This window comes from Pseudomonas sp. GW821-FHT11G12 (assembly GCF_058808055.1).
Map to the genome: position 1 here is coordinate 170,605 of NZ_JBXARH010000012.1, position 51,247 is coordinate 221,851.

The window sequence follows — 51,247 nt, forward strand, 5'->3', positions numbered from 1 at the left end:
CATTCGCCCTGTTCGTCGGGGCCGGTAACATCATCTTCCCGCCTATCGTCGGTTTGCAGTCCGGACCCAACGTCTGGATGGCGGCGCTGGGCTTCCTGATCACGGCGGTCGGTCTGCCGGTGATCACCGTCGTGGCGCTGGCCAAGGTCGGCGGAGCGATGGATTCCCTGAGCAGTCCGATCGGCAAGATTGCCGGTGGCGTGCTGGCAGCAGCGTGCTACCTCGCGGTCGGCCCGTTGTTCGCAACACCGCGTACCGCAACCGTGTCGTTCGAAGTAGGCCTGGCGCCGTTGACTGGCGAAAGCCCGCTGGCGCTGTTCCTCTACAGCTCGGTGTACTTCCTGCTGGTGTTCTTCATCTCGCTCTACCCGGGCCGTTTGCTGGACACCGTAGGGCGCTTCCTCGCGCCACTGAAGATCATCGCCCTGGCGGTACTCGGCATCGCTGCGTTTGCGCTGCCGGCGGGTGATATCGGCGTGGCCACTCCGGAATACGTCGCGGCACCGTTCTCCCAGGGCTTCATCAATGGTTACCTGACCATGGATACCCTCGGCGCTCTAGTGTTCGGCATCGTCATCGTCAACGCGATCCGCTCCCGTGGCGTCGAGTCGCCTGCGCTGATCACCCGTTACGCAATCATCGCCGGGTTGATTGCCGGCGTTGGTCTGGCGCTGGTGTATGTCAGCCTGTTCCGTCTGGGTTCCGGCAGCCATGAAGTGGCCGCTGGCGCTACCAATGGCGCGGCGGTGCTGCACGCTTACGTGCAACACACCTTCGGTTCGCTGGGTAGCGGTTTCCTTGCGGTGCTGATCTCGCTGGCCTGCCTGGTGACGGCGGTCGGTCTGACCTGCGCCTGTGCCGAGTACTTCAGCCGCGTGTTGCCACTGTCCTACAAGACACTGGTGATCATCCTGGCTGCATTCTCGCTGCTGGTGTCCAACCTGGGCCTGACCAAGCTGATCGCGTTCTCGATCCCGGTGCTGACCGCGATCTACCCGCCGTGCATCGTGCTGGTGGCCCTGAGCTTCTGCGCCGCTTTCTGGCATGAGCAGAGCCGCATCATGGGCCCGGTGATGCTGGTGTCGTTCGTGTTCGGTACCATCGACGCCTTGAAAGGCGCCGGTCTGGCTGACTGGTTGCCGTCGCAACTGGCCCACCTGCCGCTGAGCGAGCAGGGTCTGGCGTGGCTGGTGCCGTGCGTGATGACCCTGGTAGTTGCCGTGGTTTGCGACCGCCTGCTGGGCAAGCGCGCCGAAGCCCTGGCTTAAGATTGCCCGGCCGCCACAAGCGGCTTCCGAGCGATTAAACAGAAATGCCCCGTATCAATCGATACGGGGCATTTTTTATGGGCGAGAGGCAGTGTCTTTTTCCCTGAGCTAACGTCGAAGGGTTGCCGAAATCTTCATCACAGGGAATTGCATGTCATTCATCCAAGCCAATCAGATCCACTTGCTTGCCGCGCTCTGGTTCGTCATCTGCTGGGGCGGTTACACCCGTTATGCCACCTGGAAGGGCCGCGACACTGCGTGCCTGGCCAGCGTGTTGCACCTGTACCGCGAAGACTGGATGCGCCGCATGCTGCTGCGTGACAACCGCATCGCCGACACCAGCGTGATCGGCAACCTTGAGCGCAACGCCTCGTTCTTCGCTTCCAGCACCCTGATCATCCTGGCGGGCATTCTCACCGTGCTCGGCGCCTCGGAACGTGCGGTGTCGTTGCTGGCGGATATTCCGATGGTGCAGCAGGCTTCTCAGGGCATGTCGGAGATCAAGTTGCTGTGCCTGGCGCTGGTGTTCGTCTACGCCTTCTTCACGTTCAGCTGGTGCATGCGCCAGTACAACTTCGCGGCCATCCTGATCGGCTCGGCGCCGATGATCGGCGAGCGGCACGTGTCCGAGCAGGAGCGCAAGGCGTTCGCTTCGCGGGCGGCGCGGGTGATTTCGATGGCGGCCAACCAGTTCAACTTCGGTCTGCGCTCCTATTACTTCGGCATCAGCATGCTGGCGTGGTTCGTCAGCCCGTGGCTGTTCATGCTGATGAGCGCGGGCGTAGTGCTGGTGTTGTATCGCCGCGAGTTTCATTCCGACGTGCTCGATGTAATGGTCTATACCCCTACAGAGGCGCCATTGCCCGACACGATCAAAGAGGCTGCTTGATGAGTATTCCGTTCTGGTGTGTGTTTATCAGTGCGTTGTTGATCTACGTGGCACGCATGCCGGTGGGCAAGGCCATGAAAGAGCAGGGCGGTTACAACAACCACTTGCCGCGTCAGCAGCAGGCGCAACTCACCGGTTACGGGGCTCGCGCACTGGCAGCGCATCAGAACAGCATCGAAGCATTTATCTTGTTTGCTGTGGGTGTGTTGATGGCGCATACCACGCAGACGGCGGGATGGCTGATCGATACGTTAGCGATCATCTTCGTGATCGCACGGATTCTCTACTTGTGGTTTTACCTGGCCGATATCCCGAAGCTGCGCAGCCTGGTCTGGCTGATCGGCTTAGTGTGCTCATTGTTGCTGATGATTAGTCCGACTTTTAGAACTGTCTTGCTCTAATTCGGTATTAGCAAAAAATGACAGGCAAAAGAAAACCCGCACTTGGCGGGTTTTCTTTTTTGCCATCGAGAAGCGGCTTATTGCTTCTTGGCCGCTTCGTCTGCAGCGGCTGCGTTCGATTCGGCCTGATCTTTGGCGGCTTCGGCGTTTTCTTTCGCCGCGTCGTTCACTTTATCCTGAGCTTCATTCATTTTCTGCTGAGCTTGTTCAGCATGTTGGTTGGCATCTTGAGCTTTGTCCTCGGATTTTTTATCGCAGGCTGCGAGACCGAGGGAAGCGGTCAACATCAAGGCAATAGCTAAAGTCTTACGCATGGGGTGTTTCTCCTTATGGAAAATAACTACTGGCCTTAAGAACGCAGCCCCGAGGGTTAAGTTCCTCATTTCTCACAGATATATAAGTTTGTTTTGCAATGGAACTTTTGCTGTTCTTTCCACTACCGGGAACAGTGACTAACAAGAGTAATTATCAAATGGCCGAAAACCCTGTTTTTGAGCGCGCGACCCGCTTTCTCTCGGCCTTGCGCCACTGCCAGGTGCTGGGCTTGAAAGTGCACAGCGCCAACAGCGAAGGCCTGACCGTGGTCTTGCCGTACAGCCCGCAGATCGTTGGCAATCCGCTGACCGGCGTGGTCCACGGCGGGGCGATCACGTCGCTGATGGACACCGCGTGTGGCATGGCCACCCTGTGCGTGCTGCCGGAATTCGAAGTCTGCCCGACTCTGGATTTGCGTATCGACTACATGCATGCCGCCGAACCGCATAAAGATGTCTATGGCTTCGCCCAGTGCTACCGAGTGACCACCGACGTGATCTTCGCCCGGGGCTTCGCCTATCAGGATGATCCCGAACATCCCATCGCCCACGTCGTCGGCACGTTCATGCGCATGGGCAAGGGCCTCAAAGGCACAAAAGGCTTTGGTGGCGCGATCAAGGGAGACAGCCAATGAGCGATGATTTCAAGCAGCAACTGCAGGAGGCTCGCGCGAAGGCTGACTACGCGCCACTGCTGAAGCTGATTCCCTATGCCGGGCTGATCGGTGTCGAGTGTTCGCGAGTCGGTGATGACCTGCTGTTCAAGTTGCCGGCCAACAAGGACAACATTGGTAACCCTTTATTGCCGGCGATCCACGGTGGGGTGATTGCCGGATTCATGGAGTTGTCCGCCGCCCTGCATCTGTTGATTTTTACCGGTGCGCCCGACGTGCCGAAGATCATCGACTTTTCCCTCGATTACCTGCGGGCCGGGCAGTTTCGCGATACCTGGGCCAGGTGCCAGGTCTGTCGTCAGGGCCGGCGGGTGGCCAACGTCGCGGTCACGGCCTGGCAAAGCACCGAGAGCGAGCCGATTGCGACTGCCCGCGCCCACTTCAAAATCGACGAGCCCTTGAAATCCTGAACACCGCCCCCAACTCAGTGAACAACCCGCCGCAGACCATTTGGGTCGCGGCCAATGCCATCTGATTGGAGTTTGATGACCATGAGTGTGGAAACTCAAAAGGAAACCCTGGGCTTCCAGACCGAGGTGAAGCAACTGCTGCACCTCATGATCCATTCGCTGTATTCCAACAAGGAAATCTTCCTTCGCGAATTGATCTCGAACGCCTCCGACGCCGTCGACAAGTTGCGCTTCGAAGCCCTGGCCAAGCCTGAGTTGCTCGAAGGTGGCGCTGAACTGAAAATCCGTGTGAGCTTCGACAAGGACGCCAAGACCGTCACCCTCGAAGACAACGGTATCGGCATGAACCGTGACGATGTGATCACCCACCTGGGGACCATCGCCAAATCCGGCACCGCCGATTTCATGAAGAATCTCTCGGGCGATCAGAAAAAGGATTCGCACCTGATCGGCCAGTTCGGTGTGGGCTTCTACTCGGCTTTCATCGTTGCCGACAAAGTTGACGTGTACAGCCGCCGCGCCGGCACCGCCGCCAGCGAAGGCGTGCACTGGTCGTCGAAAGGCGAGGGCGAATTCGAAGTCGCCACCATCGACAAACCAGAACGCGGCACCCGCATCGTCCTGCACCTGAAATCCGGTGAAGACGAGTTCGCCGATGGCTGGCGTCTGCGCAACATCATCAAGAAGTACTCCGACCACATCGCGCTGCCGATCGAGCTGCCGAAAGAAGTGGCTGCTGCCGAAGGCGAAGAGAAGCCTGAAGTTGAATGGGAAACCGTCAACCGCGCCAGCGCCCTGTGGACCCGTCCTCGCACCGAAGTGAAGGATGAGGAATACCAGGAGTTCTACAAGCACATCGCCCACGACTTCGAAAACCCGCTGTCGTGGAGTCACAACAAGGTCGAAGGCAAGCTCGAGTACAGCTCGCTGCTGTACGTGCCGGCCCGCGCACCGTTCGATCTGTACCAGCGTGAAGCGCCGAAAGGCCTGAAGCTGTACGTACAGCGCGTGTTCGTGATGGATCAGGCCGAGTCGTTCCTGCCGCTGTACCTGCGCTTCATCAAGGGCGTGGTTGACTCCAACGACCTGTCGCTGAACGTGTCGCGGGAAATCCTGCAGAAAGACCCGATCATTGACTCGATGAAGTCGGCGCTGACCAAGCGCGTGCTGGACATGCTGGAAAAACTGGCGAAGAACGAGCCTGAGCAATACAAAGGCTTCTGGAAAAACTTCGGTCAGGTCATGAAAGAAGGCCCGGCAGAAGATTTCGCCAACAAGGAAAAAATTGCCGGTCTGCTGCGTTTCGCATCGACCAGCGGCACCGACGGCGAGCAGATCGTCGGTCTGGCCGACTACCTGGCTCGTGCCAAGGAAGGTCAGGACAAGATCTACTACCTCACCGGCGAAACCTACGCGCAGGTCAAGAACAGCCCGCACCTGGAAGTCTTCCGCAAGAAAGGCATCGAAGTGCTGCTGCTGACCGACCGCATCGACGAGTGGCTGATGAGCTACCTGAGCGAGTTCGACGGCAAGAGCTTTGTCGACGTCGCCCGTGGTGATCTGGACCTGGGCAACCTGGACTCGGAAGAGGACAAGAAGGCCGCAGAAGAAGTCGCCAAGTCGAAGGAAGGTCTGGTTGAGCGTCTGAAAACCGCGCTGGGCGAGTCCGTTGCCGAAGTCCGCGTTTCCCATCGCCTGACCGATTCGCCGGCCATTCTGGCTATCGGTGAGCAGGATCTGGGTCTGCAAATGCGTCAGATCCTCGAGGCCAGCGGGCAGAAAGTGCCGGATTCGAAGCCGATCTTCGAATTCAACCCGAGCCACCCGCTGATCGCGAAACTCGACAACGAGACCAGCGAAGAGCGTTTTGGCGACCTGTCGCACATCCTCTTCGACCAGGCCGCCCTGGCGGCTGGCGACAGCTTGAAAGACCCGGCCGCTTACGTGAGCCGTCTGAACAAGCTGCTGGTTGAGCTGTCCGCTTGATCAAACTGTAGAAAAACCCGCTTCGGCGGGTTTTTTCATTCTGGTGTTCAACCAATCAGGAGTCAGAAATGAGCCAAGTCACTGTACGTTCCGTGGTCTATCAGATTGACGGCCAGCCTTATGAAGGTCGTCTGGCGTTCGACGCCGAGCACAAAGGTGCGCGTCCGGGGCTGTTGATGGCGCCGAACTGGATGGGTGTCAGCGCTGGCGCTGAAGAGATCGCCAAATCGGTGGCGGCCAAGGGCTACGTGGTGCTGATCGCCGACGTGTACGGGCAAGCGGTGCGTCCGCAGAACGGCGACCAGGCTGGCGCGGCGATGATGCCGCTGAAAAATGACCGTGCACTGCTGCGCAAGCGTATGCAGGCTGCGTTCGAACAATTGCAGAAGCAGGGCGAAGCGGCGGTTGATACCTCGAAACTGGCGGTGTTCGGTTTCTGCTTCGGCGGTTGCTGTGCGCTGGACCTGGCCCGCACCGGTGCGGCGCTCAAGGCTGCGGTATCGTTCCACGGCACGCTGGATTCGCCGAACCCGGCGGATGCGAAAAACATCAAGGGCTCGGTGCTGGTGCTGCACGGCGCTTCCGATCCGCTGGTGCCGAAAGAGCAACTGCCGGCATTTGAAGACGAGATGAATGCGGCTGGCGTGGACTGGCAATTGCTGAGCTACGGCGGTGCGGTGCACTCGTTCACCGATCCGCACGCCAATGTGCCGGGCATGATGATGTACGACGCGAAAACCGCTGCGCGGGCGTTCAAGTCGATGCATGACTTGCTGGAAGAAGTGTTCAAAGGCTGATTCGGTTGAAAGCACTCCCACGCCTAGCGTGGGAGTGTTCGTTTACAGCGGTGTCGGCTCGCTGCGCGATTTCGGCAACTCAATCCGCTCGACTTCCCCCGGTACCGTCGGCCAATCCCCGGCCGCCCATTTGCGCCGGGCCTCATCGATCACCGTCGAATCGCTCGCGACAAAATTCCAGTTGATCCGCCGTGGCCCGTCCAGTGGCGCGCCGCCGAACAGTACGGCATGACTGTCGCTCTCGGCGAACAGGCTCATCTCTTCCCCGGCCGGCAACACCACCAGCGCATGGGGTTCGACCGCTTCGCCATTCAATTGCACATCACCGCTCAACACATACAGCGCCCGCTCTTCATGTTCGGTCGGAATCAGCAGGGTGGTCGCGGTTTGCATCTTCAATTCGGCATACAGCGTCGGAGAAAGTACCGGCACCGGCGATTCCAGACAAAAGCCTGACCCGGCAATCATGCGGATCTGCACGCCGAGGTTATCGCTGACCGGCAATGTCGACGCCGGGTGATGGCTGTAATGCCCGGGACCCTGTTCGTGATCCTTGGGCGAGGCGAGCCAGATTTGCAGCCCGTGCATCCTGAAGCTTTGTTCCCACAGCGGTTCGGGCGTGCGCTCGACATGGGCGATCGCGCTGCCCGCCGTCATCCAGCTGACATCGCCAGCGCTGACGACTTGATCGGAGCCGAGGCTGTCCTTGTGCTGGATCTGCCCCTCAAACAGATAAGTCAGGGTCGACAGACCGATGTGCGGATGCTGTCGGATGTTCATCCCTTTGCCTGCGGGATAAACCGTTTCAAGCATGTGGTCGAAAAATACGAAGGGCCCGACGCTGCGGCATTTGGCTGACGGCAGCGGGCGCAGAATCGGCTGGCCTTCGACGTCTTCGGCGCGCGGGCGGATGATCAGGGGTTGGGTGTCCATGGTCCATTCCAGGCTGAGCGGGTGATGCGTGGAGCATAACCCGCCGGTGTCGTGGTGGTGATTACTGGCTGTCGAAGCCTTGTGGGGCGTGGGTTTCGATGGTGACTTCGCTGGTGGTCATCAGTTTATGAATCGGGCAGCGATCCGCCACTCGCAACAGCTCTTCGCGTTGTGCGTCGGTGAGCACGCCTTTAAGTGTCAGGGTGACGTGCAGGGCGTATTTGCCTTTCTGCTCCTGGCTGTTGTCGCGTTTGACCTCGACACCGACGCCGGTGAGCGGGATGTCTTTTTTCTTCGCGTACAGCTTCAGCGTCAGGGCCTTGCAGGCGCCGAGGGCGGCGTCGAAGTAATCGTGTGGCTCCGGCGCCGAGCCTTCGCCGCCGGCAGTCGTCGGGACATCGGCAAACAGTTCGTGCTCATCGATCTGTACGGTGTGACGGAAACCTTCGGCGGAGATGGTATTGACGGTGACGGTCATGTGAACCTCGCAAGCAGTAGGAAAAGTCATTCGATCAAATAAGACCTTGCAGGTATAGAGCATTCCCGCAGGGGCGCGTTCCACTTTCTTGCGGGTGCGCGGCAGGGCGACAGGTTATGCCGTTGAGTCGAAGATTACTTGTGTCGGTGTTTCACCTGTGGGGTTGTTTCAAGGTTTTCCAATAACTTCCCATTGATCTTGCAGCGAACGGCGTTCAAGTCCGGCCAATCGACGCTGAATCGTTAATGCCAAGGGTTCGAAGTATTAAGGCCTTTTGATATCACGTTTTGGTCTTACGCAAATTTTCGCCGGGCCGATACCTTCTAAAGCAGCCAGCTGCAGGGTTGATGCAGCGCTTTTGGAAGGAACCAGAGCAATGAGTATCCGTAGTCTCAATATTGCCCCCCGTGCGGGGCTGGGCTTCGGCCTGTTGGCGCTGATGGTGTTCGGCCTTGGCGCATTCGCCTTGCTGCAAATGTCGAACATGCGCGCTCAGTCCGATGAGGTCGACAACAACTGGCTGCCGAGCGTGATGGCGGTGGGTGAAATGAGTCAGGACATGCTACGCCTGCGCGCCCTGACCATGCGCCTGTTGCTCAATCGCGATCCTCAGGCGCTCGATCAGAATGTCGCCAAGCTCAACGAGTTGCGCGGTGTGTTGAGCGAAGCCCAGCAGCGTTACGACGTATTGATCGTGTTGCCCGAGGAGCGGGCGCTGTTCGACCGCTTCAAGGTGGCCGAGCACAAGTATCTGGAGCTTCAGGCCCAGGTGATGGCGCTGTCGGCCCAGAATCGGGTGGAAGAGGCGGCGAGCATTCTCAATGCGCAGATGAGTCCGTTGGCCGATGACATCGCGGTCACCCTGAAAGAGCTGGTGGAGCTGAACAAGCACAATGCCAACCTCGCCACAGAGGCTGCGCGGCTGGTGTTCATCAATTCGCGGGTCTGGGTCGGGGTAATGATCGGCATCACTGCGCTGATCACCATTGGCCTCGCGCTGCTGTTGACCCGCAGTATCGTGGTGCCGCTCTCGCAATCGCTGGGGGTTGCCGAAGTAGTGGCCGGCGGCGATCTGACCGGTGACATCAGCATCATCGGCAAGGATGAGCCGGCGCGGCTGCTGCACGCGCTCAAGAGCATGCAGCACAGCCTGCGCGACACCATCCGGCAGATCTCGGAGTCTTCCAGTCAATTGGCCTCGGCCTCGGAAGAGCTGAGCTGCGTCACCGAAGATGCCACGCGAGGGCTGCATCAACAGAGCCTGGAGATCGAGCAGGCCGCTACGGCGGTGAATCAGATGACCGCTGCGGTGGAGGAGGTCGCCAGCAACGCCGTGGCGACCTCCGAGGCGTCGCGTGAGTCGGATCGCATCGCCCAGCATGGCCGTGAGCAAGTGCAGCAGACCGTGTCGTCCATCGAGTTGCTGGCGGACGATGTCACTGCCAACGCCACGCAGGTGGAGGATCTGGCGCAGAAGGTCTACAGCATCAGCAAAGTGCTGGAGGTGATCCGCTCGATTGCCGAACAGACCAATCTCCTGGCATTGAACGCGGCGATCGAAGCGGCCCGCGCCGGTGACGCCGGGCGTGGTTTCGCGGTGGTGGCCGACGAAGTCCGGGCGTTGGCCCATCGCACCCAGCAATCGACCCAGGAAATCGAGCAGATGATCGGCGGTATCCAGCAGGGCACCGATTCGGCGGTCAGTTCGATGCAGCAGAGCAATGTCCGCGCGCGCTCGACCCTCGATCTGGCGAAAGCTGCCGGGGTGGCGCTGGAGGAAATCGCTTCGGCGTTCACCTTGATCAACGAGCGCAACCTGGTGATCGCCAGTGCGTCGGAAGAGCAGGCTGCCGTGGCGCGGGAGGTGGATCGCAATCTGATGAATATCCGCGATCTGGCGATGCAGACCTCGGCCGGGGCCAATCAGACCAGCGCCGCGAGCCAGGAATTGTCACGGCTGGCGGTGGATCTGAACAATATGGTGGCCAAATTCTCGGTTTAATCACTGAATGACAGTCGAAAAAAAGCCCCGCAATCGCAGGGCTTTTCGTTGAATCAGCTGCCTTTGACAGGCTTGCCGTTGACCGTGCCGTCGAGGAGCATGATGTTGTACTCCTTGCCGTCGGTTTCGACCTGTTGCAGGCGGACCAGCAGGTAATCCCAGTCCTTGGCGAACCACATCACGGTGGTGCGTTTGCTTTGTGTCGGATCGCGCACGCGCTCGACCTTGATCGCGTCGATCTTGCCGGCCTTGGTCTCGACTTTCTCGGAGCCCAATACGCGGAAGTCATAGGTATCGACTTCACCGCCGTCGACCACTTGATAGCTCATGGTCTTCTTGCCGGAGGCGACGTCATGCTGCAGTGCCAGCTGGTAAGTGGATTTGTCGACCATGCCACGGTTCAGCGGGACTTTTACCGCGTCGCCGCGATCGGTGCCGGTGACCATCTTGGTGGTCCAGTCGAAGTCCAGGTCAGCCTTTTTCGCTTTGCCCAGGCCGCCACGTTCGAAGTGGTAGGACTGCGGGAGCAGGGTGTCCTTGTCCAGGGTCAGGGTGCTTTCTTCGGACAGGCTGGCGATCATCATCGAAGCCTTGAAGGTGAGCTTCCAGACGCCGTTGGCTTCCTTGGTCAGGCTGCGTTCGGCAGTGCCGCTCATGGGCAACTGTTTCCAGTCGGCGGTGTAGCTGGCGGAGAACGGTTGAAGGTCTGCCGCCTGGGCGAAAGGCAGGGCGAGCAGAGCGCAAGCGAAGAGCAGGGCGCGACGCATAAAATCTCCTAGTTTCGAATCAAGTGACCGCTGGCCCCAAGTAACTGGCCATCCAGTAAAGCACCTTGCTCGCCGAGGGTCAGCCGTCCTTCGGCAAACCAGCGTACGGCCATCGGGTAGATCAGGTGTTCCTGAACGTGAACCCGTTGCGCCAGACTCTGCGGCGAATCGTGCAACTCTACCGGTATTACTGCCTGTACGACCAGTGGTCCGCCATCGAGTTCCTCGGTGACGAAGTGCACGGAGCAGCCGTGTTCGGCGTCGCCGGCCTCCAGCGCGCGCTGATGAGTGTGTAACCCTTTGTATTTGGGTAGCAGCGACGGGTGGATGTTGAGCAGGCGACCCTGGTAATGACGGACGAAGTCAGCGCTGAGAATGCGCATGAACCCGGCCAGTACCACGAGTTTGGGCTTGAAGGCGTCGATCAGTTCGATCAGGGCGGCATCGAAGGCCTCGCGGCCTTCGAACCCCTTGTGATCCAGCGAGCGGGTGGCGATACCCGCGTCACTGGCGCGTTGCAGGCCGTAGGCGTCGGCGCGGTTGGAAATCACCGCAGCGATGCGGACCGGGCTGTCGCCGGTCCGCGTGCTGTCGATCAGAGCCTGCAAGTTACTGCCGGTGCCGGACAGCAGCACCACGACATCACAGGTTGCGGACATTAATGAGCCTTAAGGTTCTGCAGGTCAACCTGGGCAGCGCCTTCGGCGGCAGCAGCGATCTGGCCGATGACCCAAGGCTGCTCGCCGGCGTCACGCAGGGTGTTCAGGGCAACTTCAACGTGTTCCTGAGCCACGCAGATCACCATGCCCACGCCGCAGTTCAGCACGCGGTGCATCTCGGTTTCGTCAACGTTGCCTTTCTCTTGCAGCCAGTCGAAGACGGCCGGGCGAGTCCAGCTGGCCACGTCGACCACCGCTTGAGCGCCTTTCGGCAGAACGCGCGGGATGTTGTCCAGCAGGCCGCCACCGGTGATGTGGGCCATGGCTTTGACGGCGCCGGTGTCCTTGATCAGCTTGAGCAGCGGCTTCACGTAGATGCGGGTCGGGGCCATCAGCAGTTCGGTCAGCGGCTTGCCGTCGAGCTGAACGGTTTCGATGTCGGCGCCGGACACTTCGATGATCTTGCGGATCAGCGAGTAGCCGTTGGAGTGCGGGCCGGACGATGGCAGGGCGATCAGGGCATCACCGGTGGCGACTTTCGAGCCGTCGATGATTTCCGCTTTTTCCACGACGCCGACGCAGAAGCCGGCCAGATCGTAGTCTTCGCCTTCGTACATGCCAGGCATTTCAGCGGTTTCGCCGCCAACCAGGGAGCAGCCAGCCAGTTCGCAGCCTGCACCGATACCGGTGACGACGGTGGCGGCAACATCAACGTTCAGCTTGCCGGTGGCGTAGTAGTCGAGGAAGAACAGCGGCTCGGCGCCGCACACCACCAGATCGTTGACGCACATGGCGACCAGGTCCTGGCCGATGCTGTCGTGCTTGTTCAGGTTCAGCGCCAGGCGCAGCTTGGTGCCGACGCCGTCGGTGCCGGAAACCAGTACTGGCTGTTTGTAGCCGGCCGGGATTTCGCAGAGGGCGCCGAAACCGCCCAGTCCGCCCATGACTTCCGGGCGCGCAGTGCGCTTGGCGACGCTCTTGATGCGTTCGACCAATGCTTCACCGGCGTCGATGTCTACACCGGCGTCCTTGTAGCTCAGGGAGGGTTGCTTGCTCATGATCCAGGCCTTTAGGGGAGGGGATTCAGGGGTAACGACCGAGTCCAGCGGGAACGCCGAAAACGACAGAGGCGATTGCCTCACGCGAAATCGATGTGCCCGGCTGTTGCCGGTCTGCGAAGGCGCGCGATTTTATCAGGCTTGAGGGGCAGCGGCCATCCTCACGCCGACGGGCAGGGGCATATCGGCCGAAAAATTTTGCAATTGATGCTTCGGGTGACATCACAGGTGCCTGTATAAGGAACCGTCTATCGTTAGGGCTGTGCAAAAACTTATCGCCAGCGTGTGAATGTTTTGCAACGGCCAGTGGTCACAGGCTTGCTCAATCCGGTTCACGCGGCCTGTTCCAGCCGCTCTTGTCGACGGGAATTCTCCATGCGTTTGTGTAAATTGCTGTTAGTGGGTTGCTTGTCTCTGGTCAGCCTGGCGAGCCAGGCCGAAAACGTCAAAGGGCTTTATCAGGTGCGCGAACCGGTCAACGGCCAGTCACCGGAGGAGCGTGATCGCGCCACTCAATCCGCGCTCGACACACTGGTGCTGCGTCTCACCGGCGACCCGAAGGCGCCGCAGAACCCCGGGCTGGCGCCGATTCGCAAGGACCCGCAGCAGATCATCAGTCAGTTCGGCTTCGATGCCGGGCCGCCGGAGGTATTGAAAGTTGATTTCGACCCGGCCACCACCGAGCAGGCATTGCGCCGTGCCGGGCTGGCGCTGTGGGGTGCCAGCCGGCCGTCGATCCTGAGCTGGTGGCTGAACGACTCCGCCGAAGGCTCGAGCCTGGTGGGCGACGGTCAGGCCAGTGCCGCGCCATTGCGGCGTGCCGCCCAGCACCGAGGGTTGCCGCTGCGCTTGCCACTGGCGGATTTGAGCGAGCAATTGGTCGCGACCGCGCCGACGCTCGAAGGCACCGATCCCGCGCCGTTGCATGCCGCCTCGGAACGCTACAACGCTGACGCCTTGCTCGCCGTGCATGCCCGCGAAGAAGGCGGTCAGTGGCAAGCCAAATGGCATTTGTGGCTGGGCGATCAAAAGGAAGCGGGCAGCGTGCAAGGGGCTGATCAGGCCGCTGTCGCCGATGCTGTGATGCTGGCGGTCGCCGAGCGCCTGGCGCCTCGTTTTGTCGCCAAGCCGGGCGCTTCGGGTCAGCAGACTCTGGAAGTGCAAGGCATGAATCTGGAGCATTACGCGACGTTGCTGCGGATGCTCGAACCCTTTGGTGTGCGTCTGCAGAGTGTCGATGCCGATCGCATTGTGTATCGGGTGAACGGCAGTGCCGATCAGTTGCGGGCGCAGTTGTCGCTGGCGAAGTTGCAGGAAATGCCGGCCGAGGCACCGGCTCCGGTGGCTCCGCAACCCGCAGTGCCGGGTGGTGCGCCTGTCGTTGCGCCGGCACCGATACCTGCGGCGCCGTCGTTGCGGTTTCGCTGGTAGGTTTTTCTTTCATATATAGAAGCAATGGAGTGTTACATGGCCGATACGCGGCGTTGGTTCTGGCTCGGTGGGGTGCTCCTGCTTTGCGCGTTTGTCTGGTTGCTGCATCCGATCCTCACGCCGTTTCTGGTGGCGCTGTTGCTCGCTTATCTGTTCGACCCTTTGGTGGATCGTCTTGAGCGACTTGGCTTGTCCCGTACCTGGGGCGTGATTGCGGTGTTCGCCTTGTTCACCCTGATCGTCACCACGTTGCTGCTGGTGCTGGTGCCGATGCTCGCCAAGCAGTTACTGCGACTGTATGAGCTGGCACCGCAGATGCTCGACTGGCTGCAGCACACAGCGCTGCCGTGGGCGCAGTCGAAGCTGGGGCTGTCGGAGGGCTTCTGGAAATTCGACAAGGTCAAGGCGGCGATCACCGAACACATGGGCCAGACCACCGACATCGTCGGTGTGGTGCTGAGTCAGGCCACGGCCTCAAGTCTGGCGCTGATCGGCTGGTTGGCGAATCTGGTGCTGATCCCGGTGGTGAGTTTCTACTTGCTGCGCGACTGGGACGTGATGATGGCCAAGATCCGCAGCCTGTTGCCGCGTGACCGCGAAGAACGTGTGGTGGCTCTGGCCGGCGAGTGTCACGAGGTGCTTGGCGCTTTCGTGCGCGGCCAGTTGCTGGTGATGCTGGCGTTGGGCGTGATCTATGCGGCGGGCCTGATGATTGTCGGTCTGGAGCTGGGCCTTTTGATCGGCCTGATTGCCGGTCTGGCGGCCATCGTGCCTTATATGGGGTTTGTGATCGGGATCGGTGCGGCGTTGATTGCCGGGCTGTTCCAGTTCGGTGGTGATCTGTATCCGATGATCGGGATCGTGGCGGTGTTCATGGTCGGTCAGGCGCTGGAAGGCATGGTGCTGACCCCATTGCTGGTGGGTGATCGAATCGGTTTGCATCCGGTGGCGGTGATCTTTGCGATCCTGGCCGGCGGCGAGTTGTTCGGTTTCACCGGTGTGCTGCTGGCGTTGCCGGTGGCGGCGGTTATCATGGTGTTGGTGCGTCACGTCCATGACTTGTACAAAGACTCCGACATTTATAGCGGAGTGGATGATCCGAAGCTGTAAGGCGAGGGAGGGTCGCCCGGTGTATTGCCGGGTTGGCCCGTCTCATGCAGGCAATGCTGGCACTCGTGCGCCAAAGAAACTGTCATAAAACCAGCGTGTTAACGCAAACCTTTGATTTTGCTTGGGGTCTGTCGCATTGTGCGCTCCGCTTCACGGGTATAAACTTCGCACACTTTACACAGAGGCCACTAACGGTTCCTTGGGAACTGTTCAGTCAGCATGAAACCGATTCAGCTGCCCCTAGGTGTGCGTCTGCGTGACGACGCCACCTTCATCAACTACTACCCAGGCGCCAATGCCGCTGCACTCGGCTATGTCGAGCGTCTATGCGAAGCCGACGCCGGCTGGACCGAAAGCCTCATCTATCTGTGGGGCAAGCACGGGGTAGGGCGTACGCATCTGTTGCAGGCCGCGTGCCTGCGTTTCGAACAGATGGGCGAGCCGGCGGTGTACCTGCCGCTGGCCGAGTTGATGGATCGCGGCATCGAAATCCTCGACAACCTCGAACAGTACGAACTGGTCTGTCTGGACGACTTGCAGGTGATCGCTGGCAAGCCCGACTGGGAAGAGGCGATGTTTCACCTGTTCAACCGTCTGCGCGACAGCGGTCGCCGCTTGTTGATCGCCGCTTCAACCTCGCCACGTGAATTGCCGGTAAAACTGGCGGACTTGAAATCGCGCCTGACCCTGGCGCTGATTTTCCAGATGCGTCCTCTCTCCGATGAAGACAAATTGCGTGCCCTGCAATTGCGTGCATCCCGTCGCGGTCTGCATCTGACCGATGAAGTGGGACATTTTATTTTGACTCGCGGGACCCGCAGCATGAGCGCGCTTTTTGACCTGCTCGAGCAGCTCGATCAGGCCTCTTTGCAGGCTCAGCGCAAGCTGACCATTCCCTTCCTGAAAGAAACCCTGGGCTGGTAAAACCGGGGCTTTCAGCGGGTTTCGGCATATTTCAGGCGCCAGAAAATCCGCTTTCCTGTGCACTGCGCAGGCCGCGTCTCGATTCAAATGGGCTTAAGCGCTTAGATGTAAACGAGAAACCGAGAAGTCACAAAAAGATCGATTGAATTTGCAAATGAGGCTGATAGCGGGCATAGTCTCGGCTTCTTTACAACTATCAGCCACGGTCGTGCCCATGCTAAAGCGCTTCGCACCCCTCGTGCCTCTCGCACTCGTCACCCTGTTGTTCGGTTGCGCTGCTCATTCACCTGTTAATCAAGAGCAGCAACAGGCTAAAAATTCTGCCACCGCCCAGTCTTCCGTTATTTATCAGGAAGAGCTGGACACCGAGAAAGAACTCGCCGCTTTCAACGGCAAGAAGCCTTATCAGCTTCCGGTTCTGGCAGACAGTATTCTTGAACGCGGCATGTCCCTGATCGGTACCCGTTACCGTTTCGGCGGTACCTCTGAAGCCGGGTTCGATTGCAGCGGTTTCATCGGCTATCTGTTCCGCGAAGAGGCCGGCATGAACCTGCCGCGCTCCACCCGCGAAATGATCAACGTGGATGCTCCGCTGGTATCGCGCAGCAACCTTGAGCCGGGCGACCTGCTGTTCTTCGCCACCAATGGTCGTCGCGGTCGTGTAAGTCACGCCGGGATCTACCTGGGCGACAACCAGTTCATTCACTCCAGCAGTCGTCGCAGTGGCGGTGTCCGCATCGACAGCCTGGGTGACAGCTACTGGAGCAAGACCTTCATCGAAGCCAAACGCGCTTTGGCGAACGCTCCAACCGTGGTTACCGCTCGCAAGTAATTACGCCTTTGTCGCCACTCTCGTGGCGACAAGGGGTCCTTCAGGGGCAATAGACTTAAACTTTACAAGGTGAAGTTAAAGTCTTACTTGAAGTTTGCCGCGTAGCCGCTAGAATCCTGATCTATATTGATGGCAAACCGCCTGCGTCCCAACGCAGGCGGTTTTGTTTTCTGTCGAATCGGCAGTAAAAGCCGCAGCCAGATCAGGATGTTCTGCTTATGACGATGCCGGCCCGCCTCGCCCTGATGTTCTTCGCAGCGCTGCTCAGCGCTTGCGCCAGTCGCACTCCGCCGCCAGCCCCCGTGGTTCGCGCGCCGATTGTGTTCGGATCCTCCCAGGCCTTTTCTCCCGTTGCCGAAGACGTGCTGTTCCGCGCGCTCGGGCTGGTGGGCACGCCTTATCGCTGGGGTGGCAACACGCCGGACTCGGGCTTCGATTGCAGCGGCCTGATCGGTTTTGTCTACCGCGATGCCGCCGGCATCAGCCTGCCGCGCTCGACGCGCGAGTTGATCGTCATGCAGGCGCCGAATGTCGGCAAGGAAGGGTTGCAGACCGGCGACCTGATCTTCTTCGCCACCAATGGCGGCTCTCAGGTCAGCCATGCGGGGATTTACGTCGGGGAAGGGCGCTTCGTTCACGCACCGGCCACCGGCGGCACGGTGAAGCTGGACAGCCTGTCGAAAGCGTATTGGCAGAAGGCCTACCTGAGTGCCAAGCGTGTTCTGCAGCCGGAGCATCTGGCGCATAACCCGTAGTCAGCAAACTACTCTCTTTCCATTCTGTTATGTCCATCGTTCGATGGGGTAAAGAATGCGACGATTTGTAAACCACAACTCCGTGGCGAATTACCGTCATGGCCGACTGTTGTCGTGACTGCGCCGAGAGCGCTCATATCTGTTTCGTTCAGTAAAAGCTTTGTAGTTTCGCTCTCGTGCGTCGCACGAGTTCTATTGATTGCTCTAGGAAGATCATGAAGTTCATTTTTAGGAAGTGGAAGCTCAGAGTGCTGACATTTGCCATAGTGCCAGCGTTGATTCTAGTTGTTTTTTGCTTGCTTAAAATGGGTTGGGCAGATGCCTCGACCGAAGTTCCCGGTTGGGCGGTTACACCTTTGAATTCACTGGTTTCAGCTCATAAATCTATCTGGAAGCTAGTGCTCTGCGTGGTTGCAACAACGTTGGCGTATATCTACTTCAACATCCATGAAATGCCTAGGGCCGAAGCCGTGCGGGCAGCGCGTGTTTTTGACGTCATCGGTGGCACCGTGGGCAATGTATTTTATCTTTGGGGTGGAATTCTATTTGCGTGGTCAGTGGGATCGCGTTTTATCAGTTTTATCGAGCGGATTCCCGATCAGGAAATGGCTGCATTGATGTCGGTGCTTGTGGGTGTATTTTTTGAAGTAGCGATGCGCAAACTGAAGCATTCGGTTCTTCGCCACTGATCAATTGCGCGGCGTCTTTGGTTGGGCATGCCCGCGATAGCGAAGTGCGGATCTCGCTATCGTGGGCATGAGGTTTCTGGCTCACTTTGCCGCCGAAACTCGCCACACCTTGTTCCCCACATCATCCGCCACCAGCAATCCACCTTGTTGGTCGATCACCACGCCGACCGGGCGCCCCAAAGCGTTCTCGTCCTTGTCGAGGAAGCCGGTCAGCACGTCCACTGGCGTTCCGTTCGGTTTGCCTGCGGCAAACGGGACGAAGATTACCTTGTAGCCACTGTGCGGCTTGCGATTCCACGAGCCATGCTGGCCGATGAACGCGCCCTCCTTGAATTGTGCTGGCAACGCGTTGCCCTCGGCGAACGCCAGCCCCAGTGAGGCGGTATGCGGCCCGACGGCGTAGTCGGGAGCGATAGCCTTGGCCACCATCTCTGGCTGTTGTGGTTCGACGCGGACATCGACATGCTGGCCGTAATAGCTGAATGGCCAGCCATAAAACCCGCCGTCCTTGACCGAGGTGATGTAGTCCGGCACCAGGTCGCTGCCGATCTCGTCCCGTTCGTTCACTGCTGTCCACAGCGCGCCGCTTTTGGGTTCCCAGGCCAGACCGTTGGGATTGCGGATGCCCGAGGCGAAGATCCGGTGATTGCCGGTCGCACGGTCCACTTCCCAGATTGCCGCGCGGCCTTCTTCCTGATCCAGGCCGTTTTCGCCGACGTTACTGTTCGAGCCGACTGTGACGTACAGCTTGCTGCCGTCCTTGCTGGCGATGACGTTCTTGGTCCAGTGATGGTTGAGCGGGCCGCCCGGCAGATCCACGACCTTGATCGGCTGGTTCTTGATCTCGGTTGCGCCGGGTTCGTAGTGAAAGCGCAGCAAGCGGTCGGTGTCGGCGACGTACAGATCGTTGCCGACCAGGGTCATACCGAACGGAGAATTCAGATTTTGTAGAAATACCGTGCGGGTTTCGGCCACGCCATCGTGATCAGCGTCGCGCAACAGGGTGATGCGATTCGGGCTGGGAACCCCGGCGCCGGCGCGGCCCATGATTTTCTTCGTCACCCAGCCACGTATCCCGTTGCCATCGTCCGGTTTCGGCGGGGCATTGGTTTCCGCCACCAGCACATCGCCGTTCGGCAGCACGTAGAGCCAGCGCGGGTGATCGAGATTCTCGGCAAACGCCGCCACCTGAGTGCCTGCCGCTGGCGTCGGTTTCGCACCCGCCGGCCAGCCGATCGCCGGGGCGATGTTCACCGTCGGGATCAGGGTCTTGTTCGGTTCGGGCAGTTTGGGAGACGGGCCGGTGCCGTCCGAGACTTGCAGGCTGGAGGATTCACCACAGGCGGTGAGCCCTCCGGCGAGTGCGATGACGAAAACGAGGTGGGGCTTGCGCATTACTGATCTTCCCTATGAATGCATTCCTAATCATAGATAAGTACACAAGCCCGATGGTTCAACCGCTCAGCCGCGTGCCTCCTTGAACAGTACGGCAATGCCGGGGTGGTAGTTGCCGGCCTCGCTGCGCAATTTGCGATAGGCGTAGGGGAAATACCAGGCGACGGCGCAGGTGTGTTCCTTTTGCAGGTCGTCGACCATGTCCTGCAGTTCCTCGGGGCTGGCGCTGTGCTGGGCTTTCTGTGGGGCGACGAACAGGCAGCCGAGCTTGAGATCGCTGGCGTAGCTGATGCGCTTGGCGTCGCTGGTGATATCGGCCAGGGCCTGGGTCAGATTCAGGCTGTTGACGCGCGGCCAGCGTTGCGTCGCCTGGATGTAGGCGCGATCTTCGGCGCCGGCCAGGAACAGGTCGGCGCGGGCATTGCGCTCGCCTTCCTCGTTCTGCTTGCGGGTGGCGGTGTCGCGCAGGGTGACGAGTTCGGCCATCCACGCGGCGGCGGACAACAGGCCGAGGTTGGCTTTTTCGTCATGCCAGTACGGCGTGTCGTTGTCGCCGCGCACGGCGTTGTAGCGGTCGATACAGTCAAACCAGCGTTCCAGCACCGGGCGCAGGAATTCCAGCCGCGGATTGCTGATGATCATGCCTTGCATGGTGCTCTCCCTTGTTATTGTGATGTGCTCTCTGCATTCAAAAAGCATGGCTCTTTGATATCACTGCTGGCAGTGTGGCACAAGATTGGCGTCAGATAATTGATCGACGGCAGTTATTCGCTTTCAGGGGGCCTCTTCATTTGACGCTCCACCCCCAACCCTCTAACCTTCGCGGCTTGTTTCAGGTGCTCTGTGACCGCTGTCGACAGAGTGAAACAGGGAAGCCGGTGAGGATTGTCTTCAAGCGAAGAACCATCACGATCCCGGCGCTGCCCCCGCAACGGTAAATGAGTAAAAGCTGCGTCCGATGCCACTGCTGCAAAGCGGGAAGGCGCGCAGCCAGGCCAAGGCCGCTCATGAGCCCGGAGACCGGCCTGATCCATCCAGCGGCATCACGGTGGGCGATGCCAGGCTTGTTGCCGTCTATTCTTGTGCCTGCCCGCCGTTATCCAGCCTCAACGGAGAGCTCCCCCATGACTGATTCCCCCGAACGCGACGAGCGCCACCTGGCGCGCATGCAGCGCAAAAAAGCCGTGATCGACGAGCGCATCGCCAATTCGCCAGACGAATGCGGCCTGGTGCTGGTGCTGACCGGCAATGGCAAAGGCAAAAGCAGCTCGGCGTTCGGCATGCTCGCCCGCGCCATGGGTCACGGCATGCAGTGCGGCGTGGTGCAGTTCATCAAGGGCCGTAACAGCACCGGGGAAGAGCTGTTCTTCCGCCGCTTCCCCGAGCAGGTACGTTTTCATGTGATGGGCGAAGGTTTCACCTGGGAAACCCAGGATCGCCAGCGCGACATCGCCGCTGCCGAAGCTGCATGGGAAGTGTCCCGCGAACTGCTGCGTGATCCGTCGATCGGTCTGGTGGTGCTCGATGAGCTGAACATCGCTCTCAAGCACGGTTACCTCGATCTGGATCAGGTGCTCAGCGATCTGCAGGCCCGTCCGCCGATGCAGCATGTGATCGTCACCGGCCGCGCTGCCAAGCCGGAAATGATCGAGATGGGCGACACCGTCACCGAAATGGGCATGATCAAACACGCCTTCCAGGCCGGTATCAAAGCGCAGAAAGGCGTCGAACTTTGAATCAACCACGTCACTGCCCGGCGGTATTGATCGCCGCGCCGGCCTCCGGCCAGGGCAAGACCACCGTCACCGCCGCGCTGGCCCGTCTGCACCGCAATCAGGGGCGCAAGGTTCGCGTATTCAAATGCGGCCCGGACTTTCTCGACCCGATGATCCTCGAGCGCGCCAGCGGTGCGCCGGTCTATCAACTGGACATGTGGATGGTCGGCGAGCAGGAAAGTCGACGTCTGTTGTGGGAGGCCGCCGCTGAAGCCGATCTGATCCTGATCGAAGGCGTGATGGGCTTGTTCGACGGCACACCGTCGAGCGCCGACCTGGCGCGGCATTTCGGCGTGCCGGTACTCGGCGTGATCGACGGCACGGCCATGGCCCAGACGTTCGGCGCGCTGGCGCTGGGTCTGGCGCGCTATCAGCCGGACCTGCCGTTCGCCGGCGTGCTGGCCAACCGCGTCGGCACCGTGCGCCATGCGCAATTGCTCGAAGGCAGCCTCACTGAAGGTCTGCGCTGGTACGGCGCGTTGTCCCGGGAAACCGGGATCGAACTGCCAAGTCGCCATCTCGGTCTGGTGCAGGCCAGCGAACTCAATGACCTCGATGTGCGCCTCGACGCCGCCGCCGAAGCGCTGGCCAGCACCTGCGAGGTAGCGCTGCCACCGGCCGTCGAATTCGCCGCACCGGAAATCGTGAAGACCGAAAGACTGCTCGACGGCGTGCGGATTGCCGTCGCCCGTGACGAGGCGTTTGCCTTCACCTATGGCGCCAGTCTCGATCTGTTGCGGGCGATGGGCGCGGAGTTGAGTTTCTTCTCGCCGATCCGCGATACGCAATTGCCCGAGGCCGACAGCTTGTACCTGCCTGGCGGTTATCCGGAATTGCATCACGTGGCCTTGTCGCAGAACACCGACATGCTCAAAGCGATCCGTGCGCATCACGCCGCCGGCAAACCGCTGCTCGCCGAATGTGGCGGCATGCTCTATCTGCTGGATTCGTTGACCGATGTCGAAGGCACCCGCGCTGATTTGGTCGGCCTGCTGAGTGGCGATGCCGTGATGCAGAAACGTCTGGCCGCGCTGGCCTTGCAAGAGGTCGACATGCCGGAAGGCCTGTTGCGCGGCCACACCTATCACCATTCCCTGACCACCACCGAACTGACACCCATTGCCCGTGGCCACAGCCCCAATGGCGGGCGCGGTGCCGAAGCGGTGTACCGGGAAGGGCGGATGACCGCCTCGTACGTGCACTTTTACTTCCCGTCGAATCCGTCGGCGATTGCCGCACTGTTGGTGCCATGACCGACAACGCATTCACTGAAACCGAGCGCGAAGCGGTCTACCGCGCCATCGCCGAACGCCGCGACATGCGCCACTTCAGCGGCGGCACGGTCGAGCCTGAATTGCTGCGCCGATTGCTTGAAGCCGCACATCAGGCGCCGAGCGTTGGCCTGATGCAGCCGTGGCGCTTCATCCGTATCAGCGACCGCGCTTTGCGTGGCCAGATCCAGGATCTTGTAGAGGAAGAACGAGTACGCACCGCCGAAGCCCTCGGCGAGCGCAGCGACGAGTTCATGAAGCTCAAGGTCGAAGGCATCAATGACTGTGCGGAAGTGTTGGTCGCAGCCTTGATGGACGATCGCGAGCGACACATTTTCGGCCGTCGCACGCTGCCGGAAATGGACATGGCCTCATTGTCCTGCGCGATCCAGAACCTGTGGCTGGCGGCGCGTGCCGAAGGCTTGGGCATGGGCTGGGTGTCGCTGTTCGAACCGCAGGCGCTGGCCGATCTGCTGAAACTGCCGGCCGGGGCCAAGCCGCTGGCGGTTCTTTGTCTGGGCCCGGTCAAGGAATTCTATCCGGCGCCGATGCTGGTACTCGAAGGGTGGGCGCAGGCGCGTCCGCTCAATGAGCTGCTGTATGAAAACTTCTGGGGAGTGAGTCAATGAGTGTGGCGTTGTTGAGTGTCGCCGCGGTCGCGCTGGATGCGCTGCTGGGTGAACCGAAACGCTGGCATCCGCTGGTGGCGTTCGGCAATTTCGCTGGACGCATCGAGCAACGATTCAATAGCGGCGGTCGCGGCTGGCGCAGCCATGGCGTCACCGCGTGGGTGATCGCGGTGCTGCCGCTGACCCTGCTGGCCACGGCATTGTCCTGGGCGCCGTATGTGGGCTGGGTGGTCGAGATTCTCGCGCTGTATTGCGCCCTCGGCATGCGCAGTCTCGGCGAGCACGTCGAGCCGGTGGCCAAGGCCCTGCGCAGCGATGATCTGGAAGAAGCGCGCAAACGCGTGGGTTATCTGGTCAGCCGTCAGACCAGTGAACTGGACAGCACCGCTGTCGCCCGCGCCGCCACTGAATCGGTGCTGGAGAACGGCAGCGATGCAGTGTTCGCCGCACTGTTCTGGTTTGCCGTGGCCGGTGCGCCGGGCGTGGTGCTCTATCGTCTGAGCAATACGCTCGACGCGATGTGGGGCTATCGCAACGAACGCTTCGAGCGTTTCGGCTGGGCGGCGGCGAAGATCGACGACGTCCTCAACTACATTCCTGCGCGGCTGGTGGCGTTGACCTACGCGCTGCTGGGCAAGACCCGACTGGCGCTGAAATGCTGGCGCACCCAGGCGCCGAAATGGGACAGCCCGAACGCAGGTCCAGTGATGGCTGCCGGCGCGGGTGCGCTGGGCGTCGAGTTGGGCGGGCCGGCGATTTACCACGGCGAGCTGCACGAGCGTCCGCAACTGGGCGAGGGCTTGCCGGCGGATGCAGATTCCATCGATCGCGGCTGGCAATTGGTCCAGCGCGGGGTATGGTTATGGCTGCTGATTCTCTGCGTGGGGGCTGAATTCTATGCTTGAGCACGGTGGCCGGCTGCGCAGGGCGGCGCTCGAATACGGCATCGCTGAAGAAGACTGGCTCGACTTGTCCACTGGCCTCGCGCCATGGCCGTTCCCGGTCCCGGACATCCCGCTGCGGGCCTGGGCGCGCCTGCCGGAAACCGATGACGGTCTGGAGCAGGCGGCGTGCGACTACTACGGTGCCGCGCAAGTGCTGCCGGTGGCCGGTTCGCAGATGGCCATTCAGTTGCTGCCGCGTTTGCGCCGGGCCGGCAAGGTCGGCGTGTTGTCGCCGTGTTATGCCGAGCATGCCGAAGCCTGGCGGCGCAGTGGTTACATCGTGCGCGAGGTGCTGGAGCAGGAAGTCGATTTCTTCCTCGACAGCCTCGACGTGCTGGTGGTGGTCAATCCGAACAATCCCACGGGCCTGAGCCTGACCCCGGCGCGCTTGCTCGACTGGCATGCGCGGCTGGCCCAGCGCGGTGGCTGGCTGGTGGTCGACGAAGCGTTCATGGACAACACGCCGCAGTTGAGCCTGGCTCCGCATGCGCATCAGGTCGGACTGATCGTGTTGCGTTCGTTCGGCAAGTTTTTCGGCCTGGCCGGTGTGCGACTTGGGTTTGTGCTGGCCGAGCGCAAGTTGCTCCGGTTGCTGGCCGAGCAGGTCGGACCCTGGGCCGTCAGCGGGCCGACCCGCGTGTTGGGTCAAGCCTGCCTGCAAGACACCGAAGGTCATACCCGCCAGCGGATCCGCAGTGACGAGGTCAGTGAACGGCTGGCTGCGCTGCTCGAACGCTACGGCTTCAAGCCTCAGGGTGGTTGCGCGCTGTTTCAGTGGCTGATCACCGAACACGCCGCCGCGCTGCACGAGTTCATGGCCCGCCGCGGCATTCTCCTGCGCCTCTTCGCGCACAACAGCAGCCTGCGTTTCGGCCTGCCCGCCAACGCCGCCGATGAAGTGCGCCTTGAGCAAGCCCTGCAAGCCTTTGCCCTGGACCGCTCTATGGAAAACCAACCAGCATGACCACATTAATGGTGCAGGGCACCACCTCCGACGCCGGCAAAAGCACGCTGGTGACGGCGCTGTGCCGCTGGGCAACCCGCCAGGGCGTTGCCGTGGTGCCATTCAAACCGCAGAACATGGCGCTCAACAGCGCGGTGACTGCTGACGGCGGCGAGATCGGCCGGGCACAAGCGGTGCAGGCGCAAGCGGCTCACCTTGAGCCGCATACCGACATGAACCCGGTGCTGCTCAAGCCCAACAGCGACACCGGCGCCCAGGTCATCATCCACGGTCGCGCGGTCACCAGCATGAACGCTGTCGCCTATCACGACTACAAAGCCATCGCCATGCAGGCCGTGCTCGCTTCCCATGAACGCTTGAGCACTGCTTATCCGTTGGTGATGGTCGAAGGCGCGGGCTCGCCGGCAGAGATCAACCTGCGCGCCGGCGACATCGCCAACATGGGTTTCGCCGAAGCGGTGGATTGCCCGGTTTTGTTGATTGCCGACATCAACCGTGGCGGCGTGTTTGCCCATCTGGTCGGCACGCTGGAGCTGCTGTCGCCGAGTGAGCAGGCGCGAGTCAAAGGCTTCATCATCAACCGTTTTCGCGGTGACATCGCCTTGCTGCAACCGGGCCTCGACTGGCTGGAGCAGCGCACCGGCAAACCAGTGGTGGGCGTGCTGCCGTACGTGATGGACCTGCATCTGGAGGCCGAGGACGGCATCGATCAGCGCCAGACCGACAAGGCCGAGCAAGTCTTGAAAGTGGTGGTGCCGGTGCTGCCGCGCATCAGCAACCACACCGATTTCGATCCTCTGCGACTGCATCCTCAGGTGGATCTGCAATTCATCGGCCCGGGGCAAGCGATTCCGCCGGCCGATCTGATCATCCTGCCGGGCTCGAAAAGCGTGCGCAGCGACCTTGCGTATCTGCGCACCAATGGCTGGGAATCCGCCATCAGCCGACATCTGCGTTACGGCGGCAAGCTGCTGGGGATCTGCGGTGGTCTGCAAATGCTCGGCGAACAGGTCCATGATCCGTTGGGCCTTGAAGGTGCGCCGGGCTCCAGCGCCGGTCTGGGGCTGCTGGCGTTTGAAACGCAGCTCGAAGCCGAGAAGCAATTGCGCAATGTGCGCGGGCGTCTGGCGCTGGAAGATGCCGAGGTTAGCGGTTATGAAATTCATGCCGGCGTGACCACGGGAGCTGCGCTGGAAAACGCCGCTGTGCATCTGGATGACGGCCGCTGTGATGGTGCGCAAAGTCTCGATGGACAGATTTTCGGCACCTACCTGCATGGCCTGTTCGAATCGCCGGCGGCCAGTGCGGCGCTGTTGCGCTGGGCCGGTCTGAACGATGTGCAGGAAGTGGATTACCACGGCCTGCGCGAACGCGACATCGAGCGGTTGGCGGATCTGGTGGAGAAGCATCTGGATACCGGGCTGTTACGTGAACTCTGTGGAATGTCCCCATGCTCCAACTGATCCTCGGCGGCGCCCGCTCCGGCAAAAGTCGCCTGGCTGAAAAACTCGCCACTGACAGCGCGCTGGCCGTGACGTACATCGCCACCAGTCAGCCGCTGGATGGCGAGATGAATGAACGCGTCGCTCATCACCGCGCGCGCCGTCCCGCCGAATGGGCGCTGATCGAAGAGCCGCTGGAGCTGGCCCGGGTCCTGCGCGAAACCGCCAGTGCCGAACGTTGCCTGCTGGTGGATTGCCTGACCCTGTGGCTGACCAATCTGCTGATGCTCGAAGACGCCGAGCGCCTCGCTGCCGAACGCGAAGCCCTGCTCGAATGCCTGGCGTCGCTGCCGGGTGAAATCATTTTTGTCAGCAACGAGACCGGAATGGGTGTCGTGCCGCTGGGCGAATTGACTCGCCGCTACGTCGATGAAGCCGGTTGGCTGCATCAAGCTCTGGCCGAGCGTTGTCAGCGAGTCGTCCTGACGGTTGCCGGCCTGCCCCTGACTCTGAAAGGACCTGCGTTATGACCCAAGCCTGGTGGCTGAACCCGTGCAAACCGGTGGATACGGACGCCGTTGAAAACGCGGCGGCGCGTCAGCAGCAATTGACCAAACCCGCCGGCTCCCTCGGGCAGCTCGAATCGGTGGCGGTGCAACTGGCCGGATTGCAGGGCCAGATCAAACCGCGCCTGGATCAGGTCTGGATCGCGATTTTTGCCGGTGACCACGGCGTCGTAGCCGAAGGGGTTTCCGCGTTTCCGCAGGAAGTCACCGGACAGATGCTGCTGAATTTCGTCAGCGGCGGCGCGGCGATCAGCGTGCTGGCGCGGCAACTGAGTGCGCAGCTGGAAGTGGTGGATCTGGGCACCGTGACCCCGTCGCTGAATCTGCCGGGCGTGCGCCATTTGAATATCGGCCCGGGCACGGCGAATTTCGCCAAGGGCCCGGCGATGACCTCGGCCCAAGGCGAGTTGGCCCTGCAGGCCGGCCGCGACAGCGTGCTGCGCGCGAAGGCGGCGGGTGCGCAACTGTTCATCGGTGGCGAAATGGGCATCGGTAACACCACGGCTGCCAGTGCGCTGGCCTGTGCGCTGCTCGATTGCCCGGTGGTTCATCTGACCGGTCCCGGCACCGGGCTGAATGCCGACGGCGTCAGCCACAAGGCGCAGGTGATCGAGCGGGCGCTGGCGCTGCACGCGGCGCAGCGCGGTGATGCGTTGCAGACCCTGTTCAATCTCGGCGGCTTCGAGATTGCGGCTTTGGTCGGCGCGTATCTGGCCTGTGCTCAGGAAGGCGTGGCGGTGCTGGTGGACGGTTTCATCTGCACGGTTGCGGCGTTGGTGGCGGTGCGGCTGAATCCGGCCTGCCGTGAATGGCTGCTGTTCGGGCATCGCGGTGCGGAACCGGGTCATCGTCATGTGCTGGAAACCCTCAGTGCCGAACCGCTGCTCGAATTGGGCCTGCGTCTGGGCGAGGGCAGTGGCGCGGCGCTGGCGGTGCCGTTGCTGCGTCTGGCCTGCGATCTGCACGGCCAGATGGCGACCTTCGCCGAAGCCGCGGTGGCGGATCGCCCGGCATGACCTCGCGTCTGGACCTGCTGCGCCACGGTGAAACCGAGCTCGGCGGCGGCCTGCGCGGCAGTCTCGACGATGCACTGACCGAAAAGGGCTGGGCGCAGATGCGCGAGGCGGTGATCGGTCAGGGGCCGTGGGATCGGCTGGTCAGTTCGCCGTTGCAGCGTTGCGCGCGATTCGCTGAAGAGTTGGGTGCGCAACGGGATCTGTCGGTATCTCTGGACAAGGATCTGCAAGAGCTGCATTTCGGTGCCTGGGAAGGGCAGAGCGCGGCGGCGTTGATGGAAACCGATGCCGAAGCGCTTGGGCTGTTTTGGGCAGATCCGTATGGGTTTACCCCGCCGCAGGGGGAGCCGGTCAGCGATTTTTCTGCGCGGGTGCTGGCGGCGGTCATGCGCTTGCACGCGGCGCATGCGGGAGAGCGGGTGTTGCTGGTCAGTCATGGCGGCGTCATGCGTCTGTTGCTGGCTCGCGCCCGTGGGTTGCCCCGTGAGCAGTTGCTCAATGTCGAAGTCGGTCATGGCGCGTTGTTTTCGCTGATCGTCGAGGCTGATGGTTCGCTCAAGGAAGTGCACTGACATGCTGCCCCTGTGGATCGCCCTGCAATTTCTCAGCAGTCTGCCGATTCGACTGCCGGGCATGCCGGCACCCGAAGAACTCGGCCGCTCGCTGCTGTTCTATCCGCTGGTGGGACTGCTGTTCGGCGTGATTCTCTGGGCGCTGAACATTGCGTTGGCCGGCGTGCCCTTGCTGTTGCATGCCGCTTTGTTGCTGACGGTGTGGGTGTTGCTCAGCGGTGCGCTGCACCTTGATGGATTGGCGGACAGCGCCGATGCGTGGCTCGGCGGTTTCGGTGATCGCGAGCGTACGCTGACGATCATGAAGGATCCGCGCAGCGGGCCAATTGCGGTGGTGACGCTGGTGCTGGTGTTGCTGCTCAAGTACGCCGCGTTGCTGGCGTTGATCGAGCAAAAACAAGGCCTGGCGTTGATCATTGTGCCGCTACTTGGGCGGGCGGCACTGCTCGGACTGTTCCTCACGACAACCTATGTGCGGGCTGGCGGGTTAGGGCAGGCGCTGGCCGATCATCTGCCGCGCAAAACGGGTTGGCAGGTGCTGGCGATGAGTGCGGCGGCGTGCGTGTTGATTGCCGGGTTCAATGCTGTCGTGGCGCTGCTGCTTTCGGTCGTCGTATTCATCTGGCTGCGGCATTTGATGGTGCGGCGACTGGGCGGAACCACGGGCGATACGGCCGGCGCACTGCTGGAATTGCTGGAGATGTCAGTGCTGGTCGGGCTGGCCTTGTTTTGATAAGTAACTTTGATCTGTAACTTGATTTAACACAGTCGCGGGTATATACACGCATCATGCTTCCTTCTCAGTGTTTGTGCACCAACCTGCGTCGCGCCGCGCGTGGCGTCAGCAGGCATTACGACGGCGCTCTCGACGGCTTCGGGATCAACGTTGCCCAGTATTCTCTGCTGTGCAACCTGCAGCGTCTGGATCAACCGAGCATTTCCGAACTGGCCGAGGCCATGGGTCTGGATCGCAGCACCCTGGGGCGCAATCTGCGGGTGCTGGAAGGCGAAGGTCTCGTGGCGCTGGCCGAAGGCGAAGACATGCGCAACCGCATCGTCCGGCTCACCGAAACCGGCGCACAACGCCTGGCAGCGGCCCTGCCGGCCTGGGAAGCGGCGCAACAGCGGTTGATCGACCGACTGGGTGCCGAGAAGCGTGAAACCTTGCTGCGGCTATTGGATGAACTGGCCTGAGGGCCGGTTTTTTCCGAATCTAAGCGGGTATATACCCGCGACTGGAGAATAACAATGAGTTCGATGTGGCGTACGTGCGGTTGGGTGTTGCTGGGGAGTGCGCTGATTCTGGCGTTGTCATTGGGCGTGCGGCACGGCTTCGGATTGTTCCTGTCGCCGATGAGCGCCCAGTTCGGCTGGGGGCGTGAAGTGTTCGCCTTCGCCATTGCCTTGCAGAACCTGATCTGGGGCCTGGCGCAACCGTTCACTGGCGCACTGGCTGACCGTTTTGGCGCAGCGAAAGTGGTGCTGATCGGCGGCGTGCTCTACGCCTTGGGGCTGGTGTTCATGGGCCTGTCGGAAACAGCGTTGGGCCTGTCCCTGAGCGCCGGTTTGCTGATCGGTATCGGCCTGTCCGGCACGTCGTTCTCGGTGATCCTCGGTGTGGTCGGCCGCGCCGTGCCGCCGGAGAAGCGCAGCATGGGCATGGGCATTGCCAGCGCCGCCGGGTCCTTTGGCCAGTTCGCCATGTTGCCAGGCACCCTCGGGCTGATCGGCTGGCTGGGCTGGTCTGCCGCGTTGCTGGTGCTGGGTTTGCTGGTGGCGCTGATCGTGCCGCTGGTGAGCATGCTCAAGGACAAGCCACTGCCGGTGCTCGGGCATGAGCAAACCCTGTCTGAAGCCTTGCGCGAGGCCTGCTCGCACTCCGGGTTCTGGCTGCTGGCGTTCGGCTTCTTCGTCTGCGGTTTCCAGGTGGTGTTCATCGGCGTACACCTGCCGGCCTATCTGGTCGATCAGCATCTGCCGGCGACCGTCGGCACTACCGTGCTGGCGTTGATCGGGTTGTTCAACATCTTCGGCACCTACACCGCCGGCTGGCTGGGCGGGCGCATGTCCAAGCCGCGTCTGCTGACCGGTTTGTACCTGCTGCGAGCGGTGGTGATCGGGCTGTTCCTGTGGCTGCCGGTAACGACGACCACGGCGTATCTGTTCGGCATGGCCATGGGTTTCCTGTGGCTGTCGACCGTGCCGTTGACCAACGGTACGGTGGCGACCTTGTTTGGCGTGCGAAACCTGTCCATGCTCGGTGGGATCGTGTTCCTGTTCCATCAGCTCGGCTCGTTCCTCGGCGGCTGGCTGGGCGGGGTGGTGTATGACCGTACCGGGAGTTATGACTTGATCTGGCAAGTGGCGATTCTCTTGAGCCTGTTGGCGGCTGCGCTGAACTGGCCAGTGCGCGAGCGTCCGGTCGAGCGTCTGCAAACCCACGCGAGCGCTGCATGAACGGCTACTGGCCTCGAATGCTGGCCATCGCAGTCGGTGCCGCGTTGCTGGCGCTGGTGTGGTGGGGCTGGCACCAGGGCGGCCTGGCGCTGATGCAGTTGGGCTTGGGCGCTTGCTTGTAGGCTTTGAGGGCGAGTAACGTCGGGTTCTGACGAATGCATCAAGGAAGCCCGACATGCTCAAGCGCTGGTGTGCTGTTCCCGCGTTGCTGATGGCGTTGACCGGACTGGCCCAGGCCGCGGACTGTCCGGAGCTGCTGCAAGGCTCGTTGCCCAAGTTGCGGGCCAAGGAATCCATCGACCTGTGCCAGCACTACGCCGACAAACCGCTGGTGGTGATCAATACTGCCAGCTTCTGTGGTTTCGCTCCGCAGTTCGAAGGCCTTGAAGCGCTCAATCAGCGCTACAAGGCGCAAGGGTTGGAGATGCTTGGCGTGCCCTCCAATGACTTCAAGCAGGAGTCCAAGGACAGCGCCGAGACCGCCAAGGTCTGCTACGCCAACTACGGCGTGACCTTCACCATGACCGAGCCACAGAAAGTCCGCGGTGACGGTGCCACCCACCTGTTCCAGGTACTGGCCGCGCAAAGCAGCGCGCCGAAGTGGAATTTCTACAAATACGTGGTCGACCGCCAGGGCAAGGTGATTGCCAATTTCTCCAGCCTGACCAAGCCTGACGATCCGGAGTTTTTGGCGGCCATCGAGAAAGCCATCGCGTCGAAACCCCTGAAACCCTGATTGACGCCCATTAAAAAGCCCCGCCTCTGTCGAGAGAGCGGGGCTTTTTAGTGGGCGAGGGGTTAGCCTCGCCATACAGCATCAGAAGCGGTAGGTTGCGCCAACACCGAAACCGTTTGCCGAGTTTTCATACTTGGAATCGTAGGTCTGACCGCGATCGTTCTCGTTGCGGATGCTGACTTTCTCTTCCTGCAGGTACGAGTAAGCGACGTCGATGGTCAGGTCTTCGGTCGGGCTCCAGCCGGCACCGATGCTGAAGATCGTACGGTCGCCGGTAGGGATGCGTGGCGAACGGTCGACGTTGTTGGTCGGCGACTGGTCGAAGGTCAGACCGGTGCGCAGTACCCATTCCTTGTTCAACTGGTAGGACGTACCGATGGCGTATGCCCAGGTGTCATGCCAGTTCTGTTCTTCGGTGATCTCGCCGAACTGGCCAGCCAGTGCAGGTTGAACGCCGGAGTTCTTGACGGTGATTTTTTCCAGCTGGCTCCAACGGGTCCAGGTAGTACCGGCGTAGACGTTCCAGCGATCGTTGATCGCCTGAGTGACCGAGAAGTCCACGGATTCAGGTGTGGTGATCTTCAGCGAAGCGTCGTACTTCTGGCTGGAGCTGAGGCCGGCCAGGGCCAGAGCGCCGTAGTTGACCTTGGTGTTGCCTTCGAGCTTGTAGTCGACTTTCGAGTGGTAAGTCAGACCCAGGCGAGTGGTGTCGGTCGCTTGTACCAGCACACCGATGTTGTAGCCCAGTGCAGTGTCGTCACCCTTGATCTTGACCTTGCCGTCCGGCAGGGCCTGAGTGATCGACAGGTTGGATTCCAGGGTGCCGTCGATACGGTTGATGGTCGGACCGAAGCCGATCGACACGACGTCGTTGAACTTGTAGCTGACAGTCGGCTGGAAGGTGATGACTTGTACTTCGGACTTGCTGCCGAAGTAACGGCCGGCAAAGCCTTTTTCATAGTCGGTAATCAGGCCGAAGGGTACGTAGACACCCAGGCCGAATGCCCAATGCTCGTCGATCGGCTTGACGTAGTAGCCCATAGGTACGGAGGTAAAGGGCACCATGTCGCCTTTGTTGCTGCCGCCGTTAGGGCTGGAGCGACCATCGCTGATATCGGTCTTGGCGTCGAGGAATGCAACACCACCGGTGACTTGTTCGCGCGTGATGCGCGACATGCCGGCAGGGTTGCCATAAACAGTGCTTGCGTCGTCGGCAGAAGAAGATCGCCCGGCGTACCCAGTCCCCATCCCGCTGATGCTGTGTTCGTTGATGGCAAAGCCAGCTGCGAAAATCTGGGTGGATGCCAAGGAAACGGCGAGGCTAAGGGTGGTTTTGAGCATTACTTTTTTCATTATTAGAACTCCTGGTGATCACCGGGGCGAAAATTACCAACATTTTCGTCCCAGCGCTATAGTCCGTATGGCTTGAGTTAGAGCGGTTTTGTAGGACAATCCGACCAGATTCGCGACCCGTTGGACGATCTTGCGAAACTGGCGAGTCAGCACGCGACCTGATTCAGCGGTGAAACACAGGTCTGCCATGCACAGGTGAAGTCACGCAGACGACCCTGGGGCTGAAAGGTCTGACGCCAGATACGCGCCATTCCCAGCAGATCATCCGGGTCGGGGAGGGTGGGATTCTGTTCTTCGACCAGCAGCCAGGCGATGGCGGTGGCGTAACGCAGGTTGACGGTAAGTTCGAGGTGCGGGCCGCTGAGAAAGGCATGCTGGCTGGCGAGGCCGCGAACCAGGCTGGCGCGCTCCGGATCGAGCGCCAGATAATGATCCCAGAGCGCCTGGTGGCGATGCTCGGCAATCCGGTACAGGCCGTGGCCACGGCGGTCATGCAGGGCGGAACCCAGGGCGGACTGGCTGGCGGCGATGCCCAGCAGCAGGGATTCGGCGGTGGCGCAGTGACGTCCCAGATAAATCAGCGTTGGACGGATCACATAGCGGCACAGTTCGCTGGCAGCGATACCCATAAAACCCTCGGATCTTGTTATTGGGCGGCGAGACCTGAAGGGGAGCTTGGCAGCTGTGAATCGACTCAGGCTCGCCGGAAGCGGATCACGCCGCTTGAGTTGAAGTGTAGTGTCATATTCGCGACGTAAAGGTCTGTTTTTAAAATATTTCCGGCGAGCAGTTATAACCGTTATATCGGTTGGTGCTTAACCGTGAGTGGCAAAAAGAGAAACATCGGGCAATAAAAAGCCCCGCGTTTCAGGCGGGGCTTTTGCTTTTGCAGCCATTTCGGCCTCTCAGGCGATCAATGCCTGACGGGTGCGATCAATCACGGCCTGCAGCGGTTCGGCGCTGGAGTATTGATCAGGGTACAGACGCTCGCTGTGGCGGGCGATCCCGTGTTCATTGACCACGGTGAAGCTGAAGCAGCCTTTGCGAGCGGCCATGATCAGGCAGTTCATTGGAGCAAAAGCGTTGGTTAGGGTGCGAATGGCATCCTGAGTCTGGATTTGAGTAGACATAGTTATTAGGTGTTCCTACAAATGACACGGATAAGAACCGTGCAACGTTAAAACGTTCCAGTAACGTCGACCACCATTGGTCGAACGAAGAACCCGACTGGAACAAAGCAGCCAGTTTGAAGCGCTGATAAGTTGGCGCGCTTGGGCTGGCAGGTAGGTACTTAGGAGGGCAGGCAACACATCGAGGGCAAAGGTTCTGGGCCCGGGGTGAAGATCCTGATCAATTTGCAGGTTGGTTCGGTCAGAGTAAGTGGTCTTCGCAACACCCTTTGCATTCGATTCAAAGGGTGTGTCGTCGCAAGATTTACCTGGAAACCATCGAGGGGTCGGTCCCGCTTTGTCGGAGGAGGCTTCTCGGGGAGAAGGCTGACCGTGGGGTTTGTTCGACCGGAATTGACTTTCAGCTTGGTACTAACGCCGCGGATACTAACGGAACACTTCGAGGAAGGCAAACCTGATTTTTAAAAAGAACCAACAGACGGTGCCTCGAACCCCGGCCCCGCCCCGATTTGGCTCACATTCCGACCGTCGGTCGTCGCAGAGGGCAAGCCGAACCCGCGAAGCGCAAGGGCTTATCCCCAACCCGGCTGCCAAAACGACCCGAAAAAGCGCACCGATATAACCGCGTAACAGGTACTTGTGCACATTAGTTGCGCGGACGGTAACGACGCTGTCACATCGATCCTGACCCCGGTGGCTGCCTGTAACGAAAGTTTAAGTCAATGAAAAACATCGCTTTTTTTTACTGGTGAAAAAATCGTCAGTTTGACTGCGGGCCCCATTCCACAAGGCTTTGCGGCGAGTCAGGGACGGTTGTCCACTGAGTTATCCACAGCTTCTGTGGATTGTCCCGAGCGCTTGCTCTAGCACGGGCGTGCCGGGTTTTTTTCGACTTTACCTGTGCGAAAAAAAGAGTAGAGTGGCGCGCCCTCCGATCTGTCCCACAGTGCTTTATGAAGTTTCGCTCAGCTCCAGATTCTGTTACCTCCCAACCCTCTCGTGTTACCGCTCCCAAGCGATTTTCCGTGCGCGTGGCCGAATGGCTGCTGGACAGCCCGCGCCTGGGCGACAGCCAGAACGCCAAGCACCTCGCCGGCCGCCTGCTCAAGCAACCGGCCCGGGAAGGCGTGGTCGCTGCACAAAGTCGCCTTGGCCAGTTGATGTGCCGTGAGTGCGGCAATGCCCGGGATCGTCGTATCGGCCAGGACCTGCTGCGTCAGGCTGCCCGTGCGGGTGATCGACGTGCGCAACAGGAACTCGGCCTGATCGAAGACTGAGCTGTCCAAGACCTGACGCCTTGGTTAACCTTCAGGCTTTATCGGATCGGCGGGAATGACTATGGCGATGGACTTGACCAGCATCTTGCTCGGGTTGGCGGGCGCGGCCGTGCCGCTGCTGGCGCTGGCCTGGCAACTGCAGCGCCGGGCCAGTCATGGCGAGTCCGAAGTCGCGTTGCTCGAAGAGCGACTGGCCATGGCACAAATGGCCCAGGACGGCCTCAACGCCCAGCTCGAAGCCAGTCGCGACGAAGTCGCCGACCTCGGCCAGGCCAATGCCTCCAAACAAGCGGATCTTGCGGCCGTGCGCCGGGAAGTCGAACTGTTGCAGATCGAGCGCGACGACGCCCGTGACGCCGCTCATGCCTGGAGCCTCGAGCGCGCCAACAAGGAAGCCGAGCTGCGGCGCCTGGACGCCCAGGCCGCCTCACTGAGTGCCGAGTTGCGTGAGCAGCAGGAAAGCCATCAGCAGCGTCTCGATGACCTGCAAGGTTCCCGTGACGAGTTGCGCGCCCAGTTCGCCGAACTGGCCGGCAAGATCTTCGACGAACGTGAACAGCGTTTCGCCGAAACCAGTCAGCAGCGTCTCGGGCAATTGCTCGACCCGCTGAAAGAACGCATCCAGTCCTTCGAAAAACGTGTCGAGGAAAGCTATCAGGCTGAGGCCCGTGAGCGCTTCTCGCTGGCCAAGGAGCTTGAGCGCCTGCAGCAACTGAACCTGCGCCTGAGCAATGAAGCGACCAACCTGACCCGCGCCCTGAAAGGCCAGAAAACCCAGGGCAACTGGGGCGAGCTGATTCTGGAGCGGGTCCTGGAACATGCCGGGCTGGAGAAGGGCCGCGAGTACCAGACCCAGGTCAACCTCAAGGGCCCGGACGGCGAGCGCTTTCAGCCGGACGTGATCATTTACCTGCCGGGCGACAAGCAGGTGGTGGTCGACTCCAAGGTCAGCCTCACGGCATACCAGCAATACGTGGCGGCCGATGACGATGCGATTGGCCAGATCGCCATGAAGCAGCACGTGCTGTCGCTGCGCAGCCACGTCAAAGGCCTGGCCGGCAAGGACTACAAGCGTCTGGAAGGGCTACACAGCCTCGATTTCGTCTTGCTGTTCGTGCCCATCGAAGCGGCGTTTTCCGCAGCGTTGCAAGCCGAGCCGACGCTGTTCCAGGAAGCCTTCGACCGCAACATCGTGATCGTCAGCCCGACCACGCTGCTCGCCACCCTGCGGGTCATCGACAGCCTGTGGAAGCAGGAGCGCCAGAGCCAGAACGCCCGGGAAATCGCCGAGCGTGCCGGATGGCTGTACGACAAGTTCGTGTTGTTCATTCAGGATCTGGACGAAGTCGGTAATCGTCTGCAACAGCTGGACAAAGCCTACAGCGCAGCGCGAAACAAGCTGACAGAAGGGCGCGGCAACCTTGTCAGCCGCAGCGAGCAGCTCAAACTGCTCGGCGCACGGGCCAGCAAGAGCCTGCCGGCAGATCTGCTGGAACGCGCAATGACCGACGCCGACGGCTTGGTCGAGCTGCCTGAATAAGCGGCGTTCTCAGAGCGGCGCTTTTAGAGAGGCAAATAGCGACTCAACAACGCCCGCAACGCCGCCGGTTTCACCGGTTTGGCCAGGTAATCCAGCCCCGCTGCGTGCACCTGCGCCACGGTTTCCGGATGCCCGTCGGCGCTGATCACCACGCCGGGCACCGGTTCGCCCAGGCTCGTACGCAACCAGGCCATCAGATCGGTGCCGGTCTCGCCGTGGTCGAGGTGGAAATCCACCAGCGCCAGTTGCGGCCGCACCCCATCGTTGAGCAGCGCCGCGCATTCCTCGCGGTTGCGCGCCGTCCACACCTGACAACCCCAGCGCGTGAGCAGGCTGTTCATGCCGATCAGAATGCTGTCTTCGTTGTCGATGCACAGCACCTGCGCGCCGCTGTGCAACTTGCCGTTGAGTTCGACCGCAGCGCTCGGCTGGGCAGTCTGCGTGCGGGCCAGCGGCACCCGCACACTGAACACGCTGCCGCGCCCCGGCCATGAACGCACGCGCAATGTGTGCCCGAGTACCCGGCACAAGCCGTCGGCAATCGCCAGGCCCAGCCCCAGGCCTTTCTCGGCGCGGGTCTGGTGGCTGTCGAGGCGTTTGAATTCCTCGAAAATCACTTGTTGCTTGTCTTCCGGAATCCCCGGCCCGCGATCCCAGACCTCCAGGCAAATCTCGCCCTGTCGCCGGCGCACGCCCAGCAACACCGGGCCTTTTGCATAGCGGAAGGCATTGGTGAGGAAGTTCTGCAGGATCCGCCGTAGCAGTTTGATGTCGCTGTCGATGCGCAAATGACTGCCGCGCACCCGGAAATTCAGGCCCTGTTCCTGCGCCAGCGCCTTGAACTCCGCGCCGAGAATATCGAACAGCTCATTGACCGCGAACGGCTTGCGATCCGGGTTGATCTTGCCGTTTTCCAGGCGGGAAATGTCCAGCAGGTCGCTGATCAGGTCTTCGGCCGAACGCAGCGAACTGTCCAGGTGCTGCACCAGTTTCTGCGCTTCGCTGCTCAAGCCATCGTCCTGATGGGAGAGGGCGGCGGAGAACAGCCGCGCGGCGTTCAGCGGCTGCATCAGGTCATGGCTGACCGCTGCCAGAAAGCGTGTTTTCGACTGGTTGGCCGCCTCGGCGTTGCCCTTGGCCTCTGTCAGCGCGACGTTGAGTTGCGACAGTTCCTGAGTGCGTTCACTGACCCGTTGTTCCAGCCCTTCGTTGGCCTCGGTCAGCGCCTGCTCGGCTTCGCGGAACGCGGTGATGTCGGTGAAGCTCATGACGAAACCGCCACCGGGCATCGGGTTGCCGATCAGCTCGATCACCCGGCCGTTGGGGAACAGTCGTTCAGACGTGTGGGCGCGGCCCTGACGCATCCAGTGCAGACGTCGGGCGACGTGGACTTCCGCTTCGCCGGGACCACACAAGCCGCGTTCGGCGTTGTAGCGAATGATGTCGGCAATCGGCCGGCCGACGCTGATCAAACCGTCCGGGTAGTTGAACAGCTCCAGATAGCGCCGGTTCCAGGCCACCAGTTTCAGCGACTGGTCGACCACGCTGATGCCCTGCGTGATGTTCTCGATGGCGCCTTGCAGCAGCGCGCGGTTGAACTGCAACACTTCCGAGGCTTCGTCGGCGATCCGGACGACGTCCTCCAGCTGCATTTCCCGACCTTCGATGGCGGCTTTTACTACAGCCCGTGTCGAAGACGCGCCGAGGACACCGGCCAGCAATCGCTCGGTGTGAGCGATCCATTCACCGTCGGCGTTCTGGTTCGGGTTGAAGCCTTTGCCCTGACGATAAGCGAAGCGGATGAAGCTCTGGCGCGCACGCTCTTCACCGACAAACCGTGCCGCCAGTTGCAGCAAGTCGTCGATCTGCACCGCCAGCATCGAGCGTGCGCTCGGTCGAGCGCTGATTTCCTGACCGATGAAACGCCCGGCCTGCCAGTGTTCCGACACCCGGGTGCGCGACAACACCGAGACCCAGGCGAACAACGTGAAGTTACCCGCCAACGACAGCACCACGCCTTGAGTCAGCGGGGTGATCGGCAGGTTCAGCGGATTGCTGTGCAGCCAGGCCAGGCCGGGAAACGTGTCCAGCGACCAACCGAGACTGCGGGCGGCAATCGGCAGAATCAGTGTGTAAAACCAGAGGAAGGTGCCGGCGGCGAGACCAGCGAATACACCGCGGCGGTTGGCCTGTTTCCAGTACAGCGCGCCGAGCATGGCCGGTGCCAGTTGGGTCACGGCGGCGAAGGCAATCTGGCCGATGGTCGCCAGGCTCGCGGTGGAGCCAAGCAGGCGGTAGCTGACGTAAGCCAGCAACAGAATGACCACGATGCTGACCCGGCGCACCGAGAGCATCCACTGACGGAACACTTCGAACGGCCGCTCGGCATTGTTACGCCGCAACAGCCACGGCAACAGCATGTCGTTGGACACCATGGTCGACAGCGCCACACTCGCCACGATCACCATGCCGGTGGCCGCCGAGGCGCCGCCAATGAACGCCAGCATCGCCAGCGCCGGGTGGGCCTGGGCCAGCGGTAGGCTGATGACGAAGGAGTCCGGGATGACGGAACTGGGCAACATCATCTGACCGGCGAGAGCGATCGGGACTACAAACAGCGCCGCCAACGCGAGATAGGCCGGGAACACCCATTTGGCCAGACGCAAGTCCTGCGGGTCGATGTTCTCCACTACCGTCACATGGAACTGCCGGGGCAGGCAGATGATCGCCATCATCGCCACGCCGGTCTGCACCACCATCGAGGGCCAGTTGATCGTTTCTTTCCAGTATTCCTCAAGGCGGGGGGCGAGCATTGCCTGATTGAACAGGTCGTCGAAGCCGTCATACAGGCCATAAGTGACGAAGGCGCCGACGGCGAGGAAGGCGAACAACTTCACCAGCGACTCGAACGCAATCGCCAGCACCATGCCCCGGTGGTGCTCGGTGGCGTCGAGGTTACGTGTACCGAAGACGATGGTGAACAGCGCCAGCACCAGTGACACGATCAGCGCCGTGTCCTGGGCGCGGGTGCCCATGGCGTCGGCACCGGCGCCGATCAGAAGGTTCACGCCAAGGACAATGCCTTTGAGTTGCAAGGCTATATAAGGGAGAACGCCGACCAGACAGATCAGCGCAACCACCACCGCCAGCGATTGGGATTTGCCATAACGGGCGGCTATGAAGTCGGCAATGGAGGTGATGTTCTCCTGCTTGCTGATCATCACCATTTTTTGCAGGACCCACGGCGCGCCCAGCAACAGCAGGATCGGCCCGAGGTAGATCGGCAGAAATGACCACAACTGTTCGGCCGCCTGACCGACCGCGCCGAAGAACGTCCAGCTGGTGCAGTAGACCGCCAGCGACAGGCTGTACACCCAGGCACGCATCCGCGGCGGCAACGGCGCGCTGCGACGGTCGCCGTAGAAGGCGATGGCGAACATGATGGCCATATAGGCCAGGGCGACGGCGGCGATCAGCCCGCTGGACAACGACATGGAGCACTCCCGACAAAATACGACCGGACTCGCGCCCGGCCAGACAGTCTCGCATGTGCGCGGCGGTTAGTCAGTGTCGACCAAGGTCGTGGCGTGGCGGGGTGTCGCAGGCGCAGAACCGGGCGGTTCTGCGCTGTCAGTCCTGGCGCAGCGCGATGTCGATCAGCCGGTGCAGTTCTTCGACTTCCAGCGGCGCCACGGCAAACAGGATGCGGAACACCGTTGGCGAAACCACCAGGTTGATCAGGTGATCCACGCTCGGTGGCGACTCGTCCGGGAAGCGGTCGACGATGGTCTGCAACTGATCGGCAATGATCGCGATGCAGAATCCCGGTGTGGCGCTGGCCTGCACGTCGCGCATGACATTGCGCCCCGGCTCGGAACTCATTTCGTCCAGATACTGCTCGGCCCAGGCGCGGATATCGCCGCGCAGGCTGCCGGTTTCCAGCGGATCGCTTTCAGGGCGCAGGCGGGCGAGGGCGACGTCGGCGAGCAGCGCCGACAGATCGCCCCAGCGCCGATAAATGGTCGAGGGCGTGACCCCGGCCCGCGCGGCAATCTGCGGAACGGTCACGGTGGAGCGCTCCTGCTCTTCGAGGAGTGCGCGCACGGCGCCGTGAATCGATTCCTGTACCCGGGCGCTTCGGCCGCCGGGACGGCTACTTTCTTTAATAGGCATGTGCCAGACCTTAACACAAAGAATTTGCTTTAAGCGCAAGTCGGGAGCACACTCCGCAAAAGCAAAAAAATAGCTTTTAAGGAGTGTGTCCATGACCCGCCTTGCTTCCAACCGTTCCAGCCTGTGGTTTCTGGCGATCACCTTACTCAGTTTTCTCGCCGCTTCCACCGCGCCGACGCCGTTGTATCACCTGTACCAGGATCACCTGCATTTCTCGGCGGCGGTGCTGACCCTGATTTTCGGCGTTTACGCGCTGAGTCTGCTGGCCGCGCTGCTGACGGTCGGTTCGCTGTCGGATCACCTGGGCCGCAAACCGGTGATTTTCACCGCCGTGGTCCTGAATGCCCTGGCGATGCTGCTGTTTGTCTACGCCGACAGCGTGGGTTGGCTGATCGGCGCGCGGGTGCTGCAAGGGTTTGCCACCGGCATGGCCACTGCCGTGTTGAGTGCGACGCTGCTGGACACCGATCGCCAGCAAGGGCCGCTGATCAACAGCGTCGCGCCGTTGCTCGGCATGGCGCTCGGTGCGATGGGTTGCGGTTTGCTGGCGGAATTCGCGCCCGCGCCACTGCAACTGACCTATTGGCTGCTGCTCGTGCTGTTTGTGTTGCAGGGGATTTATGTCTGGCGCTTGCCGGAAAGCGTCTCGCCGCAAGCGGGGGCCTGGGCCTCGTTGCGGCCGACCCTGCATGTGCCGGTTCAGGCGCGTTCGACGCTGTGGCGAGTGTTGCCGCTGAACACCGCGACTTGGGCGCTCGGCGGATTTTATGCCTCGCTGGCCCCGTCACTGGTGCGCACGGCGACCGGTTCCACCTCCAATCTGATCGGCGGCGCGACTGTGGCGGCGTTGACCGTGACCGGTGCGCTGATGATTTTCACCTTGCGTAACCGTCCAGCCTCCCGGGCACTGCAACTTGGCGCAAGCCTGTTGCCGGCCGGCATCGTGCTGATTCTGTTGGGGGTGCACAGCGCCAGTCTGTCACTGTTCTTTTTCGGCACGCTGGTCGCCGGTTGTGGATTTGGCTCCGGTTTTCTCGGTGCGGTGCGCAGTCTGGTGCCGCTGGCGTTGCCCCATGAACGGGCAGGTCTTATGTCGGCATTTTATGTACTGAGTTACCTGGCGTTCTGTCTGCCGGCATTGCTGGCCGGGCACTTCGTGAATGATTTTGGGCTGCTCGACACCACTGACGGTTATGGCGTGGTGTTAATTGTTGTCTCGCTGATCGGACTTTTCGTTTTGTTTCGCCGCAGCACTCTGGCGGGCAGTGGTACCTGTCGTGCGATGGGTAAGTAGTACGTTGATGGCGAAACGCCTGTTCACTAACATGCGCCACTCTATATGGAACACATCTTGATTTGAGTGAGGGTGAATGGACGGCAGCCTGAGTTTGAAGGAACGCATGGAAAGTAGCCTGGGTAAACTCCTTCCAGCAGAGCATCGGCTTCTGAGGTGTTTCAAGAGCGGGAATATTGCCTGCATCTCCGAAGAGTTGCCGGATGCCGCAAGTGATGAAAATACCGTTCGTGCAATCTTTCTGCGTCATCTGATCCTGACGTGCTCCCAAGGGGCATTTTTCGGTGAGAACCTTTTTCTGCGTGGGGCCTACATCCAGGGACCGCTTTTTCTCGTTGGCATATCTGTAACGACTCCTGTCACATTTGAAAACTGCAGGTTCGAACAGGACATCAATGCAAGGGGAGCAAGTTTTGATCATTCGCTCAGATTCAGTGGTTGTTCCCTTGAATCCTTTTTAGGCAGTCGAGTAGTGGTCAGTGGCAGTCTGACATTTTCCTCTACATCGACGCGGGGCCTTGTCGAGCTTGATGCAGCACGTATCGCAGCCTCGCTAAGTTGCGCTGGCTCAAACTTTGATGGGGCTGGAGAGGCGTCTCTGATTGCATCTTTTGCCGAGATCCGTACAGGCGTCTACCTCAATAATGGTTTTTCGGCAAAAGGCCTGGTGCGTTTCAGGTCTGCAATAGTCGGAGGTCAATTCAACTGTTCAAAGGCGAGCTTCTCTGTTGAACAAGAGCAGTCGATAGACCTGGATTTCATTGCTGTGAATGGACCGGTTTTCTTCAGGTCAGGTTTTACTTCGACGGGAATTGTCAATCTTCTGGGGGCCAGAATTACTGGGCAGTTGAGCTGTCAGGATGCGAAGTTTTCCGCGATTGGAGATGCTCATGCAATGAGTGTCGAGCGAGCTGTCGTCAACGGCAACGCGTTTTTTGACAAGGGCTGCGAAATTCATGGCTGTCTGCAATTGGCTGGCTTGGAAGTCCAAGGAAACATTGAGTTTTCCGGATCCATGATAAAAAAGCTTCGCGCAAATGAAATTCGGATTGGAGGGACGCTTTTTCTTCGAGACCTCAAATCCGCTCCCGAGGAGATTTCCTTTTTGGGAGCCAGAATTTCGACCATCAACGATGATCTTGCGTCCTGGGGAGAGCGGCCGATTATCAATGGTTTTGTATATGACTCGGTTGATATATACAAACCGATGCCGATCAGGGAGCGCATGCTGTGGTTAAAAAAGCAAAAGGCTTGCCTGGCGAAGGATGAGCCTACTCCACGGTCGCCGGAAGAACACTTTCGGCCCCAACCCTGGAGACAGCTACAACAGGTACTTGAGTCTATGGGGCATAACGAAGAAGCCAAGGAAATTGGTATCGAATTCGAACATTGTCTGCATCGATTCGGCCGAATCGGACAGTCACCGGAAACCTGGAATCGATATTTGCGAAGTATATACGCCGGATGTGCGAATTTTTTGCACTTTCTCTACGGCATCCTAACGGGATTCGGTTATCGGCCAATGCTTTTGTTGCCATGGTTCGCAGGGGTTTGGTTTTTTTGCACATTGGTCTACTGGACCGCAGCCAGTTCTGGTGTCTTTGCTCCGAGCAACCCGTTGATCTTTCAGAATGAGGCCTATGAGTCCTGCCGCCCGGATCGGCAGCAGGTATGGCTGAGCAAAAGCCATTATCGCCTTCCGGCGGAAGTGCCCGAGGCATTCAAAGGTATGGGCAATTGGTATTTGTGTGAGGCATTGCGCGAGGAATACACGGGCTTCAGTCCTATAGCCTTTTCCTTGGATTTATTATTGCCTCTGGTCGATTTGCATCAGGAAAACGACTGGGCCCCGCTCATTTCAACCCCCAAGGCCAACTGGTTTGCAGAAATGGGAGGATTCTTCAGTGGTAAACGACTGGTCAGGTTTGTGATGTGGTTTGAAATCCTTGCTGGTTGGGGTTTCAGCCTGTTATTCGTGGCTGTGGTTTCTGGTCTTACCCGGCGCAAGGAGTAAGGCATTCATGAAAGTCATTTGCGGAAAGACCTTCACCGCCGAGCGTGCCTGGGGCGCGCTCGACATCGCCAACATGAACGGCATCACCACGCGATTGCACTGGACTGATCAGCCGTACAAATGGCACGTCAACGATGGCGAGGAAGTGTTCGTGGTGCTCGACGGTCAGGTGCTCATGCACTACCGCGAAGAAGGCGAGGAAAAGCAGGTGCAGCTCGATGTCGGTGACATCTTCTACGCGTCCATCGGCACGGAGCATGTTGCTCATCCGCAAGGCGCTGCGCGGATTCTGGTGATTGAAACCGAAGGCAGCGTCTGACTGCATATCTACAAAACAGATAACAGTTAGAGATATTACCCGTTATATAGATATTCGATTCGGTTCTACCATGGGCTCAACCTCACCTGAGGACAGGAGTTCATGATGACTTGCCCCAACAGTGCCAAACCCGGCATCAAGCCTTTCAGCCAGCTTCAGCATCCGCGTGAAGTGATCCGTCAATTCACACCGAACTGGTTCGCCGCGACCATGGGTACCGGCGTGCTGGCGTTGGCGCTGGCACAACTGCCTTTCGCCATCCCGGGGCTGCACGCCGTGGCCGAAGGGTTGTGGATGTTCAACATTCTGTTGTTCGTGCTGTTTACCGCTGCGTACGCCGCGCGCTGGATTCTGTTCTTCGACGAAGCGCGGCGGATCTTCGGGCACTCCACGGTTTCGATGTTCTTCGGCACCATTCCCATGGGCCTGGCGACCATCATCAACGGTTTTCTGTTGTTCGGCCTGCCGCGCTGGGGCGAGGGCGTCATTCACCTCGCCGAAGTGCTGTGGTGGCTGGACGTGGCGATGTCGCTGGCCTGCGGTGTGCTGATTCCCTACATGATGTTCACCCGCCAGGAACACAGCATCGATCAGATGACCGCTGTCTGGCTGTTGCCGGTGGTGGCGGCAGAAGTGGCGGCAGCCAGCGGCGGACTGCTGGCGCCGCACCTGGCCGATGCGCCGTCGCAACTGGTGGTGCTGGCGACGAGCTACGTGCTCTGGGCCTTTTCCTTACCCGTGGCGTTCAGCATTCTGACCATCCTGCTGTTACGCATGGCCCTGCACAAACTGCCCCACGAAAACATGGCGGCGTCGAGCTGGCTCGCTCTGGGGCCGATCGGCACCGGTGCCCTGGGCATGTTGCTGCTGGGCGGTGATGCGCCGGCGATCTTCGCGGCCAATGGCATGCCGGGCATCGGTGAAATCGCTTCGGGCCTGGGCCTGGTGGCCGGGATCACGCTCTGGGGTTTTGGTCTGTGGTGGATGTTGATGGCGCTGCTGATCACCGTGCGTTACCTGCGCGACGGCATCCCGTTCAACCTTGGCTGGTGGGGATTTACCTTCCCGTTGGGCGTGTATTCGCTGGCGACCCTGAAATTGGGCAGCACGTTGAACCTGACGTTCTTCAGCGTGGCCGGTTGTGTGCTGGTGACGTTGCTGGCAGTGATGTGGCTGATCGTCGGCAAGCGCACGCTGCAAGGCGCCTGGCGCGGCGAGCTTTTTGTTTCACCGTGTATTGCAGGTTTGAAGAAATAACCTGAAAAGTTTAGGTAAGGTGTGGCCTGGATCGCGGATCGACATTCCAATAAACGTATCCAGGCCACTCGTTACCCAACATCAGGGACACACGGAAGATGAGTCACCCCTCACAGTTCAACCTGCTGCGTACCCGGCGCTTCCTGCCGTTCTTCATCACCCAGTCGCTGGGCGCGTTCAACGACAACGTGTTCAAGCAATCGCTGATCCTCGCCATTCTCTATCGTCTGACCATCGAAGGTGACCGTTCGATCTGGGTCAACCTGTGTGCGCTGCTGTTTATTCTGCCGTTCTTCCTGTTTTCGGCGCTGGCCGGACAGTTCGGCGAAAAGTTCGCCAAGGATGCGCTGATCCGTCTGATCAAACTGGCAGAAATCGCCATCATGGCCGTGGGATCCGTCGGTTTCCTGTTCGATCACCTGTCGCTGATGCTGGTGGCCCTGTTCGCCATGGGCACACACTCGGCGCTGTTCGGGCCGGTGAAGTACTCGATCCTGCCGCAGGCCTTGCACGAGGATGAACTGGTCGGCGGCAACGGTCTGGTGGAAATGGGCACGTTCCTGGCGATCCTGGCCGGCACCATTGGTGCCGGGGTCATCATGTCCTCGTCGCACTATGCGCCACTGGTGTCGACCGCAATTGTCGGCATCGCCGTACTCGGTTACCTCGCCAGCCGCAACATTCCCCGCGCGGCGGCCGCTTCTCCGGAAATGCGCCTGAACTGGAACATTTTCAGCCAGTCCTGGGCCACGCTGAAACTCGGGTTGGGCCAGACGCCGGCGGTGTCGCGCTCGATTGTCGGCAACTCGTGGTTCTGGTTCGTCGGGGCGATTTATCTGACGCAGATCCCGGCCTACGCCAAGGAATGGATGCACGGCGATGAAACCGTGGTTACCTTGATTCTCACCGTGTTCTCGGTCGGCATCGCCCTCGGTTCGATGCTCTGCGAGAAGCTTTCCGGGCGCAAAGTCGAGATCGGCCTGGTGCCGTTCGGCTCGTTTGGCCTGACGGTTTTCGGGCTGCTGTTGTGGTGGCATTCCGGTGGAATTCCGGAGAGCGCCGTCGGCCATAGCTGGACCGAGGTATTGGGCTTCGGTCACGCCTGGGCGGTACTGGTCGACATCCTCGGCCTTGGCATCTTTGGCGGTTTCTACATTGTGCCGCTGTATGCGTTGATCCAGTCGCGCACCGCCGAGAACGAGCGGGCGCGGGTGATTGCGGCCAACAACATTCTCAACGCGCTGTTCATGGTGATTTCGGCCATCGTTTCCATCGTGTTGCTGAGCGTGGTCAAACTGTCGATTCCACAGCTGTTCTTGGTGGTGTCGCTGCTCAACATCGGCGTCAACGCCTACATCTTCAAGATCGTCCCCGAGTTCAGCATGCGTTTCATGATCTGGCTGCTCAGCCATTCCATGTACCGCGTCGAGCATCGCAACCTGGAAGCGATTCCCGATGAAGGCGCGGCGTTGCTGGTGTGCAACCACGTATCGTTCGTTGATGCGTTGCTGATTGGCGGCGCGGTGCGTCGGCCGATTCGCTTTGTCATGTACTACAAGATCTACAACCTGCCGGTACTGAACTTTATTTTCCGTACGGCGGGCACCATTCCTATCGCCGGACGCCAGGAAGACATCCAGATTTACGAAAAAGCCTTCACCCGGATTGCCCAGTATCTGAAGGACGGTGAGCTGGTGTGTATCTTTCCGGAAGGCAAGTTGACCGCCGATGGCGAGATCAACGAGTTCAAGGGTGGGCTGACACGGATTCTCGAAGAGACACCGGTGCCGGTGATTCCGCTGGCGTTGCAGGGGTTGTGGGGGAGTTTCTTCAGTCGCGATCCCAAGAAAGGGCTTTTTCACCGTTTGTGGTCGCGGGTAACGCTGGTGGCGGGTTCGCCGGTGGCGGTCGAGGCGGCGCAGCCTGCCGAATTGCAGGCGTTGGTGGGAGAGTTGCGCGGGACAGTCAGATAGTTGTTTGTGAAGCCGCCATCACCGATACATCGGTGATGGCGGCAACGGCTCAGGCGCTGACCTTGAGCCCGATCAATCCGGTGATGATCAGTGCAACGCTGGCCAGCCGAATCAATGCCATCGACTCACCAAACAGAATGATCCCGGCAATCACCGTGCCCACGGCACCAACGCCAGTCCAGATCGCATAAGCCGTGCCCAGCGGCAGTTCTTTCATCGCCAGACCCAGCAGGCCAAGGCTGACAGCCATGGCCGCGACGGTGAGAACAGTGGGCAGCGGACGGCTGAAACCATCGGTGTATTTGAGGCCGACGGCCCAGCCGACTTCGAACAGGCCGGCGAAAAACAGAATGATCCAGGACATGAAAGACCTCCATCGATTGACGGGGCCGTCCCCAGATTGAAAACTCGATTGAGCCGCAGGGTCGTCCCCGCGTGGCGCACATACTACCTAAAATTGTGCGCCGCGCATTGATCCGGGCTCAGTCGGCTGCCTGTTGGGCCAACGTTTCACGGTCTTCCTTTTCGCTCATTCGGCGGAAGTAGGTCGACAGCAGCGCCCCGGAAATGTTGTGCCACACGCTGAACAGCGCGCTCGGCACCGCCGCCAGTGGCGAAAAGTGCGCACTGGCCAACGCAGCGCCGAGCCCGGAGTTCTGCATGCCGACCTCCAGCGCCAGGGACTTGCGCTGAGCCAGCGGCAAACCGAACAGGCGCCCGGTGAAGTAACCCAGCAAATAGCCGAAGCTGTTGTGCAGCATCACCACCGCCATGATCAGCAGGCCGGATTCGGCGATTTTTGCCTGACTGGCGGCAACCACGGCGGCGACGATGATCACGATGCTGACCACTGACACCAGCGGCAATACTTCCACCGCATGTCGAACCTTGTCGCCAAGCAGTCGCTGCGCCACCACGCCGAGGATGATCGGCAGCAGCACCACTTGCAGGATCGACCAGAACAATTCCATGAACGAAACCGGCAACCACGCCGAGGCCAGCAGCCAGATCAGCGCCGGGGTCAGCAGCGGGGCGAGGAGGGTGGTGACGGCGGCGATGGCCACCGACAGCGCCAGATCGCCCCGGGCCAGCCAGGTCATGACGTTCGAGGAAGTGCCGCTCGGGCAGCAACCGACCAGAATCACCCCGACGGCGATTTCCGGCGGCAGGTGAAAAACCTGGCAAAGCAACCACGCCATCCCCGGCATGATCACGAAATGCGCAACCACGCCCAGCGCCACGCGCCAAGGATGGCGGGCGACGGCGGCGAAGTCGTCGAGTTTGAGGGTCAGGCCCATGCCGAACATCACCAGCCCGAGCAGCGGCACGATTGCGCCTTTCAGACCGAGGAACCAGGCCGGTTGCAGAAACGCGACCACGGCGAAAATCAGAACCCAGTAAGCGAAGGTGTTGCCGACAAAACGACTCAGTGCAGCCAGTGCGCGCATGGCCTGTTCCTTATTATGTGAAAACGCCACCGAAGCGGTGGCGTTTGAAGATAACCCAAAGACTGCGCAGAGGCTTTAGATCCCCTGCGGCGTCTCTTCACCGCCCAGTGCTTCAACCAGCGCCGGCAGGAAGTCGCCGAACGTCAGCATCATCAGGGTGAAGCTGGCGTCCAGTTGGCCGAGGGCTTCGTCGCCGCCGTCCTGTTCCGCCTGATCTTGCAGCAGATCTTCGAACTTCAGGCGTTTGACGGTCATTTTGTCGTCGAGCATGAACGACAGCTTGTCCTGCCAGGCCAGCGACAGTTGAGTCACCACTTTGCCGGTGCTCAGGTGCAGCTGGATTTCTTCGCTGGTCAGGTCCTGACGCTTGCAACGCACGATGCCGCCATCTTCGTGGGTGTCGCGCAGTTCGCACTCGTCCAGGACGAAGAAGTCCGGAGCGGCTTGCTGGGTGGTGACCCATTCGGTCATCACGGCGGTCGGTGCGGTTTTCACGGTCAGCGGACGAACCGGCAGGGTGCCGATCACTTCACGCAGTGTGGAGAGCAGGTCTTCGGCGCGTTTCGGGCTGGCGGAGTTGACCAGGATCAGGCCCTGTTTCGGCGCGATGGCGGCGAAGGTCGACGAGCGGCGGATGAAGGCGCGCGGCAGGAAGGCCTGGATGATTTCATCCTTGATCTGATCGCGTTCCTTCTTATAGACCTTGCGCATCTGCTCGGCTTCGATCTCTTCGACCTTTTCCTTGACCGCGTCGCGCACGACGCTGCCCGGCAGAATGCGTTCTTCCTTGCGGGCGGAGATCAGCAGGAAGTCACCGCTGACGTGCACCAGTGGTGCATCTTCGCCCTTGCCGAACGGCGCGACGAAACCGTAGGTGGTCAACTCCTGGCTTGCACATGGACGCGCCAGTTTGGTGGCCAGTGCAGTTTCCAGCGCCTCGGCATCGACAGGCAGGTCTTGGGTCAGGCGATAGATAAGCAGGTTCTTGAACCACATGGGGTGAGTCTCTCCTTTATACAAAGGGGGGCATTATTGTCTTCGCCGGGTCATAGGCCAACCCTTCTCTAAGCCTTTGGAAGGCCTGAGAAAATTAATTAAAAAAGTGCTTGCCAGAGGTTGGGTCGCTCCGTAGAATGCGCGCCACACCGAAGCGAAGGGTGATTAGCTCAGCTGGGAGAGCGTCTGCCTTACAAGCAGAATGTCGGCGGTTCGATCCCGTCATCACCCACCATTCGTTTCAAGTGTTTAGCGCAGCGGTAGTTCAGTCGGTTAGAATACCGGCCTGTCACGCCGGGGGTCGCGGGTTCGAGTCCCGTCCGCTGCGC

At 60.5% G+C, this 51,247-nt stretch carries 51 protein-coding genes, 2 tRNA genes and 1 riboswitch (1 of these 54 cut by a window edge); of the genes, 37 read left to right on the forward strand and 16 right to left on the reverse strand.

Annotated elements, in window-relative coordinates; translation table 11 throughout:
• The 3 genes from brnQ to AC1RR7_RS28210 all read left to right on the forward strand — a co-directional run.
• Positions 1 to 1,268, forward strand: the 3' portion of a protein-coding gene (brnQ, locus tag AC1RR7_RS28200; protein ID WP_102620367.1) for a branched-chain amino acid transport system II carrier protein. It extends 46 nt beyond the left edge of the window; the window shows 1,268 of its 1,314 coding nt (coding positions 47-1,314); its start codon lies off the left edge, out of view; the stop codon is at positions 1,266 to 1,268.
• Positions 1,269 to 1,419: 151 nt separating this feature from the next.
• A complete protein-coding gene (locus AC1RR7_RS28205; RefSeq protein ID WP_096822976.1) occupies positions 1,420 to 2,157 on the forward strand; it encodes a DUF599 domain-containing protein in 738 nt (245 codons plus the stop codon).
• Positions 2,157 to 2,558 (forward strand): MAPEG family protein, encoded by a 402-nt coding sequence (locus AC1RR7_RS28210; protein ID WP_096822977.1) that lies wholly within the window; start codon positions 2,157 to 2,159, stop codon positions 2,556 to 2,558. The genes AC1RR7_RS28205 and AC1RR7_RS28210 overlap by 1 nt, the downstream gene beginning before the upstream one ends.
• A gap of 77 nt (positions 2,559 to 2,635) precedes the next feature.
• Here the strand turns inward: AC1RR7_RS28210 and AC1RR7_RS28215 are convergent, their stop codons facing one another.
• The gene (locus AC1RR7_RS28215) at positions 2,636 to 2,872 is read right to left on the reverse strand and encodes a hypothetical protein (RefSeq protein ID WP_085682944.1); all 237 of its coding nucleotides are present in this window, start codon (positions 2,870 to 2,872) and stop codon (positions 2,636 to 2,638) included.
• Positions 2,873 to 3,030: 158 nt separating this feature from the next.
• Between AC1RR7_RS28215 and AC1RR7_RS28220 the strand changes: the two genes are divergently transcribed.
• The 4 genes from AC1RR7_RS28220 to AC1RR7_RS28235 all read left to right on the forward strand — a co-directional run bounded on the left by AC1RR7_RS28220 (position 3,031) and on the right by AC1RR7_RS28235 (position 6,739).
• Positions 3,031 to 3,507 (forward strand): PaaI family thioesterase, encoded by a 477-nt coding sequence (locus AC1RR7_RS28220; RefSeq protein ID WP_493158835.1) that lies wholly within the window; start codon positions 3,031 to 3,033, stop codon positions 3,505 to 3,507.
• Complete coding sequence (locus AC1RR7_RS28225) at positions 3,504 to 3,956, forward strand: PaaI family thioesterase (RefSeq protein WP_493158836.1); 453 nt, start codon at positions 3,504 to 3,506, stop codon at positions 3,954 to 3,956. The genes AC1RR7_RS28220 and AC1RR7_RS28225 overlap by 4 nt, the downstream gene beginning before the upstream one ends.
• An 81-nt stretch (positions 3,957 to 4,037) precedes the next feature.
• A complete protein-coding gene (htpG, locus tag AC1RR7_RS28230; protein WP_493158837.1) occupies positions 4,038 to 5,942 on the forward strand; it encodes a molecular chaperone HtpG in 1,905 nt (634 codons plus the stop codon).
• Positions 5,943 to 6,010: 68 nt separating this feature from the next.
• The gene (locus AC1RR7_RS28235; protein ID WP_096822980.1) at positions 6,011 to 6,739 is read left to right on the forward strand and encodes a dienelactone hydrolase family protein; all 729 of its coding nucleotides are present in this window, start codon (positions 6,011 to 6,013) and stop codon (positions 6,737 to 6,739) included.
• Positions 6,740 to 6,781: 42 nt separating this feature from the next.
• Here AC1RR7_RS28235 and AC1RR7_RS28240 read toward each other — a convergent pair whose 3' ends face one another.
• Both AC1RR7_RS28240 and AC1RR7_RS28245 read right to left on the reverse strand, forming a co-directional pair.
• A complete protein-coding gene (locus AC1RR7_RS28240; protein ID WP_493158838.1) occupies positions 6,782 to 7,672 on the reverse strand; it encodes a pirin family protein in 891 nt (296 codons plus the stop codon).
• Between the two features lie 61 nt (positions 7,673 to 7,733).
• Positions 7,734 to 8,150 (reverse strand): OsmC family protein, encoded by a 417-nt coding sequence (locus AC1RR7_RS28245; protein ID WP_096822982.1) that lies wholly within the window; start codon positions 8,148 to 8,150, stop codon positions 7,734 to 7,736.
• A gap of 376 nt (positions 8,151 to 8,526) precedes the next feature.
• Between AC1RR7_RS28245 and AC1RR7_RS28250 the strand changes: the two genes are divergently transcribed.
• Positions 8,527 to 10,152 (forward strand): methyl-accepting chemotaxis protein, encoded by a 1,626-nt coding sequence (locus AC1RR7_RS28250; protein ID WP_096822983.1) that lies wholly within the window; start codon positions 8,527 to 8,529, stop codon positions 10,150 to 10,152.
• A gap of 53 nt (positions 10,153 to 10,205) precedes the next feature.
• On the opposite strand, the gene AC1RR7_RS28255 is transcribed toward AC1RR7_RS28250, so the two are convergent.
• From AC1RR7_RS28255 to purM, 3 genes are read right to left on the reverse strand one after another with little or no spacing between them, the layout of a single operon-like run.
• Positions 10,206 to 10,919, reverse strand: a complete 714-nt coding sequence (locus AC1RR7_RS28255; RefSeq protein WP_096822984.1) for a DUF3108 domain-containing protein — start codon at positions 10,917 to 10,919, stop codon at positions 10,206 to 10,208.
• Between the two features lie 8 nt (positions 10,920 to 10,927).
• Positions 10,928 to 11,578 (reverse strand): phosphoribosylglycinamide formyltransferase, encoded by a 651-nt coding sequence (gene purN, locus AC1RR7_RS28260; protein WP_273537039.1) that lies wholly within the window; start codon positions 11,576 to 11,578, stop codon positions 10,928 to 10,930.
• Positions 11,578 to 12,636, reverse strand: a complete 1,059-nt coding sequence (gene purM / locus AC1RR7_RS28265; RefSeq protein WP_027614051.1) for a phosphoribosylformylglycinamidine cyclo-ligase — start codon at positions 12,634 to 12,636, stop codon at positions 11,578 to 11,580. Before purM ends, purN begins: the two co-directional genes overlap by 1 nt.
• A 375-nt stretch (positions 12,637 to 13,011) precedes the next feature.
• Between purM and AC1RR7_RS28270 the strand changes: the two genes are divergently transcribed.
• From AC1RR7_RS28270 to AC1RR7_RS28295, 6 genes are all read left to right on the forward strand, one after another.
• Complete coding sequence (locus tag AC1RR7_RS28270) at positions 13,012 to 14,067, forward strand: DUF2066 domain-containing protein (RefSeq protein ID WP_493158839.1); 1,056 nt, start codon at positions 13,012 to 13,014, stop codon at positions 14,065 to 14,067.
• A 36-nt stretch (positions 14,068 to 14,103) separates the two neighbouring features.
• Complete coding sequence (locus AC1RR7_RS28275) at positions 14,104 to 15,177, forward strand: AI-2E family transporter (RefSeq protein WP_096822987.1); 1,074 nt, start codon at positions 14,104 to 14,106, stop codon at positions 15,175 to 15,177.
• A gap of 219 nt (positions 15,178 to 15,396) precedes the next feature.
• Positions 15,397 to 16,101: a DnaA regulatory inactivator Hda gene (gene hda, locus AC1RR7_RS28280; RefSeq protein ID WP_025111852.1), complete on the forward strand. Its 705-nt coding sequence runs from the start codon at positions 15,397 to 15,399 to the stop codon at positions 16,099 to 16,101.
• Positions 16,102 to 16,315: 214 nt separating this feature from the next.
• A complete protein-coding gene (locus tag AC1RR7_RS28285; RefSeq protein WP_096822988.1) occupies positions 16,316 to 16,933 on the forward strand; it encodes a C40 family peptidase in 618 nt (205 codons plus the stop codon).
• A 218-nt stretch (positions 16,934 to 17,151) separates the two neighbouring features.
• A complete protein-coding gene (locus AC1RR7_RS28290; protein ID WP_493158840.1) occupies positions 17,152 to 17,688 on the forward strand; it encodes a C40 family peptidase in 537 nt (178 codons plus the stop codon).
• A gap of 215 nt (positions 17,689 to 17,903) precedes the next feature.
• Complete coding sequence (locus tag AC1RR7_RS28295) at positions 17,904 to 18,377, forward strand: hypothetical protein (protein WP_102620376.1); 474 nt, start codon at positions 17,904 to 17,906, stop codon at positions 18,375 to 18,377.
• Between the two features lie 81 nt (positions 18,378 to 18,458).
• On the opposite strand, the gene AC1RR7_RS28300 is transcribed toward AC1RR7_RS28295, so the two are convergent.
• Both AC1RR7_RS28300 and AC1RR7_RS28305 read right to left on the reverse strand, forming a co-directional pair.
• Complete coding sequence (locus AC1RR7_RS28300; RefSeq protein WP_493158841.1) at positions 18,459 to 19,772, reverse strand: PQQ-dependent sugar dehydrogenase; 1,314 nt, start codon at positions 19,770 to 19,772, stop codon at positions 18,459 to 18,461.
• A 66-nt stretch (positions 19,773 to 19,838) separates the two neighbouring features.
• Positions 19,839 to 20,423: a hypothetical protein gene (locus AC1RR7_RS28305; protein WP_085710581.1), complete on the reverse strand. Its 585-nt coding sequence runs from the start codon at positions 20,421 to 20,423 to the stop codon at positions 19,839 to 19,841.
• A gap of 166 nt (positions 20,424 to 20,589) precedes the next feature.
• A riboswitch (cobalamin riboswitch) is annotated at positions 20,590 to 20,815 on the forward strand.
• Positions 20,816 to 20,896: 81 nt separating this feature from the next.
• On the opposite strand from AC1RR7_RS28305, the gene cobO reads away from it, so the two are divergent.
• The 14 genes from cobO to AC1RR7_RS28375 are packed head-to-tail and all read left to right on the forward strand — an operon-like array spanning position 20,897 to position 32,144.
• The gene (gene cobO, locus AC1RR7_RS28310) at positions 20,897 to 21,508 is read left to right on the forward strand and encodes a cob(I)yrinic acid a,c-diamide adenosyltransferase (protein ID WP_007950401.1); all 612 of its coding nucleotides are present in this window, start codon (positions 20,897 to 20,899) and stop codon (positions 21,506 to 21,508) included.
• A complete protein-coding gene (locus tag AC1RR7_RS28315; protein WP_493090886.1) occupies positions 21,505 to 22,800 on the forward strand; it encodes a cobyrinic acid a,c-diamide synthase CobB in 1,296 nt (431 codons plus the stop codon). The genes cobO and AC1RR7_RS28315 overlap by 4 nt, the downstream gene beginning before the upstream one ends.
• Positions 22,797 to 23,447, forward strand: coding sequence for a 5,6-dimethylbenzimidazole synthase (gene bluB, locus AC1RR7_RS28320; protein ID WP_096822993.1), 651 nt, complete (start codon positions 22,797 to 22,799; stop codon positions 23,445 to 23,447). Before AC1RR7_RS28315 ends, bluB begins: the two co-directional genes overlap by 4 nt.
• Positions 23,444 to 24,352 carry an adenosylcobinamide-phosphate synthase CbiB gene (gene cbiB / locus AC1RR7_RS28325; protein ID WP_096822994.1) on the forward strand — a complete coding sequence of 303 codons (909 nt, stop codon included), beginning with the start codon at positions 23,444 to 23,446 and terminating at the stop codon, positions 24,350 to 24,352. Before bluB ends, cbiB begins: the two co-directional genes overlap by 4 nt.
• Entirely contained in the window at positions 24,345 to 25,355 is a 1,011-nt protein-coding gene (cobD, locus tag AC1RR7_RS28330; protein ID WP_102620382.1) for a threonine-phosphate decarboxylase CobD, read from the forward strand. The genes cbiB and cobD overlap by 8 nt, the downstream gene beginning before the upstream one ends.
• The gene (locus AC1RR7_RS28335) at positions 25,352 to 26,818 is read left to right on the forward strand and encodes a cobyric acid synthase (RefSeq protein WP_493158842.1); all 1,467 of its coding nucleotides are present in this window, start codon (positions 25,352 to 25,354) and stop codon (positions 26,816 to 26,818) included. The genes cobD and AC1RR7_RS28335 overlap by 4 nt, the downstream gene beginning before the upstream one ends.
• On the forward strand, positions 26,806 to 27,327 hold the full coding sequence (gene cobU / locus AC1RR7_RS28340) for a bifunctional adenosylcobinamide kinase/adenosylcobinamide-phosphate guanylyltransferase (RefSeq protein ID WP_096822997.1): 522 nt from the start codon (positions 26,806 to 26,808) through the stop codon (positions 27,325 to 27,327). The genes AC1RR7_RS28335 and cobU overlap by 13 nt, the downstream gene beginning before the upstream one ends.
• The gene (cobT, locus tag AC1RR7_RS28345) at positions 27,324 to 28,379 is read left to right on the forward strand and encodes a nicotinate-nucleotide--dimethylbenzimidazole phosphoribosyltransferase (protein WP_493158843.1); all 1,056 of its coding nucleotides are present in this window, start codon (positions 27,324 to 27,326) and stop codon (positions 28,377 to 28,379) included. The genes cobU and cobT overlap by 4 nt, the downstream gene beginning before the upstream one ends.
• Positions 28,376 to 28,951 (forward strand): alpha-ribazole phosphatase family protein, encoded by a 576-nt coding sequence (cobC, locus tag AC1RR7_RS28350; protein WP_493158844.1) that lies wholly within the window; start codon positions 28,376 to 28,378, stop codon positions 28,949 to 28,951. Before cobT ends, cobC begins: the two co-directional genes overlap by 4 nt.
• Position 28,952: 1 nt before the next feature.
• Entirely contained in the window at positions 28,953 to 29,684 is a 732-nt protein-coding gene (locus AC1RR7_RS28355; protein ID WP_273537258.1) for an adenosylcobinamide-GDP ribazoletransferase, read from the forward strand.
• Between the two features lie 56 nt (positions 29,685 to 29,740).
• Positions 29,741 to 30,145, forward strand: a complete 405-nt coding sequence (locus tag AC1RR7_RS28360) for a MarR family winged helix-turn-helix transcriptional regulator (protein WP_007950413.1) — start codon at positions 29,741 to 29,743, stop codon at positions 30,143 to 30,145.
• 54 nt (positions 30,146 to 30,199) lie between these two features.
• Entirely contained in the window at positions 30,200 to 31,408 is a 1,209-nt protein-coding gene (locus AC1RR7_RS28365; protein ID WP_096823001.1) for an MFS transporter, read from the forward strand.
• A complete protein-coding gene (locus tag AC1RR7_RS28370) occupies positions 31,405 to 31,530 on the forward strand; it encodes a hypothetical protein (RefSeq protein WP_255261977.1) in 126 nt (41 codons plus the stop codon). The genes AC1RR7_RS28365 and AC1RR7_RS28370 overlap by 4 nt, the downstream gene beginning before the upstream one ends.
• A 53-nt stretch (positions 31,531 to 31,583) precedes the next feature.
• Complete coding sequence (locus AC1RR7_RS28375; protein WP_096823002.1) at positions 31,584 to 32,144, forward strand: glutathione peroxidase; 561 nt, start codon at positions 31,584 to 31,586, stop codon at positions 32,142 to 32,144.
• An 81-nt stretch (positions 32,145 to 32,225) separates the two neighbouring features.
• Here AC1RR7_RS28375 and AC1RR7_RS28380 read toward each other — a convergent pair whose 3' ends face one another.
• The 3 genes from AC1RR7_RS28380 to AC1RR7_RS28390 all read right to left on the reverse strand — a co-directional run bounded on the left by AC1RR7_RS28380 (position 32,226) and on the right by AC1RR7_RS28390 (position 34,627).
• Positions 32,226 to 33,497 carry an OmpP1/FadL family transporter gene (locus tag AC1RR7_RS28380; RefSeq protein WP_096823003.1) on the reverse strand — a complete coding sequence of 424 codons (1,272 nt, stop codon included), beginning with the start codon at positions 33,495 to 33,497 and terminating at the stop codon, positions 32,226 to 32,228.
• Positions 33,498 to 33,643: 146 nt separating this feature from the next.
• The gene (locus AC1RR7_RS28385) at positions 33,644 to 34,126 is read right to left on the reverse strand and encodes a hypothetical protein (protein ID WP_085732306.1); all 483 of its coding nucleotides are present in this window, start codon (positions 34,124 to 34,126) and stop codon (positions 33,644 to 33,646) included.
• A 276-nt stretch (positions 34,127 to 34,402) separates the two neighbouring features.
• On the reverse strand, positions 34,403 to 34,627 hold the full coding sequence (locus AC1RR7_RS28390; protein ID WP_007950419.1) for a hypothetical protein: 225 nt from the start codon (positions 34,625 to 34,627) through the stop codon (positions 34,403 to 34,405).
• 953 nt (positions 34,628 to 35,580) lie between these two features.
• On the opposite strand from AC1RR7_RS28390, the gene AC1RR7_RS28395 reads away from it, so the two are divergent.
• Both AC1RR7_RS28395 and AC1RR7_RS28400 read left to right on the forward strand, forming a co-directional pair.
• Positions 35,581 to 35,904 carry an SEL1-like repeat protein gene (locus tag AC1RR7_RS28395; RefSeq protein WP_096823004.1) on the forward strand — a complete coding sequence of 108 codons (324 nt, stop codon included), beginning with the start codon at positions 35,581 to 35,583 and terminating at the stop codon, positions 35,902 to 35,904.
• A 175-nt stretch (positions 35,905 to 36,079) separates the two neighbouring features.
• Complete coding sequence (locus AC1RR7_RS28400; RefSeq protein ID WP_493158849.1) at positions 36,080 to 37,444, forward strand: DNA recombination protein RmuC; 1,365 nt, start codon at positions 36,080 to 36,082, stop codon at positions 37,442 to 37,444.
• 23 nt (positions 37,445 to 37,467) lie between these two features.
• On the opposite strand, the gene AC1RR7_RS28405 is transcribed toward AC1RR7_RS28400, so the two are convergent.
• Together AC1RR7_RS28405 and AC1RR7_RS28410 are read right to left on the reverse strand one after the other, a co-directional pair.
• A complete protein-coding gene (locus tag AC1RR7_RS28405; RefSeq protein WP_493158845.1) occupies positions 37,468 to 40,938 on the reverse strand; it encodes a hybrid sensor histidine kinase/response regulator in 3,471 nt (1,156 codons plus the stop codon).
• Positions 40,939 to 41,074: 136 nt separating this feature from the next.
• Positions 41,075 to 41,617, reverse strand: coding sequence for a TetR/AcrR family transcriptional regulator (locus tag AC1RR7_RS28410; RefSeq protein WP_085732310.1), 543 nt, complete (start codon positions 41,615 to 41,617; stop codon positions 41,075 to 41,077).
• A gap of 91 nt (positions 41,618 to 41,708) precedes the next feature.
• Here AC1RR7_RS28410 and AC1RR7_RS28415 point away from each other — a divergent pair, with 91 nt between their 5' ends.
• The 5 genes from AC1RR7_RS28415 to AC1RR7_RS28435 all read left to right on the forward strand — a co-directional run bounded on the left by AC1RR7_RS28415 (position 41,709) and on the right by AC1RR7_RS28435 (position 48,474).
• Complete coding sequence (locus AC1RR7_RS28415) at positions 41,709 to 42,911, forward strand: MFS transporter (protein WP_493158846.1); 1,203 nt, start codon at positions 41,709 to 41,711, stop codon at positions 42,909 to 42,911.
• Between the two features lie 76 nt (positions 42,912 to 42,987).
• Positions 42,988 to 44,925, forward strand: coding sequence for a membrane-associated oxidoreductase (locus AC1RR7_RS28420; protein ID WP_273537868.1), 1,938 nt, complete (start codon positions 42,988 to 42,990; stop codon positions 44,923 to 44,925).
• 7 nt (positions 44,926 to 44,932) lie between these two features.
• Positions 44,933 to 45,244, forward strand: a complete 312-nt coding sequence (locus AC1RR7_RS28425; protein ID WP_273537867.1) for a cupin domain-containing protein — start codon at positions 44,933 to 44,935, stop codon at positions 45,242 to 45,244.
• 105 nt (positions 45,245 to 45,349) lie between these two features.
• Positions 45,350 to 46,501, forward strand: coding sequence for a TDT family transporter (locus AC1RR7_RS28430; RefSeq protein ID WP_493158847.1), 1,152 nt, complete (start codon positions 45,350 to 45,352; stop codon positions 46,499 to 46,501).
• Positions 46,502 to 46,599: 98 nt separating this feature from the next.
• On the forward strand, positions 46,600 to 48,474 hold the full coding sequence (locus AC1RR7_RS28435; protein ID WP_493158848.1) for an MFS transporter: 1,875 nt from the start codon (positions 46,600 to 46,602) through the stop codon (positions 48,472 to 48,474).
• A 49-nt stretch (positions 48,475 to 48,523) separates the two neighbouring features.
• Here AC1RR7_RS28435 and sugE read toward each other — a convergent pair whose 3' ends face one another.
• The 3 genes from sugE to rdgC form a co-directional block, all read right to left on the reverse strand.
• Positions 48,524 to 48,838 carry a quaternary ammonium compound efflux SMR transporter SugE gene (gene sugE / locus AC1RR7_RS28440; protein ID WP_085732315.1) on the reverse strand — a complete coding sequence of 105 codons (315 nt, stop codon included), beginning with the start codon at positions 48,836 to 48,838 and terminating at the stop codon, positions 48,524 to 48,526.
• A gap of 118 nt (positions 48,839 to 48,956) precedes the next feature.
• Positions 48,957 to 49,922, reverse strand: a complete 966-nt coding sequence (locus tag AC1RR7_RS28445; protein ID WP_493090867.1) for a bile acid:sodium symporter family protein — start codon at positions 49,920 to 49,922, stop codon at positions 48,957 to 48,959.
• A 75-nt stretch (positions 49,923 to 49,997) separates the two neighbouring features.
• Positions 49,998 to 50,918, reverse strand: a complete 921-nt coding sequence (gene rdgC, locus AC1RR7_RS28450) for a recombination-associated protein RdgC (RefSeq protein WP_007950430.1) — start codon at positions 50,916 to 50,918, stop codon at positions 49,998 to 50,000.
• Between the two features lie 159 nt (positions 50,919 to 51,077).
• Here rdgC and AC1RR7_RS28455 point away from each other — a divergent pair.
• Both AC1RR7_RS28455 and AC1RR7_RS28460 read left to right on the forward strand, forming a co-directional pair.
• Positions 51,078 to 51,153: transfer RNA gene (locus tag AC1RR7_RS28455), tRNA-Val, on the forward strand.
• A 19-nt stretch (positions 51,154 to 51,172) separates the two neighbouring features.
• Positions 51,173 to 51,246, forward strand: a tRNA-Asp gene (locus tag AC1RR7_RS28460).
• Position 51,247 lies beyond the last annotated feature (1 nt).

Excerpts from the sequence above, each read along its gene's own strand:
- cobU (WP_096822997.1), top strand. The coding sequence starts at position 26,806 with ATGCTCCAACTGATCCTCGGCGGCGCCCGCTCCGGCAAAAGTCGCCTG.
- bluB (WP_096822993.1), top strand. The coding sequence starts at position 22,797 with ATGACCGACAACGCATTCACTGAAACCGAGCGCGAAGCGGTCTACCGC.
- AC1RR7_RS28240 (WP_493158838.1), bottom strand. The coding sequence starts at position 7,672 with ATGGACACCCAACCCCTGATCATCCGCCCGCGCGCCGAAGACGTCGAA.
- AC1RR7_RS28410 (WP_085732310.1), bottom strand. The coding sequence starts at position 41,617 with ATGCCTATTAAAGAAAGTAGCCGTCCCGGCGGCCGAAGCGCCCGGGTA.
- AC1RR7_RS28380 (WP_096823003.1), bottom strand. The coding sequence starts at position 33,497 with ATGAAAAAAGTAATGCTCAAAACCACCCTTAGCCTCGCCGTTTCCTTG.
- AC1RR7_RS28255 (WP_096822984.1), bottom strand. The coding sequence starts at position 10,919 with ATGCGTCGCGCCCTGCTCTTCGCTTGCGCTCTGCTCGCCCTGCCTTTC.
- AC1RR7_RS28420 (WP_273537868.1), top strand. The coding sequence starts at position 42,988 with ATGGACGGCAGCCTGAGTTTGAAGGAACGCATGGAAAGTAGCCTGGGT.
- AC1RR7_RS28445 (WP_493090867.1), bottom strand. The coding sequence starts at position 49,922 with ATGCGCGCACTGGCTGCACTGAGTCGTTTTGTCGGCAACACCTTCGCT.
- cobD (WP_102620382.1), top strand. The coding sequence starts at position 24,345 with ATGCTTGAGCACGGTGGCCGGCTGCGCAGGGCGGCGCTCGAATACGGC.
- AC1RR7_RS28300 (WP_493158841.1), bottom strand. The coding sequence starts at position 19,772 with ATGCGCAAGCCCCACCTCGTTTTCGTCATCGCACTCGCCGGAGGGCTC.
- AC1RR7_RS28305 (WP_085710581.1), bottom strand. The coding sequence starts at position 20,423 with ATGCAAGGCATGATCATCAGCAATCCGCGGCTGGAATTCCTGCGCCCG.
- cbiB (WP_096822994.1), top strand. The coding sequence starts at position 23,444 with ATGAGTGTGGCGTTGTTGAGTGTCGCCGCGGTCGCGCTGGATGCGCTG.
- AC1RR7_RS28225 (WP_493158836.1), top strand. The coding sequence starts at position 3,504 with ATGAGCGATGATTTCAAGCAGCAACTGCAGGAGGCTCGCGCGAAGGCT.
- rdgC (WP_007950430.1), bottom strand. The coding sequence starts at position 50,918 with ATGTGGTTCAAGAACCTGCTTATCTATCGCCTGACCCAAGACCTGCCT.
- AC1RR7_RS28220 (WP_493158835.1), top strand. The coding sequence starts at position 3,031 with ATGGCCGAAAACCCTGTTTTTGAGCGCGCGACCCGCTTTCTCTCGGCC.
- AC1RR7_RS28365 (WP_096823001.1), top strand. The coding sequence starts at position 30,200 with ATGAGTTCGATGTGGCGTACGTGCGGTTGGGTGTTGCTGGGGAGTGCG.
- AC1RR7_RS28405 (WP_493158845.1), bottom strand. The coding sequence starts at position 40,938 with ATGTCGTTGTCCAGCGGGCTGATCGCCGCCGTCGCCCTGGCCTATATG.
- AC1RR7_RS28335 (WP_493158842.1), top strand. The coding sequence starts at position 25,352 with ATGACCACATTAATGGTGCAGGGCACCACCTCCGACGCCGGCAAAAGC.
- AC1RR7_RS28250 (WP_096822983.1), top strand. The coding sequence starts at position 8,527 with ATGAGTATCCGTAGTCTCAATATTGCCCCCCGTGCGGGGCTGGGCTTC.
- AC1RR7_RS28390 (WP_007950419.1), bottom strand. The coding sequence starts at position 34,627 with ATGTCTACTCAAATCCAGACTCAGGATGCCATTCGCACCCTAACCAAC.
- purM (WP_027614051.1), bottom strand. The coding sequence starts at position 12,636 with ATGAGCAAGCAACCCTCCCTGAGCTACAAGGACGCCGGTGTAGACATC.
- cobT (WP_493158843.1), top strand. The coding sequence starts at position 27,324 with ATGACCCAAGCCTGGTGGCTGAACCCGTGCAAACCGGTGGATACGGAC.
- hda (WP_025111852.1), top strand. The coding sequence starts at position 15,397 with ATGAAACCGATTCAGCTGCCCCTAGGTGTGCGTCTGCGTGACGACGCC.
- AC1RR7_RS28210 (WP_096822977.1), top strand. The coding sequence starts at position 2,157 with ATGAGTATTCCGTTCTGGTGTGTGTTTATCAGTGCGTTGTTGATCTAC.
- AC1RR7_RS28395 (WP_096823004.1), top strand. The coding sequence starts at position 35,581 with ATGAAGTTTCGCTCAGCTCCAGATTCTGTTACCTCCCAACCCTCTCGT.
- AC1RR7_RS28285 (WP_096822988.1), top strand. The coding sequence starts at position 16,316 with ATGCTAAAGCGCTTCGCACCCCTCGTGCCTCTCGCACTCGTCACCCTG.
- cobO (WP_007950401.1), top strand. The coding sequence starts at position 20,897 with ATGACTGATTCCCCCGAACGCGACGAGCGCCACCTGGCGCGCATGCAG.
- AC1RR7_RS28245 (WP_096822982.1), bottom strand. The coding sequence starts at position 8,150 with ATGACCGTCACCGTCAATACCATCTCCGCCGAAGGTTTCCGTCACACC.
- sugE (WP_085732315.1), bottom strand. The coding sequence starts at position 48,838 with ATGTCCTGGATCATTCTGTTTTTCGCCGGCCTGTTCGAAGTCGGCTGG.
- AC1RR7_RS28360 (WP_007950413.1), top strand. The coding sequence starts at position 29,741 with ATGCTTCCTTCTCAGTGTTTGTGCACCAACCTGCGTCGCGCCGCGCGT.
- AC1RR7_RS28235 (WP_096822980.1), top strand. The coding sequence starts at position 6,011 with ATGAGCCAAGTCACTGTACGTTCCGTGGTCTATCAGATTGACGGCCAG.
- htpG (WP_493158837.1), top strand. The coding sequence starts at position 4,038 with ATGAGTGTGGAAACTCAAAAGGAAACCCTGGGCTTCCAGACCGAGGTG.
- AC1RR7_RS28385 (WP_085732306.1), bottom strand. The coding sequence starts at position 34,126 with ATGGGTATCGCTGCCAGCGAACTGTGCCGCTATGTGATCCGTCCAACG.
- AC1RR7_RS28370 (WP_255261977.1), top strand. The coding sequence starts at position 31,405 with ATGAACGGCTACTGGCCTCGAATGCTGGCCATCGCAGTCGGTGCCGCG.
- AC1RR7_RS28415 (WP_493158846.1), top strand. The coding sequence starts at position 41,709 with ATGACCCGCCTTGCTTCCAACCGTTCCAGCCTGTGGTTTCTGGCGATC.
- AC1RR7_RS28435 (WP_493158848.1), top strand. The coding sequence starts at position 46,600 with ATGAGTCACCCCTCACAGTTCAACCTGCTGCGTACCCGGCGCTTCCTG.
- purN (WP_273537039.1), bottom strand. The coding sequence starts at position 11,578 with ATGTCCGCAACCTGTGATGTCGTGGTGCTGCTGTCCGGCACCGGCAGT.
- AC1RR7_RS28270 (WP_493158839.1), top strand. The coding sequence starts at position 13,012 with ATGCGTTTGTGTAAATTGCTGTTAGTGGGTTGCTTGTCTCTGGTCAGC.
- cobC (WP_493158844.1), top strand. The coding sequence starts at position 28,376 with ATGACCTCGCGTCTGGACCTGCTGCGCCACGGTGAAACCGAGCTCGGC.
- AC1RR7_RS28275 (WP_096822987.1), top strand. The coding sequence starts at position 14,104 with ATGGCCGATACGCGGCGTTGGTTCTGGCTCGGTGGGGTGCTCCTGCTT.
- AC1RR7_RS28295 (WP_102620376.1), top strand. The coding sequence starts at position 17,904 with ATGAAGTTCATTTTTAGGAAGTGGAAGCTCAGAGTGCTGACATTTGCC.
- AC1RR7_RS28425 (WP_273537867.1), top strand. The coding sequence starts at position 44,933 with ATGAAAGTCATTTGCGGAAAGACCTTCACCGCCGAGCGTGCCTGGGGC.
- AC1RR7_RS28290 (WP_493158840.1), top strand. The coding sequence starts at position 17,152 with ATGACGATGCCGGCCCGCCTCGCCCTGATGTTCTTCGCAGCGCTGCTC.
- AC1RR7_RS28375 (WP_096823002.1), top strand. The coding sequence starts at position 31,584 with ATGCTCAAGCGCTGGTGTGCTGTTCCCGCGTTGCTGATGGCGTTGACC.
- AC1RR7_RS28355 (WP_273537258.1), top strand. The coding sequence starts at position 28,953 with ATGCTGCCCCTGTGGATCGCCCTGCAATTTCTCAGCAGTCTGCCGATT.
- AC1RR7_RS28430 (WP_493158847.1), top strand. The coding sequence starts at position 45,350 with ATGACTTGCCCCAACAGTGCCAAACCCGGCATCAAGCCTTTCAGCCAG.
- AC1RR7_RS28215 (WP_085682944.1), bottom strand. The coding sequence starts at position 2,872 with ATGCGTAAGACTTTAGCTATTGCCTTGATGTTGACCGCTTCCCTCGGT.
- AC1RR7_RS28205 (WP_096822976.1), top strand. The coding sequence starts at position 1,420 with ATGTCATTCATCCAAGCCAATCAGATCCACTTGCTTGCCGCGCTCTGG.